This is a genomic window from Maritimibacter fusiformis, assembly GCF_008086115.1.
GTDB lineage: Bacteria > Pseudomonadota > Alphaproteobacteria > Rhodobacterales > Rhodobacteraceae > Muriiphilus > Muriiphilus fusiformis.
Genome location: NZ_VSIY01000009.1, coordinates 56,703 through 112,118, shown reverse-complemented (window position 1 = coordinate 112,118; position 55,416 = coordinate 56,703). Strand labels below are relative to the sequence as shown.

Annotated in this window: 54 protein-coding genes, 2 tRNA genes and 1 pseudogene (2 of these 57 running past the window's edge); 32 read left to right on the top strand and 25 right to left on the bottom strand. The window is 65.4% G+C overall.

Annotated elements, in window-relative coordinates:
- The 4 genes from ribB to FVF75_RS11130 form a co-directional block, all read left to right on the top strand.
- Nucleotides 1-1,028 carry the 3' portion of a 3,4-dihydroxy-2-butanone-4-phosphate synthase gene (ribB, locus tag FVF75_RS11145; RefSeq protein WP_148378057.1) on the top strand. Its footprint begins 106 nt before the window's first position, so only the last 1,028 of its 1,134 coding nucleotides appear in the window; the start codon falls outside the window, past its left edge; the stop codon is at nucleotides 1,026-1,028.
- On the top strand, nucleotides 1,028-1,576 hold the full coding sequence (locus FVF75_RS11140; RefSeq protein WP_148378056.1) for a 6,7-dimethyl-8-ribityllumazine synthase: 549 nt from the start codon (nucleotides 1,028-1,030) through the stop codon (nucleotides 1,574-1,576). The genes ribB and FVF75_RS11140 overlap by 1 nt, the downstream gene beginning before the upstream one ends.
- Nucleotides 1,573-2,040 (top strand): transcription antitermination factor NusB, encoded by a 468-nt coding sequence (gene nusB, locus FVF75_RS11135; protein WP_148378055.1) that lies wholly within the window; start codon nucleotides 1,573-1,575, stop codon nucleotides 2,038-2,040. The genes FVF75_RS11140 and nusB overlap by 4 nt, the downstream gene beginning before the upstream one ends.
- A 106-nt stretch (nucleotides 2,041-2,146) precedes the next feature.
- Complete coding sequence (locus FVF75_RS11130) at nucleotides 2,147-2,455, top strand: hypothetical protein (RefSeq protein ID WP_148378054.1); 309 nt, start codon at nucleotides 2,147-2,149, stop codon at nucleotides 2,453-2,455.
- On the opposite strand, the pseudogene FVF75_RS11125 reads toward FVF75_RS11130, so the two are convergent.
- Nucleotides 2,446-3,138: pseudogene (locus FVF75_RS11125) on the bottom strand (nitroreductase family protein). The gene FVF75_RS11130 and the pseudogene FVF75_RS11125 sit on opposite strands and share 10 nt — an antisense overlap.
- 295 nt (nucleotides 3,139-3,433) lie before the next feature.
- Between FVF75_RS11125 and FVF75_RS11120 the strand changes: the two are divergent.
- A complete protein-coding gene (locus FVF75_RS11120; protein ID WP_148378053.1) occupies nucleotides 3,434-3,907 on the top strand; it encodes an MmcB family DNA repair protein in 474 nt (157 codons plus the stop codon).
- Here FVF75_RS11120 and FVF75_RS11115 read toward each other — a convergent pair.
- On the bottom strand, nucleotides 3,864-4,082 hold the full coding sequence (locus tag FVF75_RS11115) for a DUF6324 family protein (protein ID WP_148378225.1): 219 nt from the start codon (nucleotides 4,080-4,082) through the stop codon (nucleotides 3,864-3,866). The genes FVF75_RS11120 and FVF75_RS11115 overlap by 44 nt on opposite strands.
- 104 nt (nucleotides 4,083-4,186) lie before the next feature.
- Here FVF75_RS11115 and FVF75_RS11110 point away from each other — a divergent pair.
- The 3 genes from FVF75_RS11110 (at nucleotide 4,187) to FVF75_RS11100 (ending at nucleotide 6,954) form a co-directional block, all read left to right on the top strand.
- Nucleotides 4,187-4,263 (top strand) — tRNA-His (locus FVF75_RS11110).
- 225 nt (nucleotides 4,264-4,488) lie between these two features.
- A complete protein-coding gene (locus FVF75_RS11105) occupies nucleotides 4,489-5,463 on the top strand; it encodes a tyrosine-type recombinase/integrase (RefSeq protein WP_148378052.1) in 975 nt (324 codons plus the stop codon).
- Between the two features lie 330 nt (nucleotides 5,464-5,793).
- Complete coding sequence (locus FVF75_RS11100) at nucleotides 5,794-6,954, top strand: hypothetical protein (RefSeq protein WP_148378051.1); 1,161 nt, start codon at nucleotides 5,794-5,796, stop codon at nucleotides 6,952-6,954.
- A 1,838-nt stretch (nucleotides 6,955-8,792) separates the two neighbouring features.
- Here the strand turns inward: FVF75_RS11100 and FVF75_RS11095 are convergent.
- Both FVF75_RS11095 and FVF75_RS11090 read right to left on the bottom strand, forming a co-directional pair.
- Complete coding sequence (locus FVF75_RS11095) at nucleotides 8,793-9,440, bottom strand: hypothetical protein (protein ID WP_148378050.1); 648 nt, start codon at nucleotides 9,438-9,440, stop codon at nucleotides 8,793-8,795.
- Nucleotides 9,441-9,879: 439 nt separating this feature from the next.
- Nucleotides 9,880-9,954: transfer RNA gene (locus FVF75_RS11090), tRNA-Gly, on the bottom strand.
- Nucleotides 9,955-10,156: 202 nt separating this feature from the next.
- Between FVF75_RS11090 and FVF75_RS11085 the strand changes: the two genes are divergently transcribed.
- Entirely contained in the window at nucleotides 10,157-11,290 is a 1,134-nt protein-coding gene (locus FVF75_RS11085; protein WP_148378049.1) for an NAD(P)/FAD-dependent oxidoreductase, read from the top strand.
- A 64-nt stretch (nucleotides 11,291-11,354) separates the two neighbouring features.
- Here the strand turns inward: FVF75_RS11085 and FVF75_RS11080 are convergent, their stop codons facing one another.
- Nucleotides 11,355-14,798 carry a pyruvate carboxylase gene (locus FVF75_RS11080; RefSeq protein ID WP_148378048.1) on the bottom strand — a complete coding sequence of 1,148 codons (3,444 nt, stop codon included), beginning with the start codon at nucleotides 14,796-14,798 and terminating at the stop codon, nucleotides 11,355-11,357.
- Nucleotides 14,799-14,936: 138 nt separating this feature from the next.
- A complete protein-coding gene (locus FVF75_RS11075) occupies nucleotides 14,937-16,475 on the bottom strand; it encodes an MDR family MFS transporter (RefSeq protein ID WP_148378047.1) in 1,539 nt (512 codons plus the stop codon).
- Nucleotides 16,476-16,591: 116 nt separating this feature from the next.
- Here FVF75_RS11075 and FVF75_RS11070 point away from each other — a divergent pair, with 116 nt between their 5' ends.
- Both FVF75_RS11070 and FVF75_RS11065 read left to right on the top strand, forming a co-directional pair.
- Entirely contained in the window at nucleotides 16,592-17,137 is a 546-nt protein-coding gene (locus FVF75_RS11070; RefSeq protein ID WP_148378046.1) for a MarR family winged helix-turn-helix transcriptional regulator, read from the top strand.
- 106 nt (nucleotides 17,138-17,243) lie between these two features.
- On the top strand, nucleotides 17,244-19,823 hold the full coding sequence (locus FVF75_RS11065) for an ATP-dependent helicase (protein WP_148378045.1): 2,580 nt from the start codon (nucleotides 17,244-17,246) through the stop codon (nucleotides 19,821-19,823).
- 28 nt (nucleotides 19,824-19,851) lie between these two features.
- Here FVF75_RS11065 and FVF75_RS11060 read toward each other — a convergent pair whose 3' ends face one another.
- The gene (locus tag FVF75_RS11060; RefSeq protein WP_148378044.1) at nucleotides 19,852-20,949 is read right to left on the bottom strand and encodes an Mrp/NBP35 family ATP-binding protein; all 1,098 of its coding nucleotides are present in this window, start codon (nucleotides 20,947-20,949) and stop codon (nucleotides 19,852-19,854) included.
- Between the two features lie 295 nt (nucleotides 20,950-21,244).
- On the opposite strand from FVF75_RS11060, the gene FVF75_RS11055 reads away from it, so the two are divergent.
- Nucleotides 21,245-21,463, top strand: coding sequence for a DUF1127 domain-containing protein (locus tag FVF75_RS11055; RefSeq protein WP_148378043.1), 219 nt, complete (start codon nucleotides 21,245-21,247; stop codon nucleotides 21,461-21,463).
- Nucleotides 21,464-21,801: 338 nt separating this feature from the next.
- On the opposite strand, the gene pepN is transcribed toward FVF75_RS11055, so the two are convergent.
- On the bottom strand, nucleotides 21,802-24,360 hold the full coding sequence (gene pepN, locus FVF75_RS11050; RefSeq protein WP_148378042.1) for an aminopeptidase N: 2,559 nt from the start codon (nucleotides 24,358-24,360) through the stop codon (nucleotides 21,802-21,804).
- 106 nt (nucleotides 24,361-24,466) lie between these two features.
- On the opposite strand from pepN, the gene FVF75_RS11045 reads away from it, so the two are divergent.
- On the top strand, nucleotides 24,467-24,658 hold the full coding sequence (locus FVF75_RS11045) for a hypothetical protein (RefSeq protein ID WP_148378041.1): 192 nt from the start codon (nucleotides 24,467-24,469) through the stop codon (nucleotides 24,656-24,658).
- Between the two features lie 7 nt (nucleotides 24,659-24,665).
- Here the strand turns inward: FVF75_RS11045 and FVF75_RS11040 are convergent, their stop codons facing one another.
- From FVF75_RS11040 to FVF75_RS10980, 13 genes are all read right to left on the bottom strand, one after another.
- Nucleotides 24,666-25,886: a DegT/DnrJ/EryC1/StrS family aminotransferase gene (locus FVF75_RS11040; protein ID WP_148378040.1), complete on the bottom strand. Its 1,221-nt coding sequence runs from the start codon at nucleotides 25,884-25,886 to the stop codon at nucleotides 24,666-24,668.
- A 78-nt stretch (nucleotides 25,887-25,964) separates the two neighbouring features.
- Nucleotides 25,965-27,329: a glutamine synthetase family protein gene (locus tag FVF75_RS11035; protein ID WP_148378039.1), complete on the bottom strand. Its 1,365-nt coding sequence runs from the start codon at nucleotides 27,327-27,329 to the stop codon at nucleotides 25,965-25,967.
- Entirely contained in the window at nucleotides 27,329-28,006 is a 678-nt protein-coding gene (locus tag FVF75_RS11030; RefSeq protein WP_148378038.1) for a type 1 glutamine amidotransferase, read from the bottom strand. Before FVF75_RS11030 ends, FVF75_RS11035 begins: the two co-directional genes overlap by 1 nt.
- 192 nt (nucleotides 28,007-28,198) lie before the next feature.
- Nucleotides 28,199-29,008 (bottom strand): ABC transporter permease, encoded by an 810-nt coding sequence (locus FVF75_RS11025; protein ID WP_148378037.1) that lies wholly within the window; start codon nucleotides 29,006-29,008, stop codon nucleotides 28,199-28,201.
- Nucleotides 29,005-29,889, bottom strand: coding sequence for an ABC transporter permease (locus FVF75_RS11020; RefSeq protein WP_148378036.1), 885 nt, complete (start codon nucleotides 29,887-29,889; stop codon nucleotides 29,005-29,007). The genes FVF75_RS11025 and FVF75_RS11020 overlap by 4 nt, the downstream gene beginning before the upstream one ends.
- A 52-nt stretch (nucleotides 29,890-29,941) precedes the next feature.
- Complete coding sequence (locus FVF75_RS11015; RefSeq protein ID WP_148378035.1) at nucleotides 29,942-30,667, bottom strand: transporter substrate-binding domain-containing protein; 726 nt, start codon at nucleotides 30,665-30,667, stop codon at nucleotides 29,942-29,944.
- 25 nt (nucleotides 30,668-30,692) lie between these two features.
- A complete protein-coding gene (locus FVF75_RS11010; protein WP_166130958.1) occupies nucleotides 30,693-31,472 on the bottom strand; it encodes an ABC transporter ATP-binding protein in 780 nt (259 codons plus the stop codon).
- A gap of 87 nt (nucleotides 31,473-31,559) precedes the next feature.
- A complete protein-coding gene (locus FVF75_RS11005; RefSeq protein WP_148378034.1) occupies nucleotides 31,560-31,997 on the bottom strand; it encodes a tellurite resistance TerB family protein in 438 nt (145 codons plus the stop codon).
- 46 nt (nucleotides 31,998-32,043) lie between these two features.
- Nucleotides 32,044-32,352: a DUF1330 domain-containing protein gene (locus FVF75_RS11000; RefSeq protein WP_148378033.1), complete on the bottom strand. Its 309-nt coding sequence runs from the start codon at nucleotides 32,350-32,352 to the stop codon at nucleotides 32,044-32,046.
- Between the two features lie 10 nt (nucleotides 32,353-32,362).
- Entirely contained in the window at nucleotides 32,363-32,800 is a 438-nt protein-coding gene (locus tag FVF75_RS10995) for a tellurite resistance TerB family protein (RefSeq protein WP_148378032.1), read from the bottom strand.
- 89 nt (nucleotides 32,801-32,889) lie between these two features.
- The gene (locus FVF75_RS10990) at nucleotides 32,890-34,536 is read right to left on the bottom strand and encodes a CTP synthase (protein ID WP_148378031.1); all 1,647 of its coding nucleotides are present in this window, start codon (nucleotides 34,534-34,536) and stop codon (nucleotides 32,890-32,892) included.
- A 214-nt stretch (nucleotides 34,537-34,750) separates the two neighbouring features.
- A complete protein-coding gene (gene secG, locus FVF75_RS10985) occupies nucleotides 34,751-35,125 on the bottom strand; it encodes a preprotein translocase subunit SecG (RefSeq protein WP_148378030.1) in 375 nt (124 codons plus the stop codon).
- Nucleotides 35,126-35,225: 100 nt separating this feature from the next.
- Nucleotides 35,226-35,624, bottom strand: coding sequence for a DUF6524 family protein (locus tag FVF75_RS10980; RefSeq protein ID WP_148378029.1), 399 nt, complete (start codon nucleotides 35,622-35,624; stop codon nucleotides 35,226-35,228).
- 322 nt (nucleotides 35,625-35,946) lie between these two features.
- On the opposite strand from FVF75_RS10980, the gene FVF75_RS10975 reads away from it, so the two are divergent.
- Both FVF75_RS10975 and FVF75_RS10970 read left to right on the top strand, forming a co-directional pair.
- Nucleotides 35,947-37,239, top strand: a complete 1,293-nt coding sequence (locus FVF75_RS10975) for an adenylosuccinate synthase (RefSeq protein WP_148378028.1) — start codon at nucleotides 35,947-35,949, stop codon at nucleotides 37,237-37,239.
- A gap of 10 nt (nucleotides 37,240-37,249) precedes the next feature.
- Complete coding sequence (locus tag FVF75_RS10970) at nucleotides 37,250-37,477, top strand: DUF2842 domain-containing protein (RefSeq protein ID WP_148378027.1); 228 nt, start codon at nucleotides 37,250-37,252, stop codon at nucleotides 37,475-37,477.
- An 80-nt stretch (nucleotides 37,478-37,557) separates the two neighbouring features.
- Here FVF75_RS10970 and FVF75_RS10965 read toward each other — a convergent pair whose 3' ends face one another.
- Nucleotides 37,558-39,684: a hypothetical protein gene (locus FVF75_RS10965; RefSeq protein ID WP_148378026.1), complete on the bottom strand. Its 2,127-nt coding sequence runs from the start codon at nucleotides 39,682-39,684 to the stop codon at nucleotides 37,558-37,560.
- A gap of 159 nt (nucleotides 39,685-39,843) precedes the next feature.
- Between FVF75_RS10965 and FVF75_RS10960 the strand changes: the two genes are divergently transcribed.
- Nucleotides 39,844-40,515: a thiamine diphosphokinase gene (locus tag FVF75_RS10960; protein WP_148378025.1), complete on the top strand. Its 672-nt coding sequence runs from the start codon at nucleotides 39,844-39,846 to the stop codon at nucleotides 40,513-40,515.
- On the opposite strand, the gene FVF75_RS10955 is transcribed toward FVF75_RS10960, so the two are convergent.
- Together FVF75_RS10955 and FVF75_RS10950 are read right to left on the bottom strand one after the other, a co-directional pair.
- Nucleotides 40,496-41,872: an L-serine ammonia-lyase gene (locus FVF75_RS10955; protein ID WP_148378024.1), complete on the bottom strand. Its 1,377-nt coding sequence runs from the start codon at nucleotides 41,870-41,872 to the stop codon at nucleotides 40,496-40,498. The genes FVF75_RS10960 and FVF75_RS10955 overlap by 20 nt on opposite strands.
- A gap of 81 nt (nucleotides 41,873-41,953) precedes the next feature.
- Nucleotides 41,954-42,307 (bottom strand): YbaN family protein, encoded by a 354-nt coding sequence (locus FVF75_RS10950; protein WP_148378023.1) that lies wholly within the window; start codon nucleotides 42,305-42,307, stop codon nucleotides 41,954-41,956.
- 271 nt (nucleotides 42,308-42,578) lie between these two features.
- Between FVF75_RS10950 and rpiA the strand changes: the two genes are divergently transcribed.
- From rpiA to FVF75_RS10915, 7 genes are all read left to right on the top strand, one after another.
- A complete protein-coding gene (gene rpiA / locus FVF75_RS10945) occupies nucleotides 42,579-43,361 on the top strand; it encodes a ribose-5-phosphate isomerase RpiA (protein WP_148378022.1) in 783 nt (260 codons plus the stop codon).
- 10 nt (nucleotides 43,362-43,371) lie between these two features.
- Nucleotides 43,372-43,920: a hypothetical protein gene (locus tag FVF75_RS10940; protein ID WP_148378021.1), complete on the top strand. Its 549-nt coding sequence runs from the start codon at nucleotides 43,372-43,374 to the stop codon at nucleotides 43,918-43,920.
- Between the two features lie 2 nt (nucleotides 43,921-43,922).
- Nucleotides 43,923-45,281, top strand: a complete 1,359-nt coding sequence (gor, locus tag FVF75_RS10935) for a glutathione-disulfide reductase (protein WP_187393049.1) — start codon at nucleotides 43,923-43,925, stop codon at nucleotides 45,279-45,281.
- A gap of 75 nt (nucleotides 45,282-45,356) precedes the next feature.
- Nucleotides 45,357-46,514 (top strand): FtsH protease activity modulator HflK, encoded by a 1,158-nt coding sequence (gene hflK, locus FVF75_RS10930; RefSeq protein ID WP_148378019.1) that lies wholly within the window; start codon nucleotides 45,357-45,359, stop codon nucleotides 46,512-46,514.
- Nucleotides 46,514-47,422: a protease modulator HflC gene (hflC, locus tag FVF75_RS10925; RefSeq protein WP_148378018.1), complete on the top strand. Its 909-nt coding sequence runs from the start codon at nucleotides 46,514-46,516 to the stop codon at nucleotides 47,420-47,422. The genes hflK and hflC overlap by 1 nt, the downstream gene beginning before the upstream one ends.
- Nucleotides 47,419-47,616 carry a DUF2065 domain-containing protein gene (locus FVF75_RS10920; RefSeq protein ID WP_318278440.1) on the top strand — a complete coding sequence of 66 codons (198 nt, stop codon included), beginning with the start codon at nucleotides 47,419-47,421 and terminating at the stop codon, nucleotides 47,614-47,616. Before hflC ends, FVF75_RS10920 begins: the two co-directional genes overlap by 4 nt.
- Before the next feature lie 374 nt (nucleotides 47,617-47,990).
- Nucleotides 47,991-49,391, top strand: a complete 1,401-nt coding sequence (locus tag FVF75_RS10915) for a DegQ family serine endoprotease (protein ID WP_148378222.1) — start codon at nucleotides 47,991-47,993, stop codon at nucleotides 49,389-49,391.
- 114 nt (nucleotides 49,392-49,505) lie between these two features.
- On the opposite strand, the gene FVF75_RS10910 is transcribed toward FVF75_RS10915, so the two are convergent.
- A complete protein-coding gene (locus FVF75_RS10910) occupies nucleotides 49,506-49,703 on the bottom strand; it encodes a DUF1127 domain-containing protein (protein WP_148378017.1) in 198 nt (65 codons plus the stop codon).
- A 313-nt stretch (nucleotides 49,704-50,016) separates the two neighbouring features.
- On the opposite strand from FVF75_RS10910, the gene ruvC reads away from it, so the two are divergent.
- The 9 genes from ruvC to tolR all read left to right on the top strand — a co-directional run.
- Complete coding sequence (gene ruvC, locus FVF75_RS10905; protein ID WP_148378016.1) at nucleotides 50,017-50,523, top strand: crossover junction endodeoxyribonuclease RuvC; 507 nt, start codon at nucleotides 50,017-50,019, stop codon at nucleotides 50,521-50,523.
- Nucleotides 50,520-51,191, top strand: a complete 672-nt coding sequence (gene ruvA / locus FVF75_RS10900; RefSeq protein ID WP_148378015.1) for a Holliday junction branch migration protein RuvA — start codon at nucleotides 50,520-50,522, stop codon at nucleotides 51,189-51,191. Before ruvC ends, ruvA begins: the two co-directional genes overlap by 4 nt.
- A 3-nt stretch (nucleotides 51,192-51,194) precedes the next feature.
- Nucleotides 51,195-52,223 carry a Holliday junction branch migration DNA helicase RuvB gene (gene ruvB / locus FVF75_RS10895; protein ID WP_148378014.1) on the top strand — a complete coding sequence of 343 codons (1,029 nt, stop codon included), beginning with the start codon at nucleotides 51,195-51,197 and terminating at the stop codon, nucleotides 52,221-52,223.
- A gap of 75 nt (nucleotides 52,224-52,298) precedes the next feature.
- Entirely contained in the window at nucleotides 52,299-52,919 is a 621-nt protein-coding gene (locus tag FVF75_RS10890) for a hypothetical protein (protein ID WP_148378013.1), read from the top strand.
- The gene (locus tag FVF75_RS10885) at nucleotides 52,916-53,536 is read left to right on the top strand and encodes a class I SAM-dependent methyltransferase (protein ID WP_148378012.1); all 621 of its coding nucleotides are present in this window, start codon (nucleotides 52,916-52,918) and stop codon (nucleotides 53,534-53,536) included. The genes FVF75_RS10890 and FVF75_RS10885 overlap by 4 nt, the downstream gene beginning before the upstream one ends.
- Nucleotides 53,536-54,093 carry an RNA 2',3'-cyclic phosphodiesterase gene (gene thpR, locus FVF75_RS10880; protein ID WP_148378011.1) on the top strand — a complete coding sequence of 186 codons (558 nt, stop codon included), beginning with the start codon at nucleotides 53,536-53,538 and terminating at the stop codon, nucleotides 54,091-54,093. The genes FVF75_RS10885 and thpR overlap by 1 nt, the downstream gene beginning before the upstream one ends.
- The gene (ybgC, locus tag FVF75_RS10875) at nucleotides 54,090-54,479 is read left to right on the top strand and encodes a tol-pal system-associated acyl-CoA thioesterase (protein WP_148378010.1); all 390 of its coding nucleotides are present in this window, start codon (nucleotides 54,090-54,092) and stop codon (nucleotides 54,477-54,479) included. Before thpR ends, ybgC begins: the two co-directional genes overlap by 4 nt.
- 123 nt (nucleotides 54,480-54,602) lie before the next feature.
- Entirely contained in the window at nucleotides 54,603-55,298 is a 696-nt protein-coding gene (tolQ, locus tag FVF75_RS10870) for a protein TolQ (protein ID WP_148378009.1), read from the top strand.
- Nucleotide 55,299: 1 nt separating this feature from the next.
- On the top strand, nucleotides 55,300-55,416 hold the 5' end (the start) of the coding sequence (gene tolR / locus FVF75_RS10865) for a protein TolR (protein WP_148378008.1). Its footprint extends 351 nt past the window's final position; the window shows 117 of its 468 coding nt (coding positions 1-117); its start codon is at nucleotides 55,300-55,302; its stop codon lies off the right edge, out of view.

Sequence of the window (55,416 nt, the reverse complement as noted above, 5' to 3'; positions counted from 1 at the left end):
TGTTCATCCTGGTCGATCACGAGGACCGCGAGAACGAGGGCGACCTGGTGATCCCGGCGCAGATGGCGACGCCCGAGGCGATCAATTTCATGGCCACCAACGGGCGCGGCCTGATCTGCCTGTCGCTCACGGGCGAGCGGATCGACGCGCTGGGCCTGCCGCTGATGGCGTCGCAGAACGCCTCGCGTCACGAAACCGCCTTCACCGTCTCGATCGAGGCGCGCGAGGGCGTGACCACCGGCATTTCCGCCCATGACCGGGCCCGCACCGTGGCGGTGGCGACCGACCCCACCAAGGGTGCCGCCGACATCGCCACGCCGGGCCATGTCTTTCCGCTGCGCGCCAAGGATGGCGGTGTGCTGGTGCGCGCCGGGCACACCGAGGCCGCCGTCGACATCGCGCGGCTGGCCGGGCTGAACCCGGCGGGCGTGATCTGCGAGATCATGAACGAGGACGGCACCATGGCGCGGCTGCCCGACCTGGTGGCCTTCGCGCAGAAACACAACCTCAAGATCGGGACGATCTCGGACCTGATCGCCTATCGCCACCGCCACGACAACCTGGTGCGCGAAAGCGCGGTGCAGCAGGTGACCTCGGCCTATGGCGGCGACTGGATGATGCGGGTCTTTACCGACGAGACCCAGGGCGCCGAGCATATCGTGCTGTCCAAGGGCGATCTGACCACGGATGAGCCGGTGCTGGTCAGGATGCACGCGCTCAACCCGCTCGAGGATGCGCTGGGCCTCGGACCCGCCCCGGCGGGCGAGTTGCCGCGCGCCATGCAGGTGATCGCCGACGAGGGCCGGGGCGCGGTGGTGCTGCTGCGTGATCCGTCGATGAAACTGGCCGCGGGCGGGCGGGTGTCGCCGCAGATCCTGCGCCAGTATGGCCTCGGCGCGCAGATCCTGTCGGCGCTGGGCATTCATCGCATGATCCTGGTCACAGACAGTCCGAAACCCAAGGTCGTGGGGCTCGAGGCCTACGGCTTGTCGATCGAGGGCACGTGCCCCATCACAAGGGGCGAATGATGGCCGGGACCGAGACCCACTACATCCTGCCGCGCCCGGAGTTCGATGCGCCGGTCAAGCTTCTGATCGTGGTGGCACCCTATTACAAGGACATCGCCGACGACCTGATCGCCGGCGCCAAGGCCGAGATCGAGGCAGCGGGGGCCACCTGGGATCTGGTCGAGGTGCCCGGCGCGCTCGAGGTGCCGTCGGCCATCGGCATCGCCGACCGGCTGTCGAACTTCGACGGCTACGTGGCGCTGGGCTGCGTGATCCGGGGCGAGACCACGCATTACGAAACCGTGTGCAACGACAGTTCGCGCGGGTTGACGCTTCTGGGACTGCAGGGGCTGTGCATCGGCAACGGCATCCTGACGGTGGAAAACCGCGAACAGGCGGTGGTGCGCGCCGATCCTGCCGAGCAGAACAAGGGCGGGGGCGCTGCGGCCGCGGCGCTGCACCTGATCGCGCTGGGCCGCAAGTGGGGCAACACGCGAAAGCCGGTCGGCTTTGGCAGCGGCGACACCTACAAGCTGGCCGACCGGGGCGACGGCGGGACCGGGGCATGACGCTTTCCAACAACCAGAAGCGCAAGATGCGCGCCGCGTCGCGGCTGTTCGCGGTGCAGGCGCTGTTCCAGATGGAAGCCGCGGGCCAGACCGTCGAGAAGGTCACGCGCGAATTCGAGGATCATCGCTTCGGCGAGGTGTTCGACGATATCGAGATGGCGGATGGCGATGTCGACCTGTTTCGCGCCCTTCTCGATACCGCCGTGACCATGCAGGCAAAGATCGACCAGATGACCGACCGCGCGCTGGTGGCCAAATGGCCGATCGCGCGCATCGACCCGACCCTGCGTGCGCTGTTTCGCGCCGCGGGCGCCGAACTGATCCAGCGCGACACGCCGCCCAAGGTGGTGATCACCGAGTTCGTCGATGTCGCGCGCGCCTTTTTCCCCGAGGGCGAGGAGCCCAAGTTCACCAACGCCGTGCTCGACCACATGGCGCGCGAGGCCCGGCCCGAGGCGTTCTGAACGCATCCGCCGTTTTTCGCCCCTCGCGGCATCGTGTCGGCTTTCCCCTTGGCAGCGCGCTGCCCGATGTTACATTGAGAATAGGAACAGAACAGGGAGAGCGCCCATGCCGCGTCTGGTTCGGCTATATATCAAGCAGGTTCTGATCGGCTTCGGCCTGTCGGCGGTGTTCGTCAGCGCGCTGCTCTACACCAATGTCGGAAACCTCTGGCATCTCATCTCGACTTCCGACATCGGCTGGATCGCGTTGATCATGCTGTTCATGTTCAACGGCATCGTCTTTGCCGGCGTGCAGTTCGCCATCGCGGTGATGCGCATGGAACACGACGACACGCCCAAGGGTGGCACCCGCGTGCCGGTGGCGACCGACATCCCGGTCAAGGTCGAGACGGTGGCGCCACGGCGTCACTCGTAAACCGTCAGGATATCCTGCAGCGGCTTTTTCAGCTTGGCCACGGCGGGCACGGTCGCGTCAGCGGCGGGATGCCCGACCGCGAGGATCATCACCGGCTTTTCCGAGGCTGGCCGCCCAAGCGTTTCATTGAGGAATTTCATGAGGTTGGGCGTGTGCGTCAGGCAGGACAGCCCGGCCTGGTGCAAAGCCGCGATCAGGAAACCCGTGGCGATGCCGACGCTTTCGGGCACGTAGTAGTTCTTGAACCGGCTGCCATCGTCGAAGGTGCCTCAACGCTGCGCGAACACCACGATCAGCCACGGCGCGTCCTCCAGATGCGGCTTGGCGGCGTCGGTGCCCAAAGGCTCCAGCGCGCGCAGCCATTCGTCCCCTGCGCCGCCCTCGTAGAACTTTTCCTCCTCCGCCTCGGCCTCGGCCCGGATGCGCGCCTTGAGCGCGGGATCGGCGATCGCGGCGAAGAACCACGGCTGATGATTGGCCCCGGAGGGTGCGCGCCCGGCGGTGGCAACCGCCATCTCGATCACCGCGCGCGGCACCGGGCGGGTCGAGAAATCGCGCACCGAATGGCGGCGCTTCATATGATCGAGGAACCCGGCGGCACTGGCCAGCATGTCGGCATCGCAATAGTCGAAGCGATCCGGCAGGGCCACCGGCTCATGCGGCAGGTTTTTCTTTGAAAACATAGGCCCCTCAGTGCGTTACAGCATCCAAGGCAGAGCGTAGTGGGTGGCGGGACCGCACGCAACCGGGAGGTAAGCTAATTCCCGAGGACCTGCATATACAGGTGGGCGCCAGGTAACCGGACCACGGTCCGGACAGAGCCAGCTCCCTCGGAGTTCGTTAAGGCCACCGGAATTTGACCTCTTGTCGAGAAGGGCAGACCGCCACAGCGACACATAGGCCCCCCGGCGGCTCCGTTCAAGCCCCGTCTGCGGGGTGCGTCTGGACAAGTGTTCATGGATTGTTCATTCTGTGCCCATGCAAGACCATACCCTGCAACCCGGCCAGATCCTCGCGCGCGGCGTCGCCCGCCACCTGCGCCAGCACGATTTCGTCTCGATCGAGGAATTCGTGCCCAAACGCGGCCTGCGCGTCGACGTGTTCGCGCTGGGTCCGAAGGGCGAATTCTGGGTGATCGAGTGCAAATCCTCGCGCGCCGACTACATGGCGGACGGCAAGTGGCAGGGTTATCTCGAATGGGGCGACCGCTTTTTCTGGGCGGTGGACGCGGATTTCCCGTCCGAGCTTTTGCCGGCCGAGACCGGGCTGATCGTCGCCGACGGGTTCGACGCCGAGATCCTGCGCATGGGCCCGGAAACACGCCTGGCCCCGGCCCGGCGCAAGGTGATGTTGCAGAAATTCGCCCGCCACGCCGCGTCCCGCCTGCATGGCTGGCGCGACCCCGGCGTCAGCGCTTTTTGCGACCCGGCGCCTTCGCGCCCTCGGCCATAGCGCGCGCCTGCGCGGCGGCGGCCCTGATCTCCTCGGCGATCTCCTCGGCCTCTTCGGGCTCGAAATCCATCGGCAGATCGACCCCGTCGCCGGCCACATAGATCCTCACCATCCCCAGCGTGGTGGGGCCGATCTGAAGGTTGGCGGTGATGTCGGATTCCGAGTTGATGCCCATGCTGGCCTCCTGAAACGCATCCCCCGCGATACTGCGCAGGCGCACGTTTTTCAAGCCCGCGCCTCTTGCAATGCCCCGGTCGCGACGGTAAATGCAAGGCGCGTGCCGACATAGCTCAGTAGGTTAGAGCGCTTGATTGTGGATCAAGAGGTCCCCCGTTCGAGCCGGGGTGTCGGTACCACTCCCCAACAGCCGAAAATCCCGGTGGAAAACAGCTGAATGCCGAAACCCTTGGCGGCGCAGGATTCACGCGCCCCGGGGGGGCGGTATCCAGTCCTGTCTGTTCGGAAAGTCCCAAATGGAGCGGGCGATGAGATTCGAACTCACGACCCTAACCTTGGCAATCTCAATAAATGAATAAAGCCAATGACTTGTGACTGGATTGCATTTGGAAAGGCACGTCACAATGGCAACAATTCGAAAACTTCCCTCCGGAAAGTGGAATGTACAGGTTCGCAGCAAGGGCAAACTCTATGCCTCAAAGACCTTCGTGCACCGTCGTCGCGCCGAAAAATGGGCCAAGGAGAAAGACGCGGAACTTGGGGTAGGGCACCTGCTCTTCATAGATGCTGGCCACAAGTACTGCATTGAGGTTCTGGATGGAAAACCATCGCAGTTGCTCGCAGCCAATCGTGTGGATCGGATCTCTCGGTACCCGGCCATGGATAAGCCGATGGACAAGATTACTCTTCAGGACATCAACGCGTACAAGAAATATAGGCTTGCCGAAGTCTCAAAGGCGACCTGTCGAGATGAGCTTCTGATGATCCGGCGCGTCTATCGTTGGTACATACGAGAACATCATGCCGAGACCGGGAAGCTACTCTCCAACCCCAGTGAATACCTGACGGTCCCACCGCCCGGGAAAGCCAGGGAACGAGTGATTTCCAGACGTGAATTGCACCTGCTCCTCGGGGCGATGTCTCCCCAAATGGCAAAGATTGTCGAGTTCGCTTTTGAGACGGCGATGAGGCGAAGTGAGATTCTGAAGTTCACTCCCAATGATGTGTTCTTGGACGACCGCTTCCTACGCGTTATTGAGGGCAAAGAAGGGTCGAGGGACGTGCCGCTCACGAAGCGCGCTGTGGAGCTACTGGAGGGTGTGGCGCATGCGGAGGGGCAAGACCTGCCGGTGTTCAACGCCGCCCCTTACAGCGTCACACAAGCCCTCAGGCGGGCGCGTATCAAGGCGGGTCTTGGGGAGGATGTAAAATTTCATCAGTTGAGGCATTCGCGGATCACGGAAGTGGCCAGGATGGGTCTCAACCAAGCGCAAATCATGGTCGTCAGTGGGCATCGGGACATCCGAAGTGTGCAACGCTATACTCACTTGAATGTACGGGATGTTGTTGGGCTGATTGATCAAAGATCGGAGAGGTAGTGCAGGGAGGTACTTGGTGGACGAGGATGGATTGGACTGAAATGGTAAGGCGCTTGGTTCGCCATCTGTTTTGGGGGATTCCTCCTGTACCATCTGTTTTGTGCCGTGGCACTGCCTTGCGGAGAGCGCCAACAGAAAATGAATCTTTTAATATCAGGTGTTTGCAAGAAATTTTCCCATCATACTCTTGAAAATTTTTGTTTTTGCACCATATGATTATAATACGTGCGCCAAGAATTTGGCTGCTCGTTTTTTCCAGACACATATTGAACCGATTCACCCCGCTAATTCTGGCAGGGGCATTGGTGTGTTCTTTTCAAGGAAATGATAATGAATTTTGAAAACAAAAACGGGAGCCTTCCGCTCCATAGGCGAAAGAACATCTTTGCTGAACTCGATCAGGCTTTGCGCTTGTCAGGGTTCGTTGGGGATACGTCCCTACCGAGGCTGCTTTGGCTTGCATTCCACACGAAGGACTTTGAACGGCCAGTTTCCGTGGCTGTATTGGGGCCATCGGGGGCGGGCAAGTCGTTCGCTCTCAAGGCGGCGCAAAAATTTGTACCAGACGACTGGTATGAGACTATCCACGCGATGTCGGAAAAGGCTTTGGTCTATAGCCCACTGGACCTAAAGCACCGGTTTCTTGTGATCCAAGAAGCTGCAGGAATGGCAAAAGGCGAAGGGAGAACACTCTTGCGCCAACTGCTCACCGAAGGCGAGTTGAACTATGTCACCGTTGACTCTGTGGACGGGGAACTTGGTGGGAAGCATTTGCGGCGAGAAGGCCCCACGGGGGTCATGATGACCACAACAGCAGCGTCACTGCATCCAGAAGACGCAAGTCGAATGTTCTGTTTCAATTTCTCTGATGATCCTGAACAAGCTAGGGCAATTCTCAGAACACAAGCTAGCGCAAGGAAACCTAAGTTGTCTGAAGACGTACTCGAGGCATGGAAGAACTTTTCGGCCCAGGCGCTGTCTCGAAAGGTTGATGTGATAATCCCCTTTGCTGAAGACCTAGCTGATGCGGTTCCTGTGACACACCTTCGTATCAGACGCGACTTTGAACAGGTTCTCAAACTAATTGAGACGAGCGCACGCCTGCACCGGTCAAACCGAGAACGAGCAGATAACGGCGCTTACATAGCGACAATTGAGGACTATGCACATGTGTTCGATCTAGTGGCTAGGCCGCTGTCCGAAGGAATAGAAGCGACCGTTCCTCAAGGCGTTGTGGACGTAGTCCGGGCCGTTGAAGAACTGGCTCGAACAGAATCGGCACTGGTCTGCTCGGGCATTTCTCAAAAAGACGTGGCTCAACATATCGGACGAGACAAGTCCTTTGTAAGTCGAAATGTGGAAGTTGCACTTTCTCATGGTTTCTTGGAGGACTGGAACTACGGGAAGGGTAGGGTGTCTGATCTTCGTGTTGGCCATGCGGCACTGCCTTCAAATGAGACTGTGCTTCCTAGGCCGGAAAGCCTCAAATAATCTAGAGATTCTAAGGTAAATTGTTAATAGGGTAATACCAACCCAACATGCAATTGACACACGGTAGGGGGAGCGTAGTAGCCATTGGCTGTTTATGGTGCTCACTCCCCCTATCGTACAACTCCGCAACAGTGAGATAGTGTGAGTCCAGTTAAACCCTGTAAGTGGGTGAGGCAGTTTCCAGCCTTAAGTGCATCGGAGGTCGCCAAATTGATACGGGGAACCCAAAGCTCGTTGTCCCGATATCTGTGAGATACGTAGTGATTGTGAAAGTCTTTGATATTAAAAAAGAAAAGAATTTGGGCAGTCAAACGGAAGAGCGCCCCTAGGCGCCTCCTCTGGACTCCCATTGCATTGCTGCTGTGTCTCTGATCGCTTTCCTGTTCGCCCGTGTGGGTGGTCTGAGACCAAGGACAAAAGCTCCTTTACAGTGCTGGCGGTATTTGGGGCCTTCAGGAAAGCGAGTCCCCGCCACTCGAGTCATAACTCGTTGGACTCATCCCAAGGCTTATTTGAGCGGTGGTCGTCTGGCCAGGATGAGCCAATATTTTCAGGGTTGTCGTCTGCCCTGAATATGAAAAGGAGGAGTACGTAGAATATGCCCGCGACAAGTACTAGCTGCGGCAGAAAAAACAGGAAATCAACGATATCCAAGGGCCAATGCCCGAAGCGTCGGATCATGAAAAGCGCTGCACATATTGCAATGGCACCAGCCAAGATGACTCGATTACCGTTCGACATGCCGCCACGCTCCCTCGACTACGTTTTCCGCATTGATATTATCGCCTATTCTGTCCCTGTGAAACTATCGGAACTTCGAAGGTAGTCACCAGAAGTCCAAAACTCCTTGATTTTGTCATCCCAGACTGCAGTCCTGAGACAAGGTGCAGCGGTGTAGGGGGACGATCCGCCGGTGTTCTCGCATGCAGACCCTTGCGCTGGAAGCAGCAGGAAGGCACCAAGGTCGGCTGTCTCTGCGATAAGAGGCCGGTACCCAAAGTGATCGAAGACTTTGCCCTCCACGATGATGTGGGTGTTACATCCTCCCGAACCACACCAGGGTGTGCCTATACCGGTACAACTGAAGTTGGCGAACACTACGGTGGCTTTTGTTCCATGTGAACCGAGGTCAAGTTCATACACAGATACCGGATCTACAGTGAGGTCAATTGGACCGTCAGGCGCTTTGTCTTGCATGAAATCCAATCGCGCTTCGGCTGTGGCAATGCACTGTGCTCGATACTCTGCAAGAATTCGGTCGACCATAGGCTCTCCCTCAGCAGGGAGTGCTAGCAAGGCTGTTACCAAAAGTGAAACTGCCAAAGGCTTCATACCCACTCCATAGCATCTCGGTGGCATTGAGGCCAGCTAAGCAACAAGCTCTTCGATTGCTGCCAACCGGGCGCAGGACATCTTGAAAATTTTGCCGAGAAAATTTGAAGGTGTCATTCTAGAACATGAAGGCCCCCCTATCCCCCCGGGGTACCCCTCGCTTTGCCGCAATGTTCCTGTGCAGAACACATCGTTCGTCCGAACCGCCGCATGACTCAGATACCCCATCGGTGGGAGTCCTGGCGAGAGTGCCTGACATCTACCTCCACAAGGTGGGGGTCGTGTGATGTAAGGTGTTGAAACGGTTATACTATCGCGATTTCCATTCCAGCCGTTCACACTTGGACACGTGAACATGTCTGGAATGGATGTGACGAACGGAAAGCAGCGAAAAACTCGGGAGGTGAAGTGATGACGGTTATCATCGGACTACCGTTCACTGAAATGGCTCAAGGTCTTCCTAACGGGAAAGATGGTCCAACTGGCGAAGGGAGGCTGCAAGAATTTCAGACTATCCGATATTTTCGTTTCATAAAGGCTTGGAGTCGCTCGACTTTGGCCAAAAACATACAGAATTGATCCCTGGCATCTGATGGTGACGTCTCAAAGCAAGACAACAATTCCTCATCCTGCGCGAAATAGTCCATTAGGAAGTTGGTTGAAACGTTGGCTTGTTCGAAAAGGGGGCGTCTAGATCCCTCAATCGCATGGATCGGACCAAAAACATCACTCCCCTGTAGTGCCCAATCTGGAATTCTGCGTGTACTTTGAGCCAATGTAGCATGGGTGCATGTCTCTACCAAAGATACACAGTCCAATCCGTGTTCTTGAAGATCGTCGACGAACTGGCTCGACATGCTACTAACGTCGCATATTGAATGGAATCTGGCGAAATCATTTGGGCTTTGAGTGTATGCCAATGAGCAAACAGCTTGAAGAGCGGCGACCCGTTTGAATTGCAGGAACTGTTCGTCGGTAATGTTCTGTTTGGCTAGGTAGTGCCGTTTGCCAGCCTCTGCCTTGACCGCTGTAGCTGGAAACAAAATGAAAAAAATATCCGTCTCGAAGTTTTCCGCACCTTCGTTTGAGGAAAGAATTTCCCCGAGTGTCCCAACCCAAAAATCCTCGGCGGGCATCTTTCGTTTACCCCACATCTCATTCCCTCTTCGTACTTGGGACCAGCATAGTCAACTTTATCGACAACGTTTCCCGGAAGTCCACGGTTATCTTTGCCTATGGCGCAAAGGGTTCAGTGTGAGCTACTCCCCGTCTCTTGGACAGGATCTGGCGTAAATTAAGCTACTCTTTGCACCTGCTGATCGGGTTGGTTGATATCATTTCTCTGCCAATAGACCAGCGCCGGTGGCTTGCCGCCGAGGGCTGAGTGAGGACGCGGGCGTAGCTCAGGGGTAGAGCATTCTTCGCCGAAGCTTGCTTCGTGCACCTTTCCAAGCCGAATCGGGTGCCGCAGGGCATGATCGCTGCAAGCGCAACGTTCACAATTCACAGGGCAGAGGTGTGAACGAGCGTTGAGAATCTGAGGGTTTTGTGTTACCCACAGCTCTGCAAGTCATTGTTTTTGAAGTACCCAAATGGAGCGGGCGATGAGATTCGAACTCACGACCCTAACCTTGGCAAGGTTATGCTCTACCCCTGAGCTACGCCCGCGTCCTTGGGTGAGGCGGAGATAGGAGATACCGCCGCGGGCTGCAAGGGGAAAATTGGCGGGCCGGGCGAAAATTTCGTGCCCCGTCGCCGCAAATGCCCGTGGTCAACCTGCCGCAGTGCAATCCGCCGATGAGCGCCTACATCCGGAGCAGGCAATGACATTCGACGCTTCATCGGCGCCGTGAGCCAGGGGAGGGTTCCAATGCCGCACATCATGATCCTGGGTGCGGGCTTCGGCGCGCTCACAGCGGTGCGCCGGATACGCAAGCTTGGCATCGACGCCAAGATCACCGTGGTGTCTCCGACCGACCACCTGACCTATCTGCCCTCGCTGATCTGGATGCCCTCGGGGCTGCGGCGTGGCTCTGACATCGACATCGACCTCGGCGGCTTTTTCGCCCGCGAAGGCGTCACCTGGCACCAGGGGCGGGTGGTCGGCGTGACCGATGGCGGGCGCAAGGTCGAGACCGACAGCGGCACGCTGGAGAACGACTACCTGATCATCGCCACTGGCGGGCGCTACATCAAGAAACTGCCCGGCCTTGCCGAACACGCGATCATCCCCTGCGAGGGGACGGCGATGGGGCAGGCGGTGCACGACCGGATCGCGGCCATGACCGGTGGCACCATCGCGGTGGGCTTCGGCACCAACGAGAAGGAACCCAAGGCGGTGCGCGGCGGGCCGATGTTCGAATTCCTGTTCGGCATCGACACGCTGCTCCGGCGTCAGGGCCGGCGCGATGCCTTCCGACTGGTGTTCTTCAACGGCGCCGCCCGGCCCGGCAACCGGCTGGGCGACAAGGCGGTCGACGGGCTTCTGGCCGAGATGAAGCGGCGCGGCATCGACGTGCATATCGGGGCCAAGCCGAAACGGATCGAGGCCGACCGCATCGTCACCGAGGCTGAGGAAATCCCCGCCGATCTGGTCCTGTTCATGCCCGGCATGACCGGCCCCGACTGGCTAGATGCCACCGACCTGCCGCGCTCGGAAGGCGGCTTCGTCAAGGCCGATGCCAAATGCCGGGTCGAGGGCTGGGGCCAGACCTACGTGGTCGGCGACACCGGCTCCTATCCCGGCCCCGATTGGCTGGCGAAACAGGCCCACCAGGCCGACCTGCAAGCCGAGGCGGCGGTGGCCAACATCGCCGACGAGATCGTCGGACGCGCGCCCAGCCACGACTTCAAGGCCGAGCTGGTTTGCATCGTCGACACCATCGACAAGGGCATCCTCGTGTTCCGCAACCGCCGCATCACGCTGTTCCTGCCGAAGATGCGGGTGATGCACTGGGCCAAGCGGATGTTCGAACGCCACTACCTGCGCGCCTACCGGCGCTGATCGGGGCACGCCGCTTCATCAAGGCGGCACTACGCCCGCGCGACGCGCGTGCCCCGTTCGCGCCTCACGCCTCGAATTCGACCAGCAGGTCCTTGGCGTCGATCTGCGCGCCCGGGGTCACATGCACGGCCTTCACCACCGCGTCGCGCTCGGCGTTGATGCCGGTTTCCATCTTCATCGCCTCGATGGTCAGCAAGAGCTCGCCCTTCTTCACCGCCGCCCCCGCCTTGGCCGCCACGGTCGCCACCACGCCGGGCATCGGTGCGCCGACATGCGCCGGATTGCCCGCCTCGGCCTTGGGATGCGCCGCGCGGGTCGCCTGCACCTTGCGGTCGGGCACGCGGATGGTGCGCGGCTGGCCGTTGAGGTCGAAAAACACCTTGGCCTCGCCCTCGTCGTTGGTCTCGCTGATCGCCTGCAGGCGGATTTCCAGGGTCTTGCCGGGGTCGATCTCGGCGGTGATCTCCTCGCCCGGTTCCATGCCGTAAAAGAACGTCCGGGTCGGCAGGCTGCGCACCGGGCCGTAGGTCTTGTGGCGCTCGGCATAATCCGAGAACACCTTGGGATACATCAGGTAGCCGTTCAGATCCTCGTCGTCGAGCTTCACCTCCAGCTTGGCCTCGGCCTCGGCGCGCACCGCGTTCAGGTCGACCGGGGCCAGCTTCTTGCCCGGCCGTTCGGTCGACGGTTTCTTGCCCTTCAGCACCTTCTTGACGATGCCATCGGGAAACCCGCCCGGCGGTTGTCCGAGGTTGCCCGACAGCATGTCGATCACCGAATCCGGGAACGACACGTCGACCTTGGGGTCCTCGACCTGGGCGCGGGTCAGGTTCTGGCTGACCATCATCAGCGCCATGTCGCCCACAACCTTCGAGGACGGCGTGACCTTGACGATATCGCCGAACATCAGGTTCACGTCGGCATAGGCCTGCGCCACCTCGTGCCAGCGTTCTTCGAGACCGAGCGAGCGCGCCTGCGCCTTGAGGTTGGTGAACTGCCCGCCCGGCATTTCGTGCAGGTAGACCTCGGAGGCCGGTGCCTGCAGCCCCGCCTCGAAGGCCGCGTATTGCCCGCGCACCGCCTCCCAGTAGTTCGAGATCTCGCGGATCGCGGCGATATCCAGCCCGGTGTCGCGGTCGGTATGGGCCAGCGCGGCCACGATCGAGCCAAGGCAGGGCTGCGAGGTGGCGCCGGAAAACGCGTCCATCGCGGCGTCGACCGCGTCGACACCGGCCTCCACCGCCGCCAGCACCGAGGCCGCCGCGATGCCCGACGTGTCGTGGGTGTGGAAATGGATCGGCAGCCCGACCGCGTCCTTCAACGCCGCGATCAGCGCGCGCGCGGCGGGGGGCTTCATCAGCCCGGCCATGTCCTTCAGCCCCAGCACATGCGCGCCGGCCGCCTCAAGCTCGCGGGCCATGCCGACGTAATACTTGATGTCGTATTTCGCCCTGTCCGGGTCGAGCACGTCGCCGGTGTAGCAGATCGTGCCTTCGCAGACCTTTTCGGCCTCGATCACCGCGTCCATCGCCACGCGCATGTTCTCGACCCAGTTGAGGCTGTCGAACACACGAAACACGTCGACGCCGGATTTCGCCGCCTGCGCGACGAAGCTTTGCACGACGTTGTCGGGGTAGTTGGTGTATCCGACCCCGTTCGAGGCGCGCAGCAGCATCTGGGTCATGATGTTGGGCATCTGGGCGCGGATGTCGCGCAGCCGCTGCCACGGGCATTCCTGCAGGAACCGATAGGCAACGTCGAAGGTCGCACCGCCCCAGCATTCGACCGAGAAAAGCTGCGGCAGGTTCGCACCGTAGGCCCGCGCGATGCGGATCATGTCGATGGAGCGCATCCGGGTGGCCAGAAGCGACTGGTGCCCGTCGCGCATTGTCGTATCGGTGACAAGCACTTGCCTCTGGGCCTTCATCCAGTCCGCCACCGCCTTTGGGCCTTTTTCGTCCAGCAGTTGCCGGGTGCCCGGCGGCGGCGTCTCGCTGCGCAACTCGGGGCAGCGCGGCGGTTTCAGGTCGGATTTGGGCGTGACGCGGCCCAGCGTCTCGGGGTGACCGTTGACCGAGATATCGGCGATATAGGTCAGGATCTTGGTGGCCCGGTCGCGTTGTTCGGGGAAGTCGAACAGCTCCGGGGTCTCGTCGATGAAGCGGGTGGAGTATTCGTTGTTCAGAAACGTCGGGTGGCGCAGCAGGTTCGTGACGAAGGCGATGTTGGTCGACACGCCCCGGATGCGAAACTCGCGCAAGGCCCGGTCCATCCGCGCGATGGCCTGCTGCGGCGTCTGGCCATGTGCCGTCACCTTGACCAGCAGCGAATCGTAGAACCGCGTGATCACCGAGCCGGGATAGGCGGTGCCGCCGTCCAGCCGGATGCCCATGCCGGTCGCGGTGCGATAGGCGGTCAGGCGGCCATAGTCGGGGATGAAGTTGTTCTGCGGGTCCTCGGTGGTGATGCGGCATTGCAGCGCGTGGCCGTGCAGCTTCACGTCATACTGGCTGGCCACCCCGGTTGCCTCGGTCAGACTCTTGCCCTCGGTGATCAGGATCTGGGCGCGCACGATGTCGATGCCGGTGACCTCCTCGGTCACGGTGTGCTCGACCTGGACGCGCGGGTTGACCTCGATGAAGTAGAACTTGCCGGTTTCCATATCCATCAGGAACTCGACGGTGCCCGCGCAGGTGTAGTTCACGTGCTCGCAGATCTTGCGGCCCAGGTTGCAGATCTCCTCGCGCTGGGCATCCGACAGATAGGGCGCGGGCGCGCGCTCGACGACCTTCTGGTTGCGGCGTTGGACCGAGCAGTCACGCTCCCACAAATGATAGATATTGCCCTGGGTGTCGCCCAGGATCTGCACCTCGACATGGCGCGCGCGGGTGATCATCTTTTCCAGATAGCCCTCGCCGTTGCCGAACGCCGCCTCGGCTTCGCGCCGGCCCTCGCGCACCTTTTCCTCAAGCTCGTCCTCGGAATTGATCGGGCGCATGCCGCGTCCGCCCCCGCCCCACGACGCCTTGAGCATGAGGGGATAGCCGATCTTGGCGGCCTCGGCGCGGATCGCGTCCATGTCGTCGCCCAGCACCTCGGTGGCGGGGATCACCGGTACGCCCGCCTCGATCGCGACGCGCCGCGCCGAGGCCTTGTCGCCCAGCTTGCGCATGGTGGCGGCGCTGGGGCCGATGAAGGCGATGCCGGCCTCGTCGCAGGCATCGACGAAATCGGGGTTTTCGCTGAGCAGGCCATAGCCCGGGTGGATCGCATCGGCGCCGCTTTCCTTTGCGACGCGGATGATCTCGGGGATCGACAGGTAGGCCGCGACCGGCCCCAGCCCCTCGCCGATCCGATAGGCCTCGTCGGCCTTGAACCGGTGCAGGCCCAGCTTGTCCTCCTCGGCATAGACCGCGACGGTGCGCTTGCCCATCTCGTTGGCCGCGCGCAGGATCCGGATCGCGATCTCGCCCCGGTTGGCGACAAGAATCTTCTGGAATTCCGGCATGGTCTTCTCCCCTCGGCCTGTCGGATGGTGCCGAATTCGTAGGGGATGCTGCATTGCGGCGCAAGAGGGCGCGCAGACGCCCTGAAACATTTGTGCAAGGATTGCGCGATGCCCGGGCCCGGCCGCGTGGGGCCGGGGCTATTCCGGCTGCGGCTCCATCCGGCTGGCCAACTGGATTTCCTCGAGCACCAGCGCGAAGGCAAGCCCGACCAGCGCCAGCCCGGCGGCGATCAGGAAGATCGGCTGGATGGCATGCGCCACCGCCTCGCCGATGGCCGCCTGCGTGGCCTCGGGCAGGGCGGCCAGCGTTCTCGGCCCGATCTCGAAACCCGCGCCGCCGCCGGGGATCGCTCCGCCCGCCGCTGCGTCGCCCGCCAGCCGGGCCGCGAACAGCGCCCCGAAGCCCGCCACCGCGACCGATCCGCCGACCTGCCGGAACATCAGCCCCGCCGCCGTGGCGGTGCCGATCTGGCTGCGTGCCACCGCGTTCTGGACCGAAGTGGTCAACACCGGGAAGATCGCACCCATCCCCAACCCGACCACCGACAGCCGAAGCGAGAACGACAGCGTCGAGGTCGCGGGGGTGATCCCGCTCAGCAGCAGATAGCCCGCCGCCACCAGCCCCAGCCCGAGGATCGGCAACGCCTTGTAACGGCCCGTGCTGCTCATGAACCGGCCCGCGGCGAGCGAGCTGAACAGGATGCCGGCGGTCATCGGCAGCAGCATCAGCCCGGACAGCGTCGGGGACACGCCCTTGGCGATCTGCAGGAAGATCGGCAGGAACGTCACGCCGCCCAGCATCGCGGCCCCGACCACGGTGCTCAGAACCGAGGTGACCCAGAACACGTTCATGCGAAACAGGCCAAGCGGGATCACCGGCTCGTCCGCGCGCCGCTCGATGGCCAGGAAGGCCAGCGCCGCAACCACGGCCAGAACCGCCAGCCCGATCACCTGCACCGAACCCCAGGGATAGGTCGCTCCGCCCAGGCTGGTGGCCAGCGTCAGCGAAGCCAGCGCCACCGTCAGCGCCGCCGCCCCGGCCCAGTCGATCTTGTGCGTGACGCGCTTGCCGGTGGCCTTGAAGGCGGTGCCGAACATCAGAACCGCAGCCAGCCCGACCGGCACGTTGATGTAGAAGATCCAGTGCCAGGTAAAGACCTCGACGAACAGCCCGCCGATCAGCGGGCCGATCACCGCGGCGATCGAGAAGGTGGCGGCGAACACGCCCTGCACCTTGCCGCGATCTTTCGGCGGGATCACGTCACCGATCACCGACAGCGCTAGCACAAAGAGCCCGCCACCGCCCAGCCCCTGGATGGCGCGCGACAGGATCAGCCAGGTCATCGAGTTGGCCGCGCCGCACAGCGCCGAGCCGACCAGGAACAGCCCGACCGAGGTGAACACCATGTTGCGCCGGCCATAGAGGTCGCCCAGCTTGCCATAGAGAGGTGCGGCGATGGTCGAGGCCAGGATATAGGCCGTCACCACCCAGGACAGATGCTCCAGCCCGCCAAGATCGGCCACGATGGTCGGCAGCGCGGTCGATACGATGGTCTGATCAAGCGCCGCCAGCATCAAAAGCAGGCCGATCGACAGGATGATCATGCGCACGATGCGCGGCTCGTATTCGGGGAAAGCGGCCTGCGATTGCGGGGAAGGGGTCTGCGGTTCGGTCATCGGGCGTCCTGTCAATTTGTCGCAGGTCTACGCCCGCGGCAATATATATGTCAACCGCACATATATGTGACCAACAATGAGTTGACGGGCGCAGGAAGTGTTGCGATATCGACGCCATGTCAGACCCGCACCGCAGATCGCTTGGCCGTGTTGACCTGCTCGAAGACAGCGGGCTTTCGCCCCTGTCGCAGGAGGCGCTGCTCGATCTGGAGCAGACGTTTTTCCAGTGGCATCGCCGGGTTCTGAAGGGCGAGTTGACCGGGCGGCTTCTGGCCGAAAGCGGCCATCAGGTCGAACCGGGGCAGTTTCACGGCCTGACCGCGGTGGCGCGCATCGCCGCCGGCATCGGGCGCGACGCGCCGACCGATCCGACCGTGGGGCTTTTGGCCGAGGAAATGGCGATCGACCCGTCGCGGGCGTCGCGCGTCGCCTCGGACCTGATCGCGCAAGGCTTTGTCCGGCGCGAGGCGGCACAGGACGACGGCCGCAAGACGGTGCTTTGCCTGACCGCGGCAGGCCGGGCGGTGCTCGAAGACATGCGCGACCGCAAATGGCGGCATTTCGTGCGCGTCTTCTCGCGCTGGAACGAGGACGAGATCGCCTGTTTCGCCCGCCTGTTCACCCGCTACGCCCAGGACATCATGGGCGACGACGAGGGCTGAGCCACGCGACGCGTTGCAGGCGCGGTGGCTGAACCCGGCGCAGAATGGTGCGGAACATTCATCGAACACCTTTCCCTCGCCCGCCACCGGCGCTATCTTGCCCGCCATGACCCTGCCCGACGATCCCAACGCCCCTGCGCCCTCCGGCCCGAGCCTTTCCGCACGCGCCATGGCCGCCCGTCCCGCGCCCTATCTCGACGACCTCAACCCGGCCCAGCGCGAGGCGGTCGAGGCGCTGGATGGCCCGGTCCTGATGCTGGCGGGCGCGGGCACCGGCAAGACCAAGGCGCTGACCACCCGGATCGCGCATCTTCTGCACACCGGCACCTGCCGCACCAACGAGATCCTCGCCGTCACCTTTACCAACAAGGCCGCGCGCGAGATGAAGGAGCGGGTTGCCCGCAACCTCGGCCAGAGCGTCGAGGGGATGCCGTGGCTCGGCACCTTCCACGCGATCTGCGTCAAGCTCCTGCGCCGTCACGCCGAACTGGTCGGGCTGAAGTCGAACTTCACCATCCTCGACACCGACGACCAGATCCGGCTGTTGAAACAACTGATCATTGCCGAGAACATCGACGACAAGCGCTGGCCCGCGCGCATGTTGGCCGGGATCATCGACAACTGGAAAAACCGCGCCTGGACGCCGGACAAGGTGCCCGCCGCCGAGGCGGGTGCCTTCAACAATCGTGGCACCGAGCTTTACGAGGCCTACCAGCGCCGCCTGCGCGAGTTGAACGCGGTCGATTTCGGCGACCTGCTCCTGCACGTCGTCCACATCTTCCAGACCCGCCCGGACGTGCTCGAGCAATACCAGAACTGGTTTCGCTATATCCTTGTCGACGAATACCAGGACACCAACGTCGCCCAGTATCTCTGGCTGCGCCTGCTTGCCGCCAAGCACAAGAACATCTGCTGCGTCGGTGACGACGACCAGTCGATCTATGGCTGGCGCGGCGCCGAGGTGGGCAACATCCTGCGGTTTGAAAAGGATTTTCCCGGCGCCAAGGTGATCCGGCTGGAACAGAACTACCGCTCGACCCCGCATATCCTTGCCGCCGCCGCCGGCGTGATCCGGGGCAACCAGGACCGGCTGGGCAAGGAGTTGTGGACCGAGGCGACCGAGGGCGAAAAGGTCCGCCTGATCGGCCATTGGGACGGCGAGGAAGAGGCGCGCTGGGTCGGTGACGAGATCGAGGCGATGGCGCAGGGTACGCGCGGCATGGCGCCGATGGGGCTGGATTCAATGGCCATCCTGGTGCGCGCCAGCCACCAGATGCGCGCCTTCGAGGATCGGTTCCTGACCATCGGTCTGCCCTACCGGGTGATCGGCGGCCCGCGTTTCTATGAACGCATGGAAATCCGCGACGCGATGGCCTATTTCCGCCTCGCCGTCAGCCCCGAGGACGACCTGGCCTTCGAGCGTATCGTCAACACGCCGCGACGGGGGCTGGGCGACAAGGCGGTGCAGACAATCCGTAAGAAAGATAGCGAATCTGCCGTTTCGATGGTTGAACGCGCTCGCCGGTGCTGTGAAGAAAAGCTCCTCAGCGGCAGAGGGCTCAAGGAGCTGACGAGGCTCGTCAATGCTATCGACCTTTGGCATTATTTGGTGAGAAATGCGGGTGAGAAGATCGAAGTTTCAAAGCAACAGGCCGCAATTCTAGAGCTTGAAACGGAGGTCGAACAGCTTTCGACCGAGGTGGATTTGTTCACTGCGCCTGATTACGCCGAGGAACTAACAGAGAAGGAACGCGAGTCCGAAATTCTGAAACTCCAAGTGCAAATTGAGCAGTGTCAGTCCAGAATAGAGCTGCTTCAAAGATTTGTATCGATCCTGAATGGCGACCACATTCTTCTGGCCGAGATGATCCTCGACGAGTCCGGCTACACCGGGTTCTGGCAGAACGACAAGACGCCGGAGGCGCCGGGGCGGCTGGAGAACCTCAAGGAACTGGTCAAGGCGCTGGAGCAGTTCGAGAATCTGCAGGGCTTTCTCGAACACGTCAGCCTGATCATGGACAACCAGACCGAGGAGGCGGGCGAAAAGGTCACCATCATGACGCTGCACGCCGCCAAGGGGCTGGAATACCCCGCCGTGTTCCTGCCGGGGTGGGAGGACGGGCTGTTTCCCTCGCAACGCTCGATGGACGAAAGCGGCCTCAAGGGTCTCGAGGAAGAACGCCGGCTGGCCTATGTCGGCATCACCCGCGCCGAGGAGCTTTGCACCATCTCCTTTGCCGCCAACCGCCGCGTCTATGGCCAGTGGCAAAGCCAGTTGCCCTCGCGCTTCATCGACGAACTGCCCGAGGAGCATGTCGAGGTGCTCACACCCCCCGGCCTTTACGGCGGTGGCTACGGCGCGGCGGGGGGCATGTCATCGCGGCTCGAGGAGCGCGCGGCGCGGGCGGATGCCTACAATTCGCCGGGCTGGCGGCGGATGCAGTCCCACGGCGCGGCCCGCCAGACCCAAAGCCCGAGCGAGGCGCGCAACCTGGTGATCGACGCGACGGCGATTTCCACGTTCACCAAGGGCGACCGGGTGTTTCACCAGAAATTCGGCTACGGCACGGTGATGGGGATCGAGGGCGACAAGCTTGATATCGAGTTCGACAAGGCGGGCGCGAAAAAGGTCGTCGCGCGCTTCATCAAGCCCGCCGACCGCGCCGACGACGACGTGCCGTTCTGACACGCCGTCGCCGCAGGCGCAGTAGGGGTCAGACGAGCCCGCCGTCGATCAGCGATTTCGCCAGCGCCCGGTAGGCTTCGGCCACCGGCCCGTCGCCCAGCGCGATCGGAATGCCGGCATCGCCCGCCGTGCGCACTTCGCGCGCCAGCGGGATCTCTCCCATGAACGGCAGTCCGGTCTTTTCGGCCTCGGCGCGCACGCCGCCCTGGCCGAAGATATGGTCCTCGTGGCCGCAGTTCGGGCAGATATAGGTGGACATGTTCTCGATCAGCCCGAGCACCGGCACATGCACCTTCTGGAACATGTCGAGCGCCTTGTGCGCGTCGATCAGCGCCACGTCCTGCGGCGTCGAGACCACCAGCGCGCCGGTCATCTTGACCTTCTGCGCCAGCGTCAACTGCACGTCGCCGGTTCCGGGCGGCAGGTCGATCAACAGCACGTCAAGCTCGCCCCAAGTGACCTTGAACAGGAACTGCTGCAAGGTGCCGGTCAGCATCGGGCCGCGCCAGACCACCGCCTGGTCGGGGTCGAGAAACAGCCCGATCGAGATCAGCTTGACGCCATGCGCCTCGACCGGCTCCATTACCTTGCCATCGGCGCTTTGCGGCCGGTCATTGGTGCCCATCATCAGGGGCTGCGACGGGCCGAGCACGTCGGCATCGAGCAGCCCGACCTTCTTGCCCTGCGCGGCCAGCGCGACGGCCAGGTTCGAGGTCACGGTGGATTTGCCGACCCCGCCCTTGCCCGAGGCGATGGCGATCACCTTCTTGACGCCGGGCACCGCTTCGGGGCCCTGCTGCGGGGTCGGGTGGCCGCCGACGCGCAGTTGCGGCGCTTCGCCGGACGGGGCAGGGCGGGCCGACCCCGATCCGCCGCCGGCGCTGTGTGCGGTCAGGATCACCGAGACCTTCTCGACCCCCGCCAGCGCCGCCACCACCGTCTCGGCGGCCTTGCGCTGCGGCTCCATCCGGGCCGCAAGATCGGCGCTGGGGGCCTCGATCACGAAGCTGATGCTGCCGCCGTCGATGGTGAGGGCGCGAATCATGTCGCGCGAAGCCAGGTCGCCCCCGTCGGGCAACGCCACGGTGGCGAGCGCCGAGAGGATGTTGTCGCGCGTCTGGGTCATCAAGGTCTCCGATCCGGTCAGGTCTTTTTACCGCCCCAATACATGAGCGTTTCCGTCGTGATCGCAAGGGTCATATGCGCACAGACGCATCTGTTCAGGGCGATCCGGGGCGATTTCCTGTTAGCGCTCGAAAATAGGTCAGCAACACGTATGCAAATTCTGCATAGCGGCATTGTGAGCGCGGGGTATTGTGCAAGTGCAGCATATGCCCCATCTTCCCCTCAACAGCGCGACGACAGCGCTAACAGAGGCGCCCCGCGGAAGGGGCAGCAGAGAAAAAAAGGAAAAGAAAAAAATGGCTTACGCATCGCATATCCAGGGTGCCCGGCACGGGTTCTTCGGCCGCGTTGACGCCGTCGTGAAATCTTTTGCCGAGGCCCGCGCCCAGCGCCGGGTCTACCGCCAGACCCTGAACGAGTTGCGCGACCTGACGAGCCGTGACCTCGCCGACTTGGGCATTGCCCGCTCCGAGATCCCGTTCATCGCGCGCGAGGCCGCCTACGGCAAGGCCTGAGAGTTTCCGGGCATCCTCTCCTCCTCCCGGGATGCCCACAGACCCGGCCGGCGCTTCCTCCTCCCTGCGCCGTGACGGGTCGAAAATCCGGGCACGTCTTCTCCTCCCTGACGTGTCCGCGACCTGCCGGCGGCCCTACCTCCTCCCGGGGCCGCCGGCAGGGTCAGAGATCGGACGCGCCCTACCTCCTCCCGGGGTCAGCGTCCGGACCCGACCCGGCCCTTCCTCCTCCCCGGGCCGGCAAGGACGCAAAGGGCTTTCCCTCCCGAAGGCCAGTTGCAGATGAACGGCGTCGCCCACCTCCTCCCGGGCGACGCCGTTTTTTTGTGCCCGTCCGATCAGTCGGCAGCGCCGAGGATGCGCGCCACCATCTCGCCACTGTCCGAACTCAGCCCCGGAGTCCGTGCGATGCCTTCGAGCGCGCCGCGAATCATCTGCTTGCGGTCGCCGTCATAGCGCCGCCAGGTCTCGAATGCCGTGGTCATGCGCGCCGCGATCTGCGGATTCACCGGGTCGAGCCGCGCGATCCACTCCGCCATCAGCCGATAGCCCGAGCCATCCGCCGCATGAAACCCCGCCGGGTTCATCGCCAGCGCCCCGAACACGGCCCGGAACCGGTTGGGGTTCTTCATGTTGAAATCGGGATGCCGGCTCAGCCGCTCGGCGATGGACACCGCGTCGCCGGGGGCGGCATGCACGATCTGGGTGGTGAACCACTTGTCCAGCACCAGCGCATCGTCCTGCCAACGTGCATGGAACGCCGCCAGCGCCGCCTCGGCCCGTCCGGCCTCGATCAGGCAACCCAGCGATCCCAGCGACAGCGTCATGTTGTCGGCAACCGCATGGACCGCCTCGGCCTCGGCCCCGCCATCCAGCCGCGTGGTCAGGTCGAGCAGCCCGAGGCGCAGCGCCCGCTTGCCCGATTGTTCCGCATCCGGGGCATAGGGCGCATCGATCGTCATCTCGGCGGCAAGACGCGGGATGATGTCCTGCAGGTGCTCTGCGGCCTGCTGTTTCAGGGTTTCGGCGGCATCGTGGATGCGGTCGGGGTCCGGGCTGTGGCCGGCGTCGAACAGGGTCTGGGCGATGTCGTCCTCGCCGGGCTGGCGCAGCGCGAGCGCCTTGAACGCCGGGTCCGCGCCCTCGTCGCGCAATAAGGCGGCCAGCGCGTCGAGATAGGGGCGCTCCGGCCCGTCGCGCCCGGTGACCTTGGCGGTCAGCACGTCCTTGGCCAGCGCGCGTCCCGCCTCCCACCGGTTGAACGGGTCGGTGTCGTGGGCCAGCAGAAAGGCGCGTTCCTCGGCGCTGGTGTCGCGGGTCAGGATCACCGGCGCGGAAAACCCGCGCAACAGCGACGGGATCGGTTTCGCCGCCAGACCCTCGAAGGCAAAGCTCTGTTCGGCCTCGGTCACTTCCAGCACCCGCGTCGGGACCACCTCGTCGCCGTTGGGGTTCAGAAGCCCGACCGCCACCGGGATCAGCATCGGTTTCTTGTCCGTCTGGCCCGGCGTGTCGGGCGTTTGCTGTTTGATCGTCAGGGTATAGGTGCCCTCCGCGAAATCATCCGTGACGGTCAGGCGCGGCGTGCCGGCCTGCTTGTACCACAGCCGGAACTGCGACAGGTCGCGCCCGGTGGTGTCCTCGAACACCTTGAGCCAGTCGTCGATGGTGCAGGCCTGCCCATCGTGACGGTCGAAATAGAGGTCGAGCGCGCGCCGCCAGTCGTCGTCCCCGACCAGCGCCTTGAGCATCCGAATCACCTCGGCACCCTTTTCATAGACCGTGGCGGTGTAGAAATTGTTGATCTCGACAAAACTGTCGGGCTGCACCTGATGCGCCAGCGGGCCGTTGTCCTCGCGAAACTGCCGGCCGCGCAGCGCCATCACGTCCTCGATCCGGCTGACCGCCGCCGAGCGCATGTCGGCGGTGAACTGCTGGTCGCGAAACACCGTCAGCCCCTCTTTCAGCGAGAGCTGGAACCAGTCGCGGCAGGTGATCCGGTTGCCGGTCCAGTTGTGGAAATACTCATGCGCGATGATCGCCTCGATACGTTCGAAATTTGCATCTGTAGAGGTCTCGGGGCTGGCCAGAACCGCGGACGTGTTGAAAATGTTCAAGCCCTTGTTTTCCATCGCCCCCATGTTGAAGTCCGAGACGGCGACGATCTGGAAGATGTCGAGGTCGTATTCGCGCCCGTAAACCTCCTCGTCCCAGCGCATGGATTTCTTCAGCGCCTCCATGCCGAAGGCGGTCTTGCCCTCGTCGCCCCTGCGCGTCCAGAGCCTGAGCGCGACCTCCTTGCCCGACATGGTGACAAAGCTGTCCTCGCGCGCCACCAGGTCGCCCGCGACCAGCGCGAACAGATAGGCTGGTTTCGGCCAGGGGTCGGTCCATTCCGCCCAGCCACGGCCCTCGCCGGTGGGGTTGCCGTTGGACAGCATCACCGGCGCGTCCCCCTCGATGCGCACGGTGAAGGGCGCCATCACGTCGGGGCGGTCGGGGTAGTAGGTGATCTTGCGAAACCCCTCGGCCTCGCATTGCGTGCAATACATGCCGTTCGACATGTAGAGCCCTTCGAGCGCGGTGTTGCCCGCCGGGTCGATCTCGACCTCCGCCTCCCAGGTGAATGGCGCGTCGGGCACCGCGCAGGTCAGGCCGGCCTCGGTGATCTCGGGCGTCACCTCGGCCCCGTCGATCGTCGCGCGGATCAGGGTAAGCTCTTGCCCATGCAGGAAAAAGTCGCGCGACTTGGCATCGGGATTCGGCACGAACCGGATGCGCGAGATCACCCGCGTCGCCGACGGGGCCAGTCGGAAGGTCAGGTGCACATCCTCGACCAGATAGGCCGGCGGGGTGTAGTCGGCGAGAAAGATGGTTTGCGGGCTGGCGTCTTTCATGGCGAACCTCTCGGGGAAAATCTGAACAATGTGTCGCGCGCGACGTTATTCCCCTGCCCGGTGGGTCACAAGCCGCGACCCGTCGGGACGGGAAAGGAGGTTCCAGATGTCCGCACCAGACACCAGCGTTGAGCGCCAGAGGCGGCACCACTTGCCCTCGTTGCTGGCGATTGCCTTGTCGGTTCTAGTCGGGGTGGCGATCGGCCTGGCCATCGCCTACAGCGCGATCGACGATGCCGACGCCCCGCCCGAGGGCGCCGTGACCACCGCGCCGAGCGACCCCGAAGCGACGCAATAGGCGCGTCTCAGGTGCCGTAGGCCAGCGCCGCGCCCTTGACCGCCTCGGCGGCTTCGAGCAACGCATCGGCGATGAAATCAAGCTCGGGCCGCGTCAGGCGCACCGGCAGGCGCACGTCGCAGGCCCGCATCAGCATGGCGCGGGTTTGGGGCAGGGGGCCGGGCGCCTCGGGCAGAAAACCCCAGTTCCAGAAGGCGCGGGCGTTGTCCTCGGACAGGCCGAACACCTGCACCGCCACGCCGCGCTCATGCGCCAGACCGGCAAAGGCGCGCACCTCGTCATCGCTCATCCCGACCAGGTTGAATTGGATCGAATCCGGCGCGCGGGTCTCGGGGCCAAGCGGGGCCGGCACCTCGATCCAGGGCGACGTGTTCAGCCGTTTCGCCACATGGTCGTGGTTCGCCAGCCCGTCGCGCACCCGGCCCGCCAGCAGCGGCACCTGTGGGCGGATCACCGCCGCCGACAGGTTCGACAGCCGCGTGTTGAACAGCGGCAGGCGGTTCTGCCAGCGCATGAACGCCTCTTCCAGCTCGGGGTCGTTCTGGCCGCGCGGCCCGCGGTGTTTCTTCCAGTTGTGCTCATAGGCGCCCGACATGATCACCGCGCGCGCCATCGTGTCGGCATCGTCGCCGATCAGCATCCCGCCCTCGCCCGCGTTCAGCATCTTGTAGGACTGGAAGGAAAACGCGCCCAGCCGCCCGATGGTCCCGATCTTCTGTCCATGCCACAGCGTGCCCAGCGAATGCGCCGCGTCCTCGATCACCGGCACCCCGGCGGCCTCGGCCAGTTCCATGATCCGGTCCATGTCCGAGGTGTGGCCGCGCATGTGGCTGATGATCACCGCGCCGATATCGGGCGTCAGCCGGGCCGCGAAATCGTCCATGTCGAGGCGGTAATCGCGCCCGACCTCGACCAGAACCGGCACGCATTCGGCGTGGATCACCGACGACGGCACGGCGGCGAAGGTGAAGGCCGGAAGCAGCACCCGCGTGCCCGCAGGCAGCCCCAGCGCCTTCAGCGCCAGGAACAGCGCCGCCGAACAGGACGACACCGCAAGCGCGTATTTCACCCCCATCGCCTCGGCGAATTCACGCTCAAGCAGCGCCACGGGCGCATCTTCGGGGGCGGTATAGCGAAACAGATCGCCCGATTGCAGCAGCCGGTCGATCTCGGCGCGGGCGGCCTCGGGGATGGGCTCGGCGTCATGAACGTTCGGTGCAGGGGCCATCGTGCGCTCCTTTTCAAGAAATCCGAAACCTCATTTCGGGAAAACTGTAGCAGACAGCCCCGGTGCGGTGAAACGGATTCAGACGTTCAGAAGCAGGTGCTCGCGTTCCCACGGGCTGATGACATGCAGAAACTCGTTATGTTCGGTGCGTTTGACGATGGAATAGACGCGGGCGAATTCGGGGCCGAGGATCTCGTGCATCTGCTTGGCGTCCTCGAACAGATCAAGTGCCGCGCCCAGATCGCGCGGGATCGCCTCTTCGCTGTCATAGGCGTCGCCGCGAAACTGCGCCGAGGGCCGGATCTCGTCGATCACCCCAAGGTATCCCGCCGCCAGGCTCGCCGCGAAGGCGAGGTAGGGGTTGGCGTCCATGCCCGCCAGCCGGTTCTCGACCCGCCGGCTGTCGGGGCCGGACAGCGGAATGCGGATGCCGGTGGTGCGGTTGTCGCGCGCCCATTCCAAGTTGATCGGTGCGGCCGAGTCGCGCACGTAGCGGCGATAGGAATTCACATAGGGCGCCAGCATCGCGATCACCGAGGGCAGGTGCGTCTGCAAGCCGCCGATGAAGTGGAAGAAGGCGTCGGTATCGCCGCCTTGCGGCCCGGAAAACAGGTTCTTGCCGGTCGTGCTGTCGACCAGCGAATGATGGATATGCATGGCCGAGCCCGGCTCGTCCGCGATCGGCTTGGCCATGAAGGTGGCAAAGCAGTCGTGGCGCAGCGCCGCCTCGCGGATCAGGCGCTTGAAATAGAACACCTCGTCGGCCAGCCGGATCGGATCGCCGTGGCGCAGGTTGATCTCGAGCTGGCCTGCGCCGCCCTCCTGAGTGATGCCGTCGATCTCGAAGCCCTGGGCTTCGGCGAAATCGTAGATGTCGTCGATCACCGGCCCGAACTCGTCCACCGCCGTCATCGAATAGGCCTGGCGCGCCGCCGCCGGGCGGCCAGAGCGGCCCATCATCGGCTCGATCTTCTTGGCCGGGTCGAGGTTGCGCGCCACCAGATAGAATTCCATCTCCGGCGCCACCACCGGCGTCCAGCCCTGCTTGCGATACAGATCGACCACCCGCCGGAGCACGTTGCGCGGGCTGTAGGGGATCGGATGCCCGGTCCGGTCATAGGCGTCGTGGATCACCTGAAGCGTCCAGTCGCCGGTCCAGGGCGCCGCGGTGGCGGTGGACATGTCGGGCTTCAGAACCATGTCGCGCTCGATGAAGCCCTCGTCGCCGGCGGCCTCGCTCCAGTCGCCGGTGATGGTCTGGTAGAAGATCGAATCGGGCAGGTGAAAATAATCCTGCCGGGCGAACTTGGCCGCCGGCACCGCTTTTCCGCGCGCGATGCCGGGCAGGTCCGAGATGATGCACTCGACCTCGTCCAGCCGCCGCCCCTCGAGATAGGCGCGTGCCGCCTCGGGCAGGGTCTCGATCCAGTTTTTCGCCGCCATCACTTGGCCCCCTTGCGAAAGAACGCGGCCATGCGTTCGGCCATCTGGTCGTTGGCGGTGGTCTTGGTCAATCCGGCCTTAGCGGCCTCCAGCAACTCGTCGGGCACCGCCTCGCCCCGGTGGTCGATCAGGGCCGCCACCATCTTCGCGTCGAACTCTGGATGCGGCTGCACCGTCAGGATGTTGTCGCCGATCACCAGGGCGGCGTATGGGCAGAAATCGCTCTCGGCGATCACCTGCGCGCCCTCGGGCAGCTCCACCACCTGGTCCTGATGCCAGGCGTTCAGCGCCAGCTCGTCGTCGCCGAAGTCATAGACCTGGCGCCCCACCGACCAGCCGCCGCGAAACTTTTCAACCCGCCCGCCCAGCGCCTGGGCAACGATCTGGTGGCCGAAACACACCCCGATCAACGGCTTGCCGCTGGCCGCGATGTCGCGAATCAGCGCCTCGAGCGGCGCGATCCAGTCGTGATCCTCATAGGCGGCGTGGCGCGAGCCGGTGATCAGCCAGCCATCGGCCTCGCCCGGACCCTTGGGAAACACGCTGTCGACCACGTCGAAGGTCTGGAACTCGAAGTCCTGGCCGTCAAGGAGGCGCTTAAACATGTCCGCATAGTCGCCAAGTGTGCCCCTGACCTCGTCAGGCGCGTGGCCGGTTTGAAGGATGCCGATCCGCATGGTTCACCAATTTGATCAAATTTCCCGGCGAGCCTATCCGAGGCCCCGACAAGCGGCAAGAGGAAGCGTATCCCCTTCATCCTGGGTGAAATACTCTGGGGGAGCGCGTCGCACCGGAGGTGCGCGAGGGTCATCGGGCAACGCCCCCTCGCCGTCGTCGTCTGCAACCGCAGGCGAGGGCGGAACGGCGCGCTACCGGATCAGGTTGGGCCGAATCCGCAACCGCCGCCGCGCCTCCTGCGGCAGATGACGGTTGAGGCGGCGGTTGATCAGACCATACAGCCCGATCACGCCCAGCGTCAGCAGGATGAAATAGCCCGCGAGGATCGGGTAGGGCACGAAGGGGTTGAAGGTCTTGTCGGCGAAATAGCTGGCATAATACAGCGCGTCGCCGCGTTGCTGCCAGGCCGGAAAGCCCGAGAAGAACACCAGCGTGGTGGCGTGAAACAGAAAGATCGCCTCGTTGGTATAGGCGGGCCAGGCCAGCCGCAGCATGGTCGGAAAGGTGATCCGCCGGAACCTGTGCCAGCCCGAGATGCCATAGGCGTCGGCGGCCTCCAGATCGCCCTTGGGGATCGACTTGAGCGCGCCGTGAAAGATCTCGGCGGCATAGGCCGAGGTGTTGAGAAACAGCACGATCAGCGCCCCCAGCCAGGCCGAGGTCAGCACGTCCAGCGCCGGGTGGCTGCCCTTCATCGCCAAAAACACCGCATAGGCGAAAAAGAACTGGATGAAGAGGGGCGAGCCGCGGAACACGAAGACGAACCATTCCGCGGGTTTGCGCGTCAGCCGGCTGCGCGAGGATTTGCCGACCGCCACCAGCGTGGCCAGGAAGAACCCCGCCATCAGCGCCAGAACCCCGAAATAGATGTTCCAGATCATGCCCGAGCCGATCAGCGTGAATTGCTGGCACAGGGTGAAATCGGTGCGCGGCAACAGCCGCTCGCCGATCCCGATCGAGCGCAGCCCGTAGTCGGCGATGGTTTGCAGACAGGCGTTCATGCCCCGGCCTTTCGCAGCGCTTCGCCGGCAGCGGTGGCCTGCCCGTGGCTCAGCCGCCGGGTCAACCGGGCCAGCGCCTTTTCACTGACCCAGGTGAGCAGCAGGTAGAACACCAAAAGCGCCAGGAAATACCAGATCCGCCAGTCGCCATGCGGGTAGTCCGAGAACCGCGCCAGCTTGGTGCCACCAAGATCGCGCGCCCAGTAGACGATGTCCTCGACGCCCAGCAGGAACAAGAGCGGCGTCGCCTTGACCAGGATCATCCAAAGGTTGCCGAGGCCAGGCAGGGCGAAGATCCACATCTGTGGCACCAGGATGCGCCAGAACGCCTGGCGCTGGGTCATGCCATAGGCCTCGGCGGTCTCGATCTGGCCGCGCGGCACGGCGCGCATGGCACCATACAACACGTTGGCGGCAAAGGCGCCGAACACGATGGCGAAGGTCAGGACGGCAAGGAAAAAGCCGTAGGTCTCGTGCATCCATTGCGGGCTGGTCGACAGCGGCAACTTGGCCTCGGCGCAGACCACGAAATCGTTGCCCTGCCGGATCGGCGCGTCCCAGTCGGGGCATTTCACCTTGTGGCGCAGGTATTCGAAGCCCTGATCCAGTGCGATCACGAAGAACAGGAAAAACGCGATGTCGGGCACGCCGCGCACGATCGCGGTATAGCCCTTGCCGAACAGGCTGAGCGGCAGGAACCGCGAACGGGCCGCCGCCGCGCCGCCGAAACCGAACAACATCGCCACCGGCGCGGTGACCGCCAGCAGGATCAGCACCGTCCCGAACGAGCCATAGAAGGCCATGTGCTTGCCCGTGGTCAGGTAGCACGCCAGCCAGGTCAGGCCGTCAATCTGGGAGGGATCGGAGCAGAAGCCGAACATCGTGCAGGCCAGTGTCGGCCCCCCGCGCCGGGCGCGAGGGGCCGGGCGTGGCTCAGAACGTCGAGGCCACTTCCCACTTTTCGATCAGCGCATTGAGCGAGCCGTCATCCTTCATCGACTGGATCGCCGCGTCGAACTTGGCGCGCAGTTCGCCGTCGCTCTCGCGCAGGCCCATGCCGACGCCGCCGCCGATCATCTCCTCGCGCTCGAGCAGCACGAGGTCGGGGTCTTCCTCGGCGATCGGGGCAAGATAGGACTTGTCGGCCAGCACCGCGTCGGCTTCGCCCGAACGCACGGCGGCCACGGTGTCCTCGGGCGTCGGGAACTCGACCACGGTCCAGCCCTGTTCGGCCACGAAGGCGGCCTGGATGGTGCCGGTCTGGGCCGCGATCACCGCGCCGGCCACGTCGACATCATCCGACATCGCCAGGTAAGCGGACGGATCGGGCGGCGTGTAGGGCTGGGTGAAGTCGATCACCTCGTCGCGCTCGGGCGTGATCGACATGCCGGCGATGATGGTGTCGTAGTTGCCCGACACGAGGTTGGGGATGATCGAATCCCAGTCGTTGGTGACCCATTCGCAGGTCAGTTCGGCGCGCTTGCACAGCTCGTCGCCCAGCTCGCGCTCGAACCCGTCCACTTCGCCCTTGTCGTTGATGTAGTTCCACGGCTCATAGGCACCCTCGGTGCCCATGCGCACGGTCATGCCATGGCTCTCGGCATGGGCAAGCCCCGCCGTCAGCGCCAGTGCGGCAGTGGTCAGGATAAGTTTTCTCATTGGTTTCACTCCCTTGGTCAGTTTTTCAGTATTGAGCGCCGTGCGACAGGAACTGTTGCAGCCGCTCGGTTTGCGGATTGCCGAACACCGCCTCTGGCGGGCCCTCTTCCTCGATCTTGCCGAGATGCAGGAACACCACGTGGTCGGCGACATCGGCGGCAAGTCGCATGTCATGGGTGACGATTATCATGGTCCGCCCCTCGGTGGCGAGATCCTTGATGACCTTGATCACCTCTTGCTCAAGCTCGGGGTCGAGCGCCGATGTCGGCTCGTCGAACAACAGCGCGCGCGGCTCCATGCACAGCGCGCGCGCGATCGCGGCGCGCTGCTGCTGGCCGCCGGACAATTGCGCCGGCCAGGCCTCGCACTTGTCGCCGATGCCGACCTTGTCGAGATAGCCGCGCGCCGCCGCCTCGACCTCGGCCTTGTCGCGGCCCAGCACCGTCACCGGCGCTTCCATCACGTTTTGCAGGATCGACATGTGCGACCACAGGTTGAACTGCTGGAACACCATCGACAGGTTTGTTCGGATGCGGGTGACCTGGGCGCGGTCGGCGGGGTGGCGTCCGGCCCCTTCGCCGCGCCAGCGGATCGGTTCGCCCTCGAACAGAATTTCGCCCTGCTGGCTGTCCTCGAGCAGGTTTGCACAGCGCAACAACGTCGACTTGCCCGACCCGGATGAACCGATCAACGCGATCACGTGGCCGCGCGGCGCGGTCATGTCGACTCCCTTGAGAACCTCCAGATTGCCGAAGGACTTGTGGAGATCGCGGATCTCTATGACGGGTGGATCGGTGTCGGTCACGTCTGCCTGGCTGATTGCTCCGGGTTCGGAGTAGGGCGCAAATCGCGCCACATTGCAACGGGCAAATCGTTGACCCGGCGGCAGTTCTCAGCTTCGCGCGGCCTTCTGGCGCGCGATGTTCGAATCGCGATCCTCGATTCCCAGAAGGTTCGCCACCAGGCGCATCAGCGCGTTTTCCTCGTCGGCGCGCGCGCCGTCGGCCAGCACCACGCTCCAGGCGCTCTCGACCACCCGCAAACGCTGGTCATAGGGCACCGCGTCCTTGATCGCGCGGGTGAAGCGCACGGTATCGGGCGCCTCGGCCTCGAAGGCTTCCGCGGCATGGCGCAACTCGGTCGCCTCGGCCTGCGACAGGTGATAGCGCGCCGCCACGATCTGCTCGATCTCGTTGATCTCGACCGAGGCATAGTCGTGGTCCGACCGCGCGATGCGCACCAGCAGCGCGGTCAGCGCCAGGCGCGCGTCGCCGTCGTCCAGCGGTTCCGGGTCGGTGGCGAAAAGGGTGCTGAAAAGGCTCTCGAACATGCGGTGGATATAGGACCATTCGCGTCCGCTGCCAATCACTTCCGTGTCACCCGCCCGGCTGCGGCCCGTCATAGCCCTCGACGATCACGATATCGGCCGTCGAGACCGGGTCGCGCAGCGCCTTGGCCGCCTGGTAGCCGGTTGAGTGATAGCACTCCAGCGCCGCCTCGTAGGACGGGAACTCGATCACCACGTTGCGCGCCCGCGATGTGCCCTCGGGGGTTTCGAAATCCCCGCCCCGGACCAGGAATCGCGCGCCATATTCGGCAAACGGCCCGGCGTTGGCCTCGACGTATCTGCGGTATTGATCGGCGTCGGCCACATCGACCCGGCCGATCCAGTACCCCTTTGCCATTCTGTCCCCCCTAGCTGCGGTGGCGGTTGGCGATGCCATTGGCGTCGCCTTCGGCGATGCCCAGAGCGGTGGCGATCCGGCCCAGGAATCCCTCTTCCTCGGGTTTCAGCGCCCGGTCGGCCAATGAGACCTGCCACAGCGCGTCCAGAAGCGCGGCGCGCTCGGAATAGGGCACGGCCTTGTGCACCAGCGCGGTGAATTCGCTGCTGTCGGGCGCATCGGCGGCCAGGCGTTCGCAGTCGGCGCGCATCTTTGCGGCTTCGACCGGGTTGAGGTCGAAACGGCTGGCCAGGATGTTGTCGATCTTGACGATCTCCTCGAACGCGTAGTGCTGATCGGTCTTGGCCACCCGGACCAGAAGCGCCCCGACCGCAAGCCGCGCGTCCAGTTCCGGCAGCGGCTTGTCCGGCGCATGACCTGTCAGGCGTTGCAGAAATTCGGTGAACATCCCGTTGTCTCCCCCATGAGCGGAAAAACCCTAATGGCGGCGGGGCCACCGGGCAAGCGCGTTGATTTCGCGCGCGCGGGCGGCGCGGATCAGACCAGCCGTTCGATGTCCTTGGCAGCGCGCACGAAATCGGCGAACAGCGGGGCAGGGGCGAAGGGCTTGGATTTCAGCTCGGGGTGGAACTGCACGCCGATGAACCACGGGTGATCCTCCCACTCGACGATCTCGGGCAGGCGCCCGTCCGGCGACATGCCCGAGAACTTCAGCCCCTTGGCCTCAAGCGCCTCGCGGTAGCGGATGTCGACCTCGTAGCGGTGGCGGTGGCGTTCCTCGATCTCGGTCGCGCCGCCATAGATCTGCGACACCTTCGAGCCTTCGGCCAGCACCGCCGTATAGGCCCCCAGCCGCATCGTGCCGCCCTTGTCGTCGCTCGCCGACCGTTTCTCGGTGTAATTGCCGCGCACCCATTCCTTGAGGTGGTAAACCACGGGCGTGAAACGCTTTTTGCCGGTGTCGTGGTCGAATTCCTCGGACCCGGCATCGTCGATCCCGATCATGTTGCGGGCCGCCTCGATCACCGCAAGCTGCATCCCGAGGCAAATGCCGAGATAGGGGATCTTGCGTTCGCGGGCGAACTGCGCGGCGCGGATCTTGCCCTCGGTGCCGCGTTCGCCAAAGCCGCCGGGCACCAGGATGGCGTGGAAGCCCTCAAGCCAGGGCGCGGGGTCTTCACGCTCGAAAATCTCGGCGTCCACCCACTCCACCGAGACCTTGACCCGGTTGGCCATGCCGCCGTGGGTCAGCGCCTCGCGGATCGACTTGTAGGCGTCCTCGAGCTGCACGTATTTGCCGACGATGGCGACCTTCACCTCGCCCTCGGCGTTGTGGATGCGGTCCTGCACGTCGACCCAGCGGCTGAGGTCGGGTTTCGGCGCCGGGCTGATCTGGAAGGCATCCAGCACCGCCTGGTCCAGCCCCACGTTGTGATAGGCCATCGGCGCTTCGTAAATCGACTTGAGGTCATAGGCCGGGATCACCGCGTCCAGCCGCACGTTGCAGAACAGCGCGATCTTCTCGCGCTCCTTCTCGGGGATGGGATGCTCGGACCGGCACACCAGCACATCCGGCGCGATGCCGATCGAGCGCAGTTCCTTGACCGAGTGCTGGGTCGGCTTTGTCTTGAGCTCGCCCGAGGCGGCCAGGTAGGGCAAGAGCGTGAGGTGCATGAAGATGCACTCGCCGCGCGGGCGTTCCTGCGAGAACTGGCGGATCGCCTCGAAGAACGGCAGCGCCTCGATATCGCCGACCGTGCCGCCGATCTCGCACAGCATGAAATCGACCTCGTCGTCGCCTATGGCGATGAAATCCTTGATCTCGTTGGTGACGTGGGGAATGACCTGGATGGTCTTGCCGAGGTAATCGCCACGGCGCTCCTTCTCCAGCACGTTGGAATAGATGCGCCCGGAACTGACCGAGTCGGTGGCCCGCGCCGCCACCCCGGTGAAGCGTTCGTAGTGGCCCAGGTCAAGGTCGGTTTCCGCGCCATCGTCGGTGACGAAGACCTCGCCATGCTCGAACGGGCTCATCGTGCCGGGATCGACGTTCAGGTAGGGGTCGAGCTTGCGCAGCCGCACCGAGAAACCGCGCGCCTGCAACAACGCGCCCAGCGCCGCCGAGGTCAGCCCCTTGCCCAGCGAGGACACGACTCCGCCGGTGATGAAAACGTATCTTGCCATGTTCAGGCTGCCCCCGTGACTTTTGTTCTACGATGCCGGACCGCCCGAAAAGAATCGGCGCGAATCCACATCATCACGGGAGTTCAAGTTAACACGATACCCGGACCCCGCGCAACCGGACCGCAAGATGATGAGGCCGCTTTTCCCGGCGCGTCAAAGTGTTGTGGTTCGTGGCCGGGGCTGGCCCGTCCGATGGGTCGGGTTGCGTGGCGCTCTAGTCGGCGCGCGGCGGCGCCAGCGGCGCGTCGCCCGGCACCACCGGCGGCATCAGGTCGCCGACATCGGGCGTGGCCGGTGCCTCGGGGGTTGTGCTGTCCGGGGCCGCGGGCGTCTCGATCACCCGGTCGACCACCGAATCCGAGGCCGCGTTGCGGGCCGACACGATGGTCAGCGTGATCGAGGTGGTCAGGAACGCGATCGCCAGCAGCCATGTCACCTTGCCCAGCGCCGTCGCGGCACCGCGCGCCGACATGGCACCGCCGCCGCCACCGCCGATGCCAAGCCCGCCGCCCTCCGAGCGTTGCAAGAGCACGACGCCGATCAGGGACAGCGCGAGCAGCAGGTGGATGACGAGGATGACGTTTTCCATGAGGCGACCTTCGGCTTGCGCGACGGGGCGTATCTAGAAGCCTTGGCCGCGCACTGCAACCCCTCTGTGGCGCCGGGGCCGGAATATGCGCGCGCCCGGACTATTCGTCGACATCGTCCATGTCGGACTGGCCCGACAGCCGGCGGCGCACATGGCTCCAGCTCAGCCCGATTCCCAGCACGAGGCTGAGTGCGACCAGCCCGATCCAGGTGTTCCAGGTCGGGTTGCGGAAATCCAGCCATCCCAGGTCATAGGCCACCCAAAGCAGCGCCCCCACCAGCGCCAGCACCAGCACCATTCCGAACGGCCCGATCGAGCGCAGGGTGGCGCGCAGGTAGATGATGTAGCCGACCAGCAGCACCAGCCCGGTCAGCACCAGCACCGAGGTGGACGGGCCGTTGTCAGCGGTCAGCCAGCGCAGGAAATTCACTTGCGTCGGGTTGTAGGTTGCCGCCAGCAGAAGGAAGGCGAAAAGCCAGCGTATCGTGAAAGTGCCCATGTGCCCCGCCCAATGAATTCGTCCAAATGACCTTGGCGCCAGAATGACCTGTCGGATCGGGGCATGTCCAGTGCCGGGGGGCGGTTTTTGCGTCTGTTCCCGGCCAGTTGTCCCGGTCCCGCCGCTCTGCCCCGCGCCGCGCGGACACGTGGCTACCAAGGCCGCGCCGCACAACGCCAACTCCGCCCGCCCCGGCCCGTCGCGCGATTCGCCTCGAATGGCGGCATGTCCGCGCGCCCGGGGAACGCGCCGCGCAAGTTTGCGGTTTCACCCGCTGCCCCCCGCGTGTATAGAGCGGGCGTTTTTCCAACCGGAGGATGGCATGGCCAACGTGGTTGTCGTGGGCGCCCAGTGGGGCGACGAGGGCAAGGGCAAGATCGTGGATTGGCTCAGCGAGCGGGCCGATGTGATCTGCCGCTTTCAGGGTGGCCACAACGCCGGCCATACGTTGGTGATCGACGGCGAGGTGTTCAAGCTCAATGCGCTGCCCTCGGGCGTGGTGCGCGGCGGAAAATTGTCGGTGATCGGCAACGGCGTGGTGCTTGACCCCTGGCACCTGGTGCGCGAGATCGAGGCGATCCGGGGGCAGGGCGTCGAGATCAGCCCCGAAACCCTGATGATCGCCGAGAACACGCCCCTGATCCTGCCGTTTCACGGCGAGCTTGACCGGGCGCGCGAGGGTCAGGCCTCGGTTGCCAAGATCGGCACCACCGGGCGCGGCATCGGGCCGTGCTACGAGGACAAGGTCGGGCGCCGGGTGATCCGTGTGGCGGACCTCGCCGATCCGGCGACGCTGGCGCTTCGGGTCGACCGGGCGCTGGTGCATCACAACGCGCTGCGCGCAGGGCTCGGGCTGGATGCGATCGACCGCGACGCGCTGATCGCCGACCTCAACGCCATCGCGCCCGCGATCCTCGAATATGCCGCCCCGGTCTGGAAGGTGCTCAACGAGCAGCGCAAGGCCGGCAAGCGCATCCTGTTTGAGGGTGCGCAGGGGGCGCTTCTCGACATCGACTTCGGCACCTATCCCTATGTCACCTCGTCCAACGTGATCGCCGGGCAGGCCGCAACCGGCACCGGAGTCGGGCCGGGGGCAATCGACTTCGTGCTGGGGATCGTCAAGGCCTACACCACCCGGGTGGGCGAGGGGCCGTTCCCGACCGAGCTTGACGACGACGACGGCCAGCGGCTGGGCGAGCGCGGGCATGAATTCGGCACCGTCACCGGGCGCAAGCGCCGCTGCGGCTGGTTCGACGCGGTGCTGGTGCGCCAGACCTGCGCCACCTCGGGCGTCAACGGCATCGCGCTGACCAAGCTCGACGTGCTCGACGGCTTTGACGAGCTGAAGATCTGCACCGGCTACGAGCTGGACGGCCAGCACCTCGACCACCTGCCCACCGCCGCCGACCAGCAGGCCCGCGTCACACCGGTCTACGAGACGCTGGAGGGCTGGAGCGGCTCGACCGAGGGCGCGCGCAGTTGGGCCGACCTGCCGGCGGCGGCGGTCAAATACGTGCGCCGGGTCGAGGAGTTGATCGACTGCCCGGTGGCGCTGCTCTCGACCAGCCCCGAGCGCGAGGATACCATCCTCGTCACCGACCCGTTCGCCGACTGAGGAGGTCCGCATGGCCCTGTCGCTGAAAGCCCGCAAACGCCTGTCGATCCTCGTTCTGCTGGTCGGGCTGCCGATTTACATCATTCTGGCGGTGGGGATCGTGGCGATGTTCGACCGCCCGCCGATGTGGCTCGAACTCGGCCTCTACATCGTGCTGGGCTTTCTCTGGATGCTGCCCTTGCGCAAGCTGTTTCTCGGCGTCGCCCGTGCCGAGCAGGAGGGCGACGACGAGGGCTGACCCCGCGCACCGCCGTCACGGCATGAAAAAGGCCGGCCCGCGCAGCGCGTCGGACCGGCCCGGCAGCATTGCGTGGCGGCTCAGTCGTCGGGGTCGAGGAACCGGCTGGCCTCGCCCAGCACGAACTGGCCGCGCTTGACCTTTTCGATCCGGCCCTCGCGCAGCAGCGTGCCGAAGGCGCGCAGCGCGTCCTCGCGGCTGAGATCGGCGTCTGCGTTCATCACCAGCGTCATCAACTGCGGCCGGGTGACATTGGCGCGCCCGACCTCCTGGGTGACAAAGGCCATCGCGGCCTCGAGCAGTTCGACATCGCCCTCGGCATCGCTGTCGGCAAGATAGCGGCGGAAACCGTCGATCAGCGGGGCCTTGTCCGGCCCGTCCGAGCCGTCGGGTTGGTCGGAGATCGCGTCCTCGACCACCGACAGGTCCGGCGACAATGCCAGGTTGCCCTTGGTCACGCGGCGCGGGCGCACCTGCTGAGCGGCGGGCCGGGCGCGGTTTTCGCCCTGACCCTTGCCGGCGCCGTCGCCGTGCCCCGCGGTGTCGGCCGCCGCCTTCTCGTCGATGCGTTGCTCGGATACCAGGACCAGCGGCGCCATGCGGCGGCTGGTGCCGTCGCCACCGGGGCGGCGCGGCTGCACCACGCGGGCCAGGTCGTCGCGGTAGGCGTCGCGCGGATCGTCGTCGCTGCCGGTCTCGCCCGCGGCCTCGCGGTCGGCGCGGGTGGCCTGCACCGCCGCCTTGAGATGCTGGATCGCCGAACGCCGCCGGGTGGCCTCGCCGCTCTTGAGCTGGGTGTTGGTCTTTTCCAGGATGCGGTCGATGGCGACCTCGGTTTCGGACATGTCGACATCGTCGAATGCGGTGCGCGCCGGTTCCTTGCGCGCGGCGATCCGGTCGGCGGGCTCCTCCTCGGCCTCGATCGCAAGCGGATCGGCGGGGCCGGTGTGCGGCGCCTCGCGCGCCGCATCGGCCTCGACCTCGGCCAGTTCGGCGGCCAGTGCGGCCTCGTCCTCGTCCGAAAGCGTGCTGATCCCCGGCACCTCGATGGGCTTTTTCGCCTCCTCGGCGGTGGCGCGGCGCACCTTGACGACCCGCGCGACCGGGCGGCGCGGCTGCACCGCGGTCGCGGCAGTCTCGGTCCCGGCCTCGGTCGGGGCCTCTGCCACCGCGTCGGCCTCGGTCTCGGCTTCAACCACTGTTTCGGTTTCGGCAACGACGACGTCCTCGTCTTCGTCCGCGTCGTCAAATTCGGCCGCATCGGCCTCGTCCTCGTCGTCGAACGGTGCCGCGGCGATATCGTCTTCTTCTTCGTCCTGGTCCTCGTCCGCGATGGCCGCGCCTAGGTCACTGAACAGGCTGTCGTCCTCGTCGTCCGCCTGATCCTCGTCCTCGTCCATCGTTTCGGGGACAAGAACGGTTTCCTCCATCACGCGCGGGTGGCCGAGCGAGCCGAGCACGGCGGTGATCGCCGCATCGTCGTCGCCCGCCGCAAGGCCCGGCATATCCGCCGGTTCGTCTTCGGTATCGCTGTCGTCCTCGGCCGCAGCGGCGACCGCCGGCCCGGCAAAGGTGTCCTCGTCGTCCGGCGCATAGGCTGCGACCTCGGCGGCTGCCGCGGCGGCGTGATCTGCCGCGTCGTCTTCGGCATCCGCCGTGGTGACCGGCGCGTCGTCTTCGGCGTTCTCGATGTGCGTGGGCGCATCCTCTGCGGCGGCGTCCTCGTCGATGTCCGCGAAGGCGGTCTCGATCGGGGTGTCGACGAAGAACGCCTCGGCGTGTTCGTCCTCGGCGTAATCCGCCTCCGACCGGGCCGTGACGGCGCGGATGCGTGCGAGCTTGTCGGAAAAGCTGGCCGGCTCGGTGCGTGTCTCGGGGGCGGGGGCACGGGCGCTGTCGGGGGCTGTCTCGGGGCGAGGGGCCGTGGCAGGGTCGGCGGGCGCCTGCGTTCCGGCTGCCGGGCGCAGCACGATGCCCGTGTCCGACACGCGCGATTCGACCCGGCGCTGGATCTCGCGCTCGGCGATGCGGTGCAGCATTTCGGCATCCGGGGTCGGCGGCTCCGCCCCGAAGTACCGGTCGTCCGCCGCCAGGTCGCGGAAATATTCCGCGATGGATTTCATCGTCGAGAACGGCTCGTCAAAGCCCTCCAGCGTGCAACTGAAGGTGCCGTATGAGACCGTCAGAATCCTGTTTGCGTTCACCATGGCCCACTCACTTTCCGCCCGCCAAATTTCACATACCCAGCCACTGCAGAAAATGTTCTACCATGCGAGGTCTCTCGAAATTGAACAAAACCACGATTTTCGCGGTATTTTTTCGCGGCGGGAATGTGGATTGTTTCTCGATATGGAACAGTGTGCGCCATGATTGACGGACTTTCGCGGTTTTCGGCCAATGTTACCCTTCTGGGCGGAGGTGAGCTTACACCGGCAACTGTTTCCGAGTTGTTGAGGCGCGCGCCGATTCTGGTGGCCTGCGACGGGGCGGCGCGCCATGCGCTGGGGCTGGGCCACGTGCCGCGCCTGGTGGTGGGTGACATGGACAGCCTCGACGACGAGACCCGCGCCGGGTTCGACCCCGCGACGCTGATCGAGATCACCGAGCAGGAGACCACGGACTTCGAAAAGGCGCTGCTCCATATCGAGGCGCCGGTGATCCTGGGGGTGGGCTTCACCGGCGGGCGGCTCGACCATGAGCTTGCCTGCTACAACGCGCTGGTGCGCCACCCGGACAAGCGCTGCATCCTGGTGGGTGGCGAGGACATCTGCTTTCACGCCCCCGCGCGCGTGTCGCTCGACCTTGCCCCCGGCACCCGGGTGTCGCTGTTTCCGATGGCCGAGGTCGGTGTCACCGCTTCCGGGCTGGAATGGCCGCTGGACGGGCTGCGGCTGGCGCCATGGGGGCGGGTCGGCACTTCGAACCGTGCTGTTGCCGGGCCAGTCGAGATCACGCCGGACGCCACCGGCCTTCTGGTGATCCTGCCGCGCGCCGCGCTGGATGCAGCGATTGCCGCGATCAGCAGTTCGGCACGTTGACCGCCAGCCCGCCCAGCGCGGTCTCCTTATACTTCTCGCTCATGTCGCGCCCGGTCTCGAACATCGCCTTGATGCAGTTGTCGAGCGGCATGAAATGGCTGCCGTCGCCGCGCAGCGCCAGGGCTGCGGCGCTGACCGCCTTGATCGCGCCCAGCCCGTTGCGTTCGATGCAGGGCACCTGAACCAGCCCCTTGACCGGGTCGCAGGTCATGCCGAGGTGATGCTCCAGCGCGATCTCGGCGGCGTTCTCGACCTGCGCCGGGGTTGCGCCCGACACCGCCGCAAAGCCCGCCGCGGCCATCGCGGCGGCCGAGCCGACCTCGGCCTGGCATCCCGCCTCGGCCCCCGAGATCGAGGCGTTGTGCTTGATCACCCCGCCGATCGCCGCGGCCGTCATCAGAAACTCCGGCACCCGCGCGCGCGCCGCCCCCGGCACATGGTCGAGCCAGTAGCGGATCACCGCAGGCACCACGCCCGCCGCCCCGTTGGTGGGCGCCGTCACCACCTGGCCGCCGGCCGCGTTCACCTCGTTCACCGCCATCGCATAGACCGACATCCATTCGTTCGCGATATGCGGGGCGGCGATGTTCAGCCCCTGTTCGGCGCGCAGCTTGTCGTGGATCGCGCGCGCCCGGCGCTTGACCCCCAGCCCGCCCGGCAACACGCCGTCACCCGCCAGCCCGCGGTCGATGCATTCATCCATCACCTGCCAGATCCGCATCAGCCGCTTGTCGATCTCGGTGGCGCTCATGTGGATACGCTCATTGGCGCGTTTCATCGCGGCGATGGACAGGCCCGAGGCCTCGGCCATCGTCAGCATCTCGGCGGCGGTCTCGAACGGGTAGGGGTGCGGCGAAGGGCCTGTGGGTTTGTCCGGCACCGCCGCCAGATCGGCCTCGGTCACGACGAAACCACCGCCGATCGAGAAATAGGTCTCCTGCACGATCACGTCGCCCTGGGCATCCAGCGCCATCAGCCGCAGCCCGTTGGGGTGGCCGGGCAGGGTCGTGTCATAGTCGAACACCAGGTCGCGCGCAGGATCGAAGGCCAGCACCGGCAGGCCCTCGGGCATGACCGTGTTCTGCGAGAAGATGCGCGCCAGTTCGCGCTCGGCGGCCTCGGCGTCGTAATTCTCCGGCTCGAAACCTGAAAGCCCCAGGATCACCGCCCGGTCGGTGGCATGGCCGACGCCGGTGAAGGCGAGCGAGCCGTGCAGCACCGCGCGCAACCCGTGGGCGGAAAAGCCCGTGCCGCGCAGCTGGTCGAGAAACCGCGCCGCCGCCACCATCGGCCCCATCGTGTGCGACGAGGACGGGCCGATGCCGACCTTGAACATCTCGAATACCGACAGAAACATGCGCGCGTCTCCGGTTGTGTGCAGCGATCTTGCCTGATTTGGCGGGCAGGGTCGTGTCAAAACCGACCTATTGCAGCCGGTTCAGTCGGGCCGGGTCAGGATGAAGGTCGCGGCTCCGCCCAGGCAGAACGCCTGCACCGCCAGCACCCAGCCCGGCATGCCGACGATCAGGCTGATGGCAAACACCAGCCCCATCATCGCCACCGCCAGCGTCTTGGCCCGGGCCGAGATCGCGCCGCGGTCTTCCCAGTCGCGGATCGGCGGGCCGAATTGCGGGTGGTTCTCCAGCCACAGCCGCAGGCGCGGCGACGAGCGGCTGAACGAGAACGCCGCGACCAGCAGGAACGGCGTGGTTGGCAGGCCCGGCAACACCACCCCGATCAGCCCCAGCGCCACCGCCACCCAGCCGAACGCGAACCAGAGCATGCGTGTCATGGCCATTCCTCAGATCGTCCCGGGCATGCGTGCGCCCCGGGCAGACCGCAACGCAAGGCGCGTCGGCGGTGCGGCGGCGCGGGTGGTCCAGTCCTTGCTGGAACGTCGAGGGGTCCATGGCATCGGCATGGCACGAACTTAGGCCCCCCGGCAGGCGGGCGCAATGGACCGGTCCGCGCGTCTCTGCCGCACCCCGGCCCGAAACCCCCTCGCACCGGGGCGCGATTGTTCCTATAAGCGGCGAAATCTTGATCTTGTGGGGAATCGTGTGATGTCTGCCAACCTGTCTCCGATCGACACCGCCAAATTCGTCGCCGCCAAACGTGCCGTCGATTTCATCGAGGACGGGATGCGCGTCGGCCTCGGAACCGGCTCGACCGCTGCCTGGATGGTGCGCTGCCTGGGCGAGCGCATCCGCGAGGAGGGGCTGAAGATCACCGGCGTGCCGACCTCGTCGCGCACCGCCGAACTGGCCCGGCAGGTCGGCGTCAAGGTCATCAGCCTCGATGAGGCGCGCTGGCTCGATCTCACCATCGACGGGGCCGACGAGTTCGACGCCGATCTGAACCTCATCAAGGGCGGCGGCGGCGCGCTGTTGCAGGAAAAGATCGTCGCGACCGCCTCCGACATGATGATCGTGATCACCGACCCGTCGAAACAGGTCGAACACCTGGGCGCCTTTCCCCTGCCGGTCGAGGTGGTGCCGTTCGGCTGGCAGACCACCAAGGCGCTGATCGAGGAAAGCCTCGGCTCGCTCGACGTGCTGGGCCAGACCGGCACGCTGCGCATGAACGGCGATGCGCCCTTCGTCACCGACGAGGGCAACCATATCGTCGATCTGCATCTCCAGCGCATCGGCGATCCGCGAAAGCTGAGCCTGGTCTTGAACCAGATCCCCGGGGTGGTCGAGAACGGCCTCTTCATCGACATCTGCGACAAGGTGGTGATCGGCCACCAGGATGGCCGGGTCGAGGTGACCGACATCAACGAGGGCAGCCATCACGAAGGCCGCATCGAGTTCGCCGAGACCGACAACATCTTCGCCGATATCTGAGGGGGGCGTGATGGACGAGGTGTTCGAAGTAGCGCCGGGGCCGCGGCGCGCGATGATCTTGCGGGTCGGTCTCTATACTGTGGTGGCGGCGGGCGCGCTGTGGCTCTGGCTTCAGGGCGGCTCGGCCCTGTGGCTGGGTCTGACCGGGCTGGCCGGCGGGCTGGCGGTGGCGGCGCTGATCACGCTGGCGCGGCGGCGCTATGTCGCCAAGGTCGATGCCAGGGGCGTCACCGTCTGCCTGAACTGGGGGCGCGAGATGCACGCCGGCTGGGGCGAGATCGAGGCCCACACCATTGACCCGGCACGGCGCATGGGCACGCTTCTGGTGCGCGCGGGCAAGGGCGGACGGGTTCGGATCCTGCCGGTGTCGAGCGGGATGATGGGCCGCGAGGCGACCGAGCGGTTCCTCGCCCGCCTCAAGGACCGCCTGCCAAACATCGAATACCGCGTGCCCCGCCTCGGCGCGGGTGCGGGTGGCAAGACAGGCGGCAAGATGGGCGTGAAGACAGATGCCAAGGCGGGCAAGGCCGCCAACAAGAACAGCGGCATGAAAGGATGACGATGGCGGATTTCGACTATGACCTCTTCGTGATTGGCGGCGGCTCGGGCGGGGTGCGCGCCGGGCGGATGGCGGCCGAGACCGGCGCCAAGGTGGCGCTGGCCGAGGAGTTCCGCATGGGCGGCACCTGCGTCATTCGCGGCTGCGTGCCGAAAAAGCTGATGGTGTTCGCCAGCCAGTATGGTGCGGCCGCGTCGGCAGCGCGCGATTACGGCTGGGACTTCGAGGGCGCCGCCTTCGACTGGAGCCGCTTTCGCCCGCGCCTTCATGCCGAGCTTGAACGCCTCGAAGGCATCTACCGCACCAACCTTGGCCGTGCCGGCGCCGAGATCTTCGACGCCCGCGCCACCGTCACGGACCCGCACACCGTCGCGCTGTCGACCGGCGAGAGCTTTACCGCCAAGCACATCCTGATCGCCACCGGCGGCGTGCCCTATCTGCCGGGCGCGCCGGGCGTCGAGCTGGGCATCACCTCGAACGAGGTGTTCGACCTCGAAACCTTCCCCGAGCGCATCCTGATCGTCGGCGGCGGCTATATCGCCTGCGAATTCGCCGGCATCTTCCAGGGCCTCGGCGCGCATGTGGCGCAATGGTATCGCGGCGCGCAGATCCTGCGCGGCTTCGACGGCGAGGTGCGCGGTCACCTGGCCGAGATCATCCGCGATTCCGGCGTCGACCTGCACGTCGGCCTCGAGGTCGAGCGCATGGAGCGGCGCGACGGGCGCATCTGGGTCAAGGGCACAGACGGGCGCGAGGACGTGTTCGACCAGGTGCTGCTGGCCACCGGGCGCCATCCCAACACCAAGGGCCTGGGGCTGGCCGAGGCCGGCGTCAAGCTGGGCCGCTGGGGCCAGGTCATCGTCGACGACTACGGCCAGACCTCGGTGCCCTCGATCTTCGCGGTCGGCGACGTGACCGACCGCATCACCCTCACTCCGGTGGCGATCCGCGAGGGCGCGGCCTTCGTGGAGACCGTGTTCAAGGGCAACCCGACCAAACCCGACCACGACCTCGTGCCCTCGGCGGTGTTCACCCAGCCGGAATACGGCGCCGTCGGCCTGACCGAGGAAGAGGCCCGCGACCGCGAGCCGGTGGATATCTACTGCGCCGCCTTTCGGCCGATGCAAAAAAGCTTTATCGACCGCAAGGAACGAGTCCTGTTCAAGCTGATCGTCAGCCAGGCCACGCAGAAGGTGCTGGGCTGTCACATCGTCGCGGACGGGGCCGGGGAAATGATCCAGCTCGCCGCCGTGGCGGTCAAGATGGGCGCGACCAAGGCCGACTTCGACGCGACCGTGGCGGTGCATCCGACCATGGCCGAGGAAATCGTGCTTATGAAACAACCGATCCGATCACATTGAGCGGGTTGAAATCCTGGTGGCATTGCCCAGTTAGTGAGGCAAACCGCTCTGACGAGGAAGAAGGGAAAAGACCACATGGCCAGTGACAATGGCGGCCCCTGGGGAGGCGGCGGCAATCGCGGCGGTTCCGGTGGCGGAAACGACGACAACCAGGGCGGCAACCGCCGACCCGGGCAGGGCGGCGGACCGGATCGGCCGATCCCCGAGATCGACGATCTGGTGCGCAAGGGCCAGGAACAGCTTCGCGTATTGATGGGCGGACGCGGCAACCGTGGCCGGCCCAACGGCGGCGGCGGTGAGGGCGGCGGGCGCGGCTTTGGCCGTGGCGGCATCCTGATCGTTCTGGTCGCGGCGGTGTTCGTCTGGGCGTTTGCCAGCTTCTACCGCGTCGACACGTCGGAACAGTCGGTCGAACTGCTGTTCGGCGAACGCCACCAGGTCGGCACCGAGGGTCTGAACTTCGCGCCCTGGCCGGTGGTGACGCACGAGATCTACCCGGTGACGCGCGAAAACATCATCGACATCGGCGCCGGAATGGACGCCGGCCTGATGCTGACCGGCGACGAGAACATCGTCGACATCGACTTCCAGGTGGTCTGGAACATCGGCAACATCGAGAATTTCGTCTTCAACCTGGCCGATCCCGTCGACACCATCACCGCGGTGTCGGAATCGGTCATGCGCGAAATCATCGGCCGCTCCAACCTCGCGCCGATCCTGAACCGCGACCGGGGCGTCATCGCCCAGGAGCTTCAGGACCTGATCCAGTCGACACTCGACAGCTACGATTCCGGCGTCAACATCGTGCGGGTGAACTTCGACCGCGCCGACCCGCCGCGCGAGGTGATCGACAGCTTCCGCGAAGTGCAGGCCGCCGAACAGACCCGCGACACGCTCGAGAAACAGGCCGATGCCTATGCCAACCAGGTGGTCGCGGCCGCCCGGGGTGAGGCCGCCCAGCTTCTCGAACAGGCCGAGGGCTACCGCGCCAAGGTGGTCAACGAGGCCGAGGGTGAGGCCGCGCGCTTCATCGCCGTCTACGACGAATACGTCAAGGCCGAGGACGTGACGCGCAAGCGCCTCTATCTCGAGATGATGGAGCGCGTGCTGGGTGATGTCGACAAGGTCATCATCGACGAAGGCGCGCAGGGCGGGCAGGGCGTGGTGCCCTATCTGCCGCTCAACGAACTCAGACGCTCGCCGTCCAACACGACAACCGGAGGGGCCAACTGATGCGCCGTTTTCAGATCATGATCGGGGCCCTGATCGTCCTCGTGGTGCTCGCGCTCAATTCCTACTACATCGTGGACGAGCGCGAGAACACGCTGCGCCTGTGGTTCGGCGAAGTCACCGCGGAAATCAACGATCCGGGCCTCTACTTCAAGGTGCCGATCCTGCACGAGATCGCCAAGTACGACGACCGTATCCTGCCGCTCGACACCGACCCGCTCGAGGTGACGCCGGCCGACGACCGCCGGCTCGTGGTCGATGCCTTCGCGCGCTGGCGCATCACCAACGCGACCCAGTTCCGCCGCGCCGTCGGCGCCTCTGGGATCTCCGGCGCGCGCGCCCGGCTGGAGCGGATCCTGAACGCCGAACTGCGCGAAGTGCTGGGCAGCGTCGATTCCGGCGCCATCCTGTCGGCTGACCGGGTCGCCCTGATGAACCAGATCCGCGACCAGGCCCGTGTTCAGGCGCTGGCGCTGGGGATCGAGATCATCGACGTGCGCATCAAGCGCGCCGACCTGCCCGAGCAGAACCTCGCCGCCACCTTCGAACGGATGCGCGCCGAGCGTGAACGCGAGGCCGCCGACGAGATCGCCCGAGGCAAGGAAGCCGCCCAGCGGGTGCGCGCCGGGGCCGACCGGACCGTGGTCGAAACCACCTCCGAGGCCCAGAAGGAAGCCGAGATCATCCGGGGCGAGGCCGACGCGCTGCGCAACGCGATCTTTGCCGAAGCCTTCGGTCGCGACCCCGAGTTCTTCGCCTTCTACCGTTCGCTGAAGGCTTACGAGACCTCGATCCGGGGTGACAACTCGACGCTGGTGATCTCGCCCAACAGCGAGTTCTTCGACTACTTCAAGACCGACTCCGCCGATGGTCTGCCGACCCGAGGCACGGCGGTCCCCGTCGCGGAATGATCGGATATATCGTACTTGGCTTCGGCCTTGTGCTGGTGATCGAGGGGCTGGTGTTCGCACTGGCCCCTTCGCGTCTGGACGATTTGGTCGCGGCGATGGCGGCGCTCACGAAAGACCAGCGCCGCACGATCGGCCTGATCGCGGTGGCACTCGGCGTCGGGCTGGTGTGGCTGGCGCGCGGGTTCGGCATCTGATGCGGCCCAACGCGAAAATTCCCCGCGGCCGGCCCGTTCCAGGCGCCCTGACACCGGCAGCCGGCGAAAACCCGCCGCGTCACAACGCCGTGAGCATTATTGCGGCGCTTTGCGTTGCCCGATCCGCGCCCTATCTAAAGTATTCAGACAAGGCGCCGCATGACGGCGGCGCCTCTCAACACCCGTGGCGATCGGATGTTGCGCAGGTTTCGGATCAAGCTCGGGCGTCGACCCGACCCCGGAACGCATCGACGAACGAACGCGGCGAAGAACCCGCGCCGACTAACAAGGAGACCCCTGTGAACGTACCGGCCAGATCCCTTCCAACCCCGTTTCAATGGCAGCCCCGCGTGCTGCTGGCCTTCGCGCTGACGATGATCCTCGCCCTTTCGGCGGCGATGCGCGTCGAGGCGCGGGGCGCCCCCGAAAGTTTCGCCGATCTTGCCGAGCAATTCAGCCCGGCGGTCGTGAACATCACCACCTCGACCTTGATCTCCACCGATGGCGGCGGCCCGGTGCCGATGGTGCCCGAAGGCTCGCCGTTCGAGGATTTCTTCCGTGACTTCCTCAACCGCGACGGCGACGGCCGCCCGCAGCAGCGCCGCAGCCAGGCTCTCGGTTCGGGCTTTCTGGTGACCGAGGATGGCTTCATCGTGACGAACAACCACGTCATCGAAGGCGCCGACGAGATCCTGATCGAATTCTACAACGGTCGCGGCACCCTGCCGGCCACGGTGGTGGGCACCGATCCCAACACCGACATCGCCCTCTTGAAGGTCGAGACCGACGAGCCGCTGCCCTTCGTGTCCTTCGGCGACAGCGACGTGATGCGCGTCGGCGACTGGGTGATGGCGATGGGCAACCCGCTGGGCCAGGGCTTCTCGGTCTCCGCCGGCATCATCTCGGCGCGCGGGCGCGAGTTGTCGGGCACCTACGACGACTTCATCCAGACCGACGCGGCGATCAACCGGGGCAACTCGGGCGGGCCGCTGTTCAACATGTCGGGCGAGGTGATCGGCGTGAACACCGCGATTCTCAGCCCCAACGGCGGCTCGATCGGGATCGGCTTCGCGATGGCCTCGAACGTGGTGTCGAAGGTTGTCGACCAGTTGCGCGAATACGGCGAAACCCGGCGCGGCTGGCTCGGCGTGCGCATCCAGGACGTGAGCGATGATGTCGCCGAGGCGATGGGGCTGGACAGCACCGCAGGTGCGCTGGTCACCGATGTGCCCGACGGCCCGGCCAAGGAGGCCGGCGTGCTGGCCGGCGACCTGATCGTCAACTTCGACGGCCAGGACGTGTCCGACACCCGCGAACTGGTGCGCATCGTCGGTGACGCCCCGGTCGGCAAGACCGTGCGCGTGGTCGTGCTGCGCGACGGCGAGACCCAGACCCTCAAGGTCGTGCTGGGCCGGCGCGAGGACGCCGAGGCCGCAACCCCGGGCAGCGGCGACACCACCCCGCCGGCGCCGGTCGAAAAATCCGTGCTGGGCATGGACCTGGCCGAGATGACCGACACGCTGCGCGACAATCTCGGGCTGGACGCCAATGCCGAGGGGCTGGTGGTGACCGACATCGACCCCGCCAGCGAAGCCTATGCCAAGGGCCTGCGCGCCGGCGACGTGATCGCCGAGGCCGGGCAGGAGCCGGTGACCGACATCGCCACCTTGGAGCGCCGGCTCGAAGCCGCGCGCGACGGTGGCCGCCAGTCGATCCTGCTGCTGATCCGTCGGGGCGGCGATCCGCGGTTCATCGCGCTGTCGGTGTCCGAATAGGCAAGCGGTCCGGCGCGGCCCTCGCGCCGGACCCGTTCGACAACAGAAAACCCCCACGGCCGGGCCGTGGGGGTTTTTGCGTGGGCCACCCGCCAGCGGGTGGTCGTCGCCGCATTAGCGCATGCGGGCGACGTCCCAGCGGGTCAGGCCGATATCGTCCAGTTCGCGGTCCGTGAGCTGTTCCAGCATGATGCGCGTGGCGCGCTGTTCTTGCGCCTCGATGATGCGGGCATAGACGCCGTGCCAGAAGCGGGAAAAGCGGGTCGCGAAGGTGCGGCCGCCGATGTCGGGGGAGGTGCTGTATGCAGCCATGTCATGTTCCTTCGTGTCAACGAGTGAGTATCGCAAAGCCGTCGGCTTCGAGGCATCATCTAGCGATGCTGCGATGCAGAAACAAGGGCGCGGATCGCAATCCCATCATGCACCGGATGCATAGCTCGTCGGCCTCCTAACCTGCCGAAAAAAAGCGATAAATGCTTTCCCTCACGGAAGCGCACCCATCTTTTCCGCACTGCGGCATCTCCCGGCCGCCCCGGGCCGCCCGCCGCCGCGCGGCGCAAAACCGCTGGCAGATGTTCGCGTTTCGTGCTAACCGGAGGAAAAGCAACAGGGGCAGGGCAGCCAGATGCGGGTGATCGGCATTGATCCGGGGCTTCGGAACCTCGGCTGGGGCGTGATCGACACCGACGGCAGCCGCCTGTCCCATGTTGCCAATGGCATCGTTCACGGCAGCGGCACGGCGCTGGGCGAACGCCTGCTGGCGCTGTTCGACGGGCTGTCGGAGGTCATGGCGCGCTATGCCCCCGAGGCCGCGGCGGTGGAACAGACCTTTGTGAACCGCGACGGGGCCGGCACGCTCAAACTGGGCCAGGCACGCGGCATCGCCATGCTGGTGCCGGCCCGCGCCGGGCTGACGGTCGGCGAATACGCCCCCAACCAGATCAAGAAAACCGTGGTCGGCGTCGGCCATGCCGACAAGCGCCAGGTCGCCCACATGGTGCGCCTGCAATTGCCCGGCGCCGAGATCGCCGGGCCGGACGCCGCCGACGCGCTGGCCATCGCGTTGTGCCATGCCTTCCACGCCCGCGCCGGCAGCCGCCTCGCCGACGCAATCAAGCGGGCGCCGGCATGATCGGGCGCATCGCCGGGCGGATCGAGGTGCGCGGTCCCGACCACGTGCTGATCGACGTGCGCGGGGTCGGCTACATCGTGTTCGTCTCGGACCGCACGCTGGCCGGGCTGCCGGGGCCGGGCGAGGCCACGGCGCTGTTCACCGACCTGATCGTGCGCGAGGATCTGCTGCAGCTCTACGGCTTTTCGACGCTGGTGGAAAAGGAGTGGTTTCGCCTGCTCATGTCCGTGCAGGGGGTCGGCGCCAAGGCGGCGCTCGCGATCCTCGGCGCGCTGGGGGCCGATGGCGTCAGCCGGGCCATCGCGCTGGGCGACTGGAACGCGATCAAGGCGGCCAAGGGGATCGGACCCAAGACCGGGCAACGGGTGGTGAATGAGTTGAAGGACAAGGCACCGATGGTGATGGCGATGGCGGGTCAAAGCGCCGCCGGGGCCGACCCGCTGATCGAGGATGCCCCAGCGCACGCTGGCGCGGCCCCCGGCGCGCGCGCGCCGGCCCCGGCCCCACAGGCCGCCGCCCAGTCCGAGGCGCTGTCGGCGCTTGCCAACCTCGGCTACGCCCCCGGCGAGGCCGCCTCGGCCGTTGCCACCGCCCTGAACGCGAGCCCCGAGCTCGACACACCGGGCCTGATCCGCGCCGCGCTCAAGCTGCTGGCACCGAGGGGCTAGGGCATGACCGAACCCGACCCCACCCTGCGCCCCGAGCCGCGCCCCGAGGATTTCGACCGGGCGCTGCGTCCGCAGGTTCTGGACGACTTCATCGGCCAGGCCGAGGCCCGCGCCAACCTGCGCGTGTTCATCGAAAGCGCGCGCAGGCGGGGCGAGGCGATGGATCATGCCCTTTTCCACGGCCCGCCCGGCCTGGGCAAGACCACGCTGGCGCAGATCATGGCGCGCGAACTGGGCGTGAATTTCCGCATGACCTCCGGCCCGGTGCTGGCCAAGGCGGGCGACCTGGCCGCGATCCTGACCAATCTCGAGGCCCGCGACGTGCTGTTCATCGACGAGATCCACCGCCTGAACCCGGTGGTCGAGGAGGTGCTCTATCCGGCGCTCGAGGATTTCGAGCTGGACCTGGTGATCGGCGAAGGCCCCGCCGCGCGCACTGTCAGGATCGAGTTGCAGCCCTTCACGCTGGTCGGCGCGACCACCCGGCTGGGGCTTCTGACCACGCCGCTGCGCGACCGTTTCGGCATCCCGACGCGGCTGCAGTTCTACACCGTCGAGGAACTGCACGAGATCGTCACTCGCAACGCGCAGAAACTCGGCGCCCCGACCGCGACCGAGGGGGCGCTGGAAATCGCCCGCCGCGCCCGTGGCACGCCGCGCATCGCCGGGCGGCTTTTGCGCCGGGTGCTCGATTTTGCCGTGGTCGAGGGCGACGGGCGCATCACCCGCGAACTGGCCGACATGGCGCTGACCCGGCTGGGGGTCGATCACCTTGGGCTGGACGGGGCCGACCGGCGCTATCTCGGGCTGATGGCCGAGCATTACGGCGGCGGCCCGGTCGGGATCGAGACCCTGTCGGCGGCGCTGTCGGAAAGCCGCGATGCGCTCGAGGAGGTGATCGAGCCGTTCCTGCTGCAACAGGGCCTGATCCAGCGCACCCCGCGCGGGCGGATGCTGGGACCGTCGGCCTGGGCGCATCTGGGCCTTGCCGCGCCCCGGCCGCCGGGCCAGACCGACCTGTTTTCCAAGTAGCGAGAGAGTTGCACCCGCCGGGTGCGCTGCCTAGGTCTGGGTCATGAGTATTTTTGCCAAGATGAAGCCCGAAGCATGACCCCGGACGAGGTTCAGGCGCTGTTCATGCAGGGCGGCGACTATGCCTTTGCCCGCTGGGGCCGGCCGATCGCGCCGGTGGTGTTCGGGGTGGAAGACACGACGCTAGACGTGGTGCGCGAGGCGATTTTCGCGGTGGCGGCGCTGGCCGGGCAGGATGTGGAAGAGATCGACGCCGAACTGGGCGCCAACCTGATGCTGTTTTTCCTGCGCGACTGGGACGAGTTGACCGGCGTGCCCGACCTCGACCGCCTGATCCCGGGGCTCGATGCGGTGGTGGCGCGGCTCAAGGCCGCCGACGCGGTGCAATACCGGGCCTTTCGCCACGACCGCCGCGGCGCGATCAAGGCCGCGTTCCAGTTCGTGCGCATGGCCCGCGGCATGCAGGACCTGCCCGCGGACACCGTGGCGCTGTCGCAGGCTGTGCAAATGATCCTGACCTGGGGCGAGGGCGCCTTTGCCCAGGCCTCGCCCCTGGCGCGCGATCCGGCCAGCGGGGCGGCGGTGCTGCGCCCGGAGATTGCCGATCTGATCCGCGCGGCATACGATCCGGTCATGCCGGTCGCGGCCAGCGACCCGGCCCATGCGCTGAGACTGTTCGCGAGGATGACACGATGACCGGCAAGAGCCACTGGAACGACGTCTACCGCGCCCGCGACACCGAGGCGCTGACCTGGTACGAGGCCGCCCCCGGCGTTTCGATGGAGTTGATCCGCGCCCATGCCACCCCGGGCCCGGCAGTCGATATCGGCGCCGGCACCTCGCACCTGGTCGACGCGCTGCTCGATGCGGGTTTCGGCCCCGTCACCGCGCTCGATCTGTCGGACGAGGCGCTGGCGATCTCGCGCGCCCGGCTCGGGGCGCGGGCGGATCAGGTGGACTGGGTGGTGGGCGATGTCACCGGCTGGCAGCCCGCCCCCGGCCTCGGCCTGTGGCATGACCGGGCGGTGCTTCATTTCCTGACCGGGGTGGCGGACCGGGCCGCCTATGTCGCGGTCATGGACGCAGCCCTCGCCCCCGGCGGCGTGGCGGTGATCGGCACCTTCGCCGACGATGGCCCCGAGAAATGCTCGGGCCTGCCGGTGCATCGCTATGCGCCCGAGGCGCTGGCGGCCGAGGTCGAGCGTCATGCCCCCGGCGTGTTCGAGCCGCTCGAGGCCCGCCGCCATGTCCATGTGACCCCCAAGCAGAACCGGCAGAATTTCCAGTTCAGCGTGTTCAGAAAGCGCCCCTGATGCGGGCCTTCGTCACGCTCGACCTGCCCGAGGCGCTGATCGCCCCGCTCACGCGGCTGCAGGCCGGTCTCGACGTGGGCCGCGCCGTGCCCGAGGACAATCTGCACCTGACGCTGGCGTTCCTGGGCGAGGTGAGTGCGGCGGCGCTGTCCGACCTGGCGCTTGGGCTGGAGGGTCTGTCGCTGGCGCCGGTGGAGCTGTCGCTGCGCGGGCTGGACCTGTTTGGCGGGCGCAAGCCGGGGGTGCTGTTCGCCGCCGTCGAGGCCACGCCGGACCTCACCCGCCTGCACGCCAAGGTGCTGCAGGCGGTGCGCGCGGCGGGGATCGGCATGGGCCGCGAGCGCTTTCGCCCACATGTCACCATCGCACGGCTGCCCCGGGTGCTCGGCCCCAAGCACGAGCGCAGGCTGGCCGATTTCCTGCACCTCAACGGCGCGTTCTCGACCCCGCCCGCCACGGCCACCAGCGTCACGATCTACGAGTCGCACCTGCGCCCCGAGGGGCCGCTGCACCTGCCGCTGGCCAGCGTCGATCTAAGGAGCCAGGCAACGCCATGACCCACCACTTCCCCTTGCGCGTCTATTACGAGGATACCGACCTTGCCGGGATCGTCTATTACGCCAACTACCTCAAGTTCATCGAACGCGCGCGCACCGAGATGGTGCGCGAGCGCGGGGTCGATCAGGTGGCGTTGAAAGAGCAGGGTGGCATCGTGTTCGCGGTGCGCCATATCGAGGCCGACTACCTCTCGCCCGCGCGCTTTGACGACGAGCTTGTGGTGGAGACCTCGGTCGAGGCGGTGACCGGCGTGCGCATCGTGCTGTCGCAGGTGGTCCGGCGCGGCGGCACTGAACTTTTCGCCGCGAAAGTGACGCTGGTGGCCCTCACCGAGACCGGCCAACCGGCCCGTTTGCCGGCGAATATCCGCCTGTCCTTGCACTGAAAGCGCCAAAACAGCCCGGGTTTTGGCGTCCATGACGCGGATGTGTTGGCTTTCCCCGTTCAAATGCGGTAGTTTTCGGCGCATACAGCCGTCCGACAGAGATGGCGTGACCGAGGCAGATTGATGGAATCCGAAACACTCGCTATGGCGCAACAGATCGATTTTTCGTTCTGGGCGCTTTTCCTGCGTGCAACGCTGATCGTGAAACTGGTGATGATCCTGCTCATCGCCGCGTCCTTCTATTCCTGGGCGATCATCGTCACCAAGTTCCTGCAATTCCGCCGCGCGCGGGCCGAGGCGGGCGTGTTCGACACCGCCTTCTGGTCGGGCGAGCCGCTGGATGAGCTGTTCGACCAGGTCGGACCGGCCCCCACGGGCGCATCCGAAAAGGTGTTCGCCGCCGGGATGCTGGAATGGCGCCGCTCGCACCGCTCGGACGGCGGGCTGATCGCGGGGGCGCAAAGCCGGATCGACCGCTCGATGGACGTGGCCATCGCCAAGGAGGCCGAGGGGCTGAACACGGGCCTGAGTTTCCTGGCCACCGTGGCGTCGTCGGCCCCCTTCATCGGGCTGTTCGGCACCGTCTGGGGAATCATGCACGCCTTCATGGAGATCGCCCAGCAGCAGAACACCAGCCTGGCCGTGGTCGCGCCCGGCATCGCCGAGGCGCTTCTGGCCACCGGCCTCGGCCTGCTCGCCGCGATCCCGGCCCTGATCTTCTACAACAAGCTGACCGCCGACAGCGACACCATCGTCGCCAGCTGGGAGGCCTTCGCCGACGAGTTCGCCACCATCCTCAGCCGCCAGTTGGATAGCTGACATGGCCGGGACGGTTCAGCAGTCCAAACCGCGCGCGCGCCGGGGGCGGCGTCGGGGCAGGCATCGGGCGATGATGTCGGAGATCAACATCACGCCGATGGTCGACGTGATGCTGGTG

Coding starts and splice junctions, on each gene's coding strand:
- FVF75_RS11140 (WP_148378056.1), top strand. CDS start 1,028: ATGGCCGGGACCGAGACCCACTACATCCTGCCGCGCCCGGAGTTCGAT.
- nusB (WP_148378055.1), top strand. CDS start 1,573: ATGACGCTTTCCAACAACCAGAAGCGCAAGATGCGCGCCGCGTCGCGG.
- FVF75_RS11130 (WP_148378054.1), top strand. CDS start 2,147: ATGCCGCGTCTGGTTCGGCTATATATCAAGCAGGTTCTGATCGGCTTC.
- FVF75_RS11120 (WP_148378053.1), top strand. CDS start 3,434: ATGCAAGACCATACCCTGCAACCCGGCCAGATCCTCGCGCGCGGCGTC.
- FVF75_RS11115 (WP_148378225.1), bottom strand. CDS start 4,082: ATGGGCATCAACTCGGAATCCGACATCACCGCCAACCTTCAGATCGGC.
- FVF75_RS11105 (WP_148378052.1), top strand. CDS start 4,489: ATGGCAACAATTCGAAAACTTCCCTCCGGAAAGTGGAATGTACAGGTT.
- FVF75_RS11100 (WP_148378051.1), top strand. CDS start 5,794: ATGAATTTTGAAAACAAAAACGGGAGCCTTCCGCTCCATAGGCGAAAG.
- FVF75_RS11095 (WP_148378050.1), bottom strand. CDS start 9,440: ATGTGGGGTAAACGAAAGATGCCCGCCGAGGATTTTTGGGTTGGGACA.
- FVF75_RS11085 (WP_148378049.1), top strand. CDS start 10,157: ATGCCGCACATCATGATCCTGGGTGCGGGCTTCGGCGCGCTCACAGCG.
- FVF75_RS11080 (WP_148378048.1), bottom strand. CDS start 14,798: ATGCCGGAATTCCAGAAGATTCTTGTCGCCAACCGGGGCGAGATCGCG.
- FVF75_RS11075 (WP_148378047.1), bottom strand. CDS start 16,475: ATGACCGAACCGCAGACCCCTTCCCCGCAATCGCAGGCCGCTTTCCCC.
- FVF75_RS11070 (WP_148378046.1), top strand. CDS start 16,592: ATGTCAGACCCGCACCGCAGATCGCTTGGCCGTGTTGACCTGCTCGAA.
- FVF75_RS11065 (WP_148378045.1), top strand. CDS start 17,244: ATGACCCTGCCCGACGATCCCAACGCCCCTGCGCCCTCCGGCCCGAGC.
- FVF75_RS11060 (WP_148378044.1), bottom strand. CDS start 20,949: ATGACCCAGACGCGCGACAACATCCTCTCGGCGCTCGCCACCGTGGCG.
- FVF75_RS11055 (WP_148378043.1), top strand. CDS start 21,245: ATGGCTTACGCATCGCATATCCAGGGTGCCCGGCACGGGTTCTTCGGC.
- pepN (WP_148378042.1), bottom strand. CDS start 24,360: ATGAAAGACGCCAGCCCGCAAACCATCTTTCTCGCCGACTACACCCCG.
- FVF75_RS11045 (WP_148378041.1), top strand. CDS start 24,467: ATGTCCGCACCAGACACCAGCGTTGAGCGCCAGAGGCGGCACCACTTG.
- FVF75_RS11040 (WP_148378040.1), bottom strand. CDS start 25,886: ATGGCCCCTGCACCGAACGTTCATGACGCCGAGCCCATCCCCGAGGCC.
- FVF75_RS11035 (WP_148378039.1), bottom strand. CDS start 27,329: ATGGCGGCGAAAAACTGGATCGAGACCCTGCCCGAGGCGGCACGCGCC.
- FVF75_RS11030 (WP_148378038.1), bottom strand. CDS start 28,006: ATGCGGATCGGCATCCTTCAAACCGGCCACGCGCCTGACGAGGTCAGG.
- FVF75_RS11025 (WP_148378037.1), bottom strand. CDS start 29,008: ATGAACGCCTGTCTGCAAACCATCGCCGACTACGGGCTGCGCTCGATC.
- FVF75_RS11020 (WP_148378036.1), bottom strand. CDS start 29,889: ATGTTCGGCTTCTGCTCCGATCCCTCCCAGATTGACGGCCTGACCTGG.
- FVF75_RS11015 (WP_148378035.1), bottom strand. CDS start 30,667: ATGAGAAAACTTATCCTGACCACTGCCGCACTGGCGCTGACGGCGGGG.
- FVF75_RS11005 (WP_148378034.1), bottom strand. CDS start 31,997: ATGTTCGAGAGCCTTTTCAGCACCCTTTTCGCCACCGACCCGGAACCG.
- FVF75_RS11000 (WP_148378033.1), bottom strand. CDS start 32,352: ATGGCAAAGGGGTACTGGATCGGCCGGGTCGATGTGGCCGACGCCGAT.
- FVF75_RS10995 (WP_148378032.1), bottom strand. CDS start 32,800: ATGTTCACCGAATTTCTGCAACGCCTGACAGGTCATGCGCCGGACAAG.
- FVF75_RS10990 (WP_148378031.1), bottom strand. CDS start 34,536: ATGGCAAGATACGTTTTCATCACCGGCGGAGTCGTGTCCTCGCTGGGC.
- secG (WP_148378030.1), bottom strand. CDS start 35,125: ATGGAAAACGTCATCCTCGTCATCCACCTGCTGCTCGCGCTGTCCCTG.
- FVF75_RS10980 (WP_148378029.1), bottom strand. CDS start 35,624: ATGGGCACTTTCACGATACGCTGGCTTTTCGCCTTCCTTCTGCTGGCG.
- FVF75_RS10975 (WP_148378028.1), top strand. CDS start 35,947: ATGGCCAACGTGGTTGTCGTGGGCGCCCAGTGGGGCGACGAGGGCAAG.
- FVF75_RS10970 (WP_148378027.1), top strand. CDS start 37,250: ATGGCCCTGTCGCTGAAAGCCCGCAAACGCCTGTCGATCCTCGTTCTG.
- FVF75_RS10965 (WP_148378026.1), bottom strand. CDS start 39,684: ATGGTGAACGCAAACAGGATTCTGACGGTCTCATACGGCACCTTCAGT.
- FVF75_RS10960 (WP_148378025.1), top strand. CDS start 39,844: ATGATTGACGGACTTTCGCGGTTTTCGGCCAATGTTACCCTTCTGGGC.
- FVF75_RS10955 (WP_148378024.1), bottom strand. CDS start 41,872: ATGTTTCTGTCGGTATTCGAGATGTTCAAGGTCGGCATCGGCCCGTCC.
- FVF75_RS10950 (WP_148378023.1), bottom strand. CDS start 42,307: ATGACACGCATGCTCTGGTTCGCGTTCGGCTGGGTGGCGGTGGCGCTG.
- rpiA (WP_148378022.1), top strand. CDS start 42,579: ATGTCTGCCAACCTGTCTCCGATCGACACCGCCAAATTCGTCGCCGCC.
- FVF75_RS10940 (WP_148378021.1), top strand. CDS start 43,372: ATGGACGAGGTGTTCGAAGTAGCGCCGGGGCCGCGGCGCGCGATGATC.
- gor (WP_187393049.1), top strand. CDS start 43,923: ATGGCGGATTTCGACTATGACCTCTTCGTGATTGGCGGCGGCTCGGGC.
- hflK (WP_148378019.1), top strand. CDS start 45,357: ATGGCCAGTGACAATGGCGGCCCCTGGGGAGGCGGCGGCAATCGCGGC.
- hflC (WP_148378018.1), top strand. CDS start 46,514: ATGCGCCGTTTTCAGATCATGATCGGGGCCCTGATCGTCCTCGTGGTG.
- FVF75_RS10920 (WP_318278440.1), top strand. CDS start 47,419: ATGATCGGATATATCGTACTTGGCTTCGGCCTTGTGCTGGTGATCGAG.
- FVF75_RS10915 (WP_148378222.1), top strand. CDS start 47,991: ATGATCCTCGCCCTTTCGGCGGCGATGCGCGTCGAGGCGCGGGGCGCC.
- FVF75_RS10910 (WP_148378017.1), bottom strand. CDS start 49,703: ATGGCTGCATACAGCACCTCCCCCGACATCGGCGGCCGCACCTTCGCG.
- ruvC (WP_148378016.1), top strand. CDS start 50,017: ATGCGGGTGATCGGCATTGATCCGGGGCTTCGGAACCTCGGCTGGGGC.
- ruvA (WP_148378015.1), top strand. CDS start 50,520: ATGATCGGGCGCATCGCCGGGCGGATCGAGGTGCGCGGTCCCGACCAC.
- ruvB (WP_148378014.1), top strand. CDS start 51,195: ATGACCGAACCCGACCCCACCCTGCGCCCCGAGCCGCGCCCCGAGGAT.
- FVF75_RS10890 (WP_148378013.1), top strand. CDS start 52,299: ATGACCCCGGACGAGGTTCAGGCGCTGTTCATGCAGGGCGGCGACTAT.
- FVF75_RS10885 (WP_148378012.1), top strand. CDS start 52,916: ATGACCGGCAAGAGCCACTGGAACGACGTCTACCGCGCCCGCGACACC.
- thpR (WP_148378011.1), top strand. CDS start 53,536: ATGCGGGCCTTCGTCACGCTCGACCTGCCCGAGGCGCTGATCGCCCCG.
- ybgC (WP_148378010.1), top strand. CDS start 54,090: ATGACCCACCACTTCCCCTTGCGCGTCTATTACGAGGATACCGACCTT.
- tolQ (WP_148378009.1), top strand. CDS start 54,603: ATGGAATCCGAAACACTCGCTATGGCGCAACAGATCGATTTTTCGTTC.